Genomic DNA, 54,892 nt, shown 5'->3' on the forward strand with positions numbered 1-54,892 from the left:
CGCCGAGCGCGACGCGCGCCTGGTCGTAAGGCCATGTCTCGCGAAGCCAGGCCAGCGCCTTTGCCATCCGGCCCGTCACCAGCGGCCGCGCCGCCTCGACATTGTCGGTGCGGAATTCATAGGTGGAATCCAAATCCTCGACGCCGCAGGTCAGCTCCTGCATCTTCGAGGCGAACATGCCGCGGAAGAAATGCGCGACCTTGCCGGCCTTGCGCGCCGCGACCAGCGTTCCCGGGAACGGTTCGATGGTCTCGAAGGCGACAATCACGCCCTTGAAGGCAACGGTCTCGCTTTTACCGGTTCCTTGCGATAACCGCGCCTCGTAGAGCTCGAACGGGAAATCCTCGTAGCGTCCCGAAATGACGTCGTCGAAGCTCTGCCGGTTGAAGGGCCCGACCGTTTCGCGCGGCAACCTGTCGAAGGAGTTCGGCCGCGCGCCATGCTGGTAGCGCACGTCGCGCACGAAGCCGAAGATCATCGGCAAAAGCGTGTCGCGAAAGGATTGCTGCAGCCGCGTCGCCGGCTTCATCGCCTGGAAATAGAGCACCGACGCGGCAACCATCCCGCCAAGGTAGAGAAACACATGCGGCGTCGAAAGCCACTGCTCGTGCGGATCGGCGGCGGCGTTGAACAGCCAGGCAACCAGCGCGACGAAGACGATGACCAGGCCGACAAAGACGGGCACCCGCCAGCGCACCTGCCTCTGTGCCGACGCCCGCTTTGCTTCATAGGCTTCGATGTCGCGCCTGATGCCGGCGATGACAGCCTCGCTCGGCATGAAATCCGCTGCTTCCATGGCCAACCCCCGGCCGCGCTGAGATGGCAGCGATCATAACGGCATTTGAGTGAAAGTCGCCAGCGGCTACGAAGATCGACGGTCAGAGCTGCAAGCTTGGAAAAATCGCCCGCAGGCGAGCTGAAACCCTCGCCGGCCGATTGAGCGCGTCTACGGGCACCAGCCGCTCATGACCGCCTGCCTGCTGCCGCATGAAGAAATGCAGCTTGTAGGCGGCGACTTTGCCACGGGTCGCGGGATCGGCGCTGACATCGGCGACAAGGATCGAGCCGATGCGTGCCGGCCAAGGTTGCCAGGCAAGCGACGTGCCGAGGAAATCGCCAAGGCCGTAGGCGACGACCGTCTTGCCGATCCGTTCCGCCGGCTGCACGACATGGGCATGATGTCCTGCGATCAAGCCGACGCCATGGCCGGCCATCAGCCTTGCCAGCATGCGTGTCGCCGGCCGAGGGAAATGCCGGAACTCCCAGTCCCAGTGCGGGACGGCGCAGGTGAGGTCGGCGGCCGCGGCCTCAGCCATCGGCCATGCCGACGAATCCATGGAAACGCGCCCTTCGAACGCCGCCGCCTCGGCATTGCGCCACCGCGTGAAGGCCGCAAAGCCGATCGTCAGCGGTCCGGCCGCATGGTGCTGGACAGGTCCGCCGGCCACCGTGCCGATGGTTCGAATGCCGAGCCGCTCGAGCGCCGCGACCGTCTCGTCGAAACCGGCCACGCCCTGGTCGAGCACATGATTGTTGGCCAGGGACAGCACCAGCCTGCCGCGCTCGATCCCGGTAGCCGCAAGCGCATCGGCCAGAAAGCGCTCGCTCATGGCATGATGCGTACCGAACCGCGTGCCGAAAGCGTTGCGCGCACGCTCGACGATCGGGCTTTCGCAATTGCCGACCACCAAGTCGGCGGATGCAAGCAGCGCCGCTATCGCCGGATCGCATTCCGGCGCGTCGCGGTTGGCCACGGCGGAAAGGTCGCCGATGAAAGCGAGCCGCACCGTCCGCGCCGGCGGCTGCTCGATCAGCGTCGCCTCAGGCGCCGTGAACCCGCCGCGATCGCCGCCGAGTGACGGTTTCAGCAAGCGCGGCAGCCAGGACAGCTTGTAGGAAAGCGGATAATTCGACACCGAGCGAGCCTGTCAGCACAAGCGACCACGGTGGACAATCCACCTGACCCGCGAAGCGCTGGCCGCACCATGCGAAAATCAGAAAATCGCGCCCTGGTAAAGCACCGCTTCCGTCTCTTGCGGCGCGAAGCGGCGCGCCAGCGTGCGCAACGCGCTGTGGACGCCGTCGCGGTCGAGATTGCAGCTTCTGAGATGGCGGACAGCCAGCGTCGGGTCGAAGGCGGTGCGGCCATGCAGGACGCGCTGGTTGTCGAAGACCAGCACCTCGCCCGGCTGCAGCTGGTGCTGGAACTGGTTGGCCGGATCGCATATCAGCCGCGTCAGCTCGGCCAGCGCCTCGATCAGCCCGTCGATCTCCTCGACCGCACCGGCCTGCGGCGCCAAGCAGCGGTCGTTGTAGCGAATGCCGGTTATGGCGCCGCTGGCGTCGAGGCTGACGACATGCGCCTCGGCGCTGAAGAAGACCTCGCCGGCATGTTCGCGGTGGAAGGTAACGCCGTGGCGGGTCAGCAGATCGAACAGTTCGGGGTTCTTCCTGCGCATCTGTTCGGCGACCTGGAAACCGTCGACCATCAGCGAGGTGCCGCCACTGCCCGCTCCGGTGCGGATGGCATGGAAGAAGATGAAGCCGGGCGGCGAGTAGCGGAACGGCTCGTCGGTATGTGGAATCTGTGCCCGCGCCGTCTCGCCGGCCACCCTGGCATCGGGGCGTGAAATCAGGTCGAACACCTTGCCGTAGCTCGTCTCGCGCACCGGACCGTAGCGGCCGGCAACGCGCAATGTCGCCTCCGGCTCGGCCGGAACGCAGGTCAGCATGGCGATACCGTGGTCGCGCAACGCGCGCAGCGAATGGAATAGCGCCTCGTCGTCCTCGACCACCGCGTCGAAGGGGAAGCGGCCGAGACGGCCGGCCAGATCGCTGCTCCATAGCTGCGGCTGAAAGCGGCGCGCGCCGGCTTCGCTTGCCGATCCAATATGAGCGGCAAGCAGCCCAGGCGCGAAGTGCGAGACATGGCCGTCCTGCCAGGTCACGCTCATCTCGCCCGCCAAGGAAATCTCGACCGACGCCGCGCGAATATCGGCCGGCACGTCCGCCGGCGTCAGCCACCGCTTTCCCGAAGCGGTATCGCCGCAGGTGTCGCACTCGCAAGCAAGCCGCAGCCAGCGCATCGACAGTCGGCCGGCGGTGCCATCGTCGAATTCGACGGCGATGCGCGCGCCTTCGTTGCGCATGGAGCGTATCGGGCGTGCGCTTGCCGGTTCATTTTCAATGACGGTCGGGTGCTTCGGCGTATCGAGCATGGAAGTGATGCCTTCGTGTTGAATTGACCTCAACAAGGCTAGGATCGATTGGGACTATTCTCAAACGAGTTCCCTTCGACAAGTTTTGAGTTATTCTCAATCCATGATGCTTCGTGACCTTCCCTTATCCGCTTTGCGGGCGCTGGCCGCGGCAGCGCGCACCGGCAGCCTGACGCGCGCCGCCGAGCAACTCGGCGTCACGCCGGGCGCTGTCGGCCATCAGTTGCGGCAACTGGAGGAGCGGCTTGGCGTCAAGCTGGTCCGGCGCGACGGCAATGGCATCGTGCTCACCCGCGCCGCCGAAACGGCACTGCCCGACATCGATCGCGGCTTCGACGCACTGTCCTCCGGCTTGCGGCGGCTGCGCTTCGAGCGCCGCGCCGAGAGCTTCACCATCTGCGCCGACCCCTCTTTCGCCTCGCTCTGGCTGGCGCCGCGCCTCGACCGCGTGCGCGCCGCGCTTGGCCGACTCGATGTGCGCATCGTCGCCTCGGTCGCGCTGGATTCCATGCTGGAAGAAGGCGTCGACCTCGCCATCAGCTATCGCAACAGTTCGGCAAAAGATCTCGCCTCGCTCGATCTCTTCACCGAGCGCGTCATCCCCGCTTGCGCGCCGTCGCTGATCCGGAACCGCCCTTGGTCGGATGGCGCCGAAACGCTGGACAGATTGCCTTTGCTGCATATCGATCCGACCATGGGCGACGACGTCTACCCGACATGGCGCGACTGGTTCACGGCGGCGGGCCGGCAACGTCGAGATCTCGACCAGGGGCCGCGATTCGCGCTGACTATCGTGGTGGCGCAGGCGGCGATCGCCGGTCTGGGCGCGCTGCTCGCCAGCGAGCTGGTGTTGCGCCGGCATCTGGAGCCGGGCCAGTTGATCGAGATCGCCCGCGACGTGCCGGCCTTGACCATCAAGCGCCGCCTCGTCTGGCCGCTGCATGGCCCCAAGGCCCGCCGCGCCGCCGCCATCGCCGCCCTGCTGGCACAGGCGACCGGCTCGGAAATCGAAGGCGCTCTGCCCTCGTAAGGCAGGTGTTTTGTCACGTCTCCTGACAGCCTTCTGTCAGCAGCCTCGGCTGGCGCAACCGCCCCTTTCACTCCGCTCTTTCCATTTCGGCCGAGTCCTCCCATATTCGGGGCATGGCCAAACGCACCGACACGAAAACGCCTTCGCCGGCGCAAGAGGGCGCGCCGAAGCGGCGCAGCCCGTTGACCGAATTCCTCGACGCCGCCGAGCCGCTGAACCCCGGTGGTTTCGCCGAAGCGCCGCAGGCCGATTTCACCGGCGCGCCGCTGACCGGCTCGATCGCCGACTGGGCCGGCCAGATCGAGCGCGAGGCGGAAAAGCAGCCCAAGGCGAAGGCGCCGAAGAAGATCCCAGAGCGCTCGTCGGCACCAGGGCGCACTGCGCGCGGCACCTCGATGGGCGGCGCCGCGTCGGCCAAGGAGCGCGCCGCCGCCGGCCTCAACCCGGTGGCCGGCCTCGACATCAGCCTGGAGGACGCCGAGACGGTGTCGTCGAGCGGTGTCACCGCGACGGTGGCGGCGCTGTCGGCGCTGATCGAATCCGGCAACCCGCTGCACAAGGACGGCCAGCTCTGGACGCCGCACCGGCCGGCTAGGCCGGAAAAGTCGGAAGGCGGCATCGCTATCAAGATGGTGTCGGATTTCGAGCCGGCCGGCGACCAGCCGACCGCCATCAAGGACCTCGTCGAAGGCGTCGACCAGAACGATCGCACGCAGGTGCTGCTCGGCGTCACCGGCTCCGGCAAGACCTTCACCATGGCCAAGGTGATCGAGGAGACGCAGCGCCCGGCCTTGATCCTGGCGCCGAACAAGACGCTGGCCGCGCAGCTCTATGCAGAGTTCAAGAAATTCTTCCCGGAGAACGCGGTCGAGTATTTCGTCTCCTACTACGACTATTACCAGCCCGAAGCCTACGTCCCGCGCACCGACACCTATATCGAGAAGGAATCCTCGATCAACGAGCAGATCGACCGCATGCGCCACTCGGCGACGCGTTCGCTGCTCGAGCGCGACGACGTCATCATCGTCGCTTCGGTGTCCTGCATCTACGGTATCGGCTCGGTCGAGACCTATACGGCGATGACCTTCCAGATGCAGGTCGGTGACCGGCTCGACCAGCGCGCCTTGCTCGCCGACCTCGTCGCCCAGCAATACAAGCGCCAGGACATCAACTTCGTGCGCGGCTCGTTTCGCGTGCGCGGCGATACGATCGAGATCTTCCCGGCCCACCTCGAAGACCGCGCCTGGCGCATCTCGATGTTCGGCGACGAGATCGAATCCATCACCGAGTTCGATCCGCTGACCGGCCAGAAGACCGGCGAGCTGAAAAGCGTCAAGATCTACGCCAACTCGCACTATGTGACGCCGCGCCCGACCTTGAATCAGGCCATCAAGTCGATCAAGGAAGAGCTCAAGCTTCGCCTGCAAGAGCTTGAAAAGGCTGGCCGCCTGCTGGAAGCGCAGCGGCTGGAGCAGCGCACCCGTTTCGACCTGGAGATGCTGGAGGCGACCGGCTCCTGCGCCGGTATCGAGAATTATTCGCGCTATCTGACCGGACGCCAGCCGGGCGATCCGCCGCCGACCTTGTTCGAATATGTGCCCGACAATGCGCTGATCTTCATCGACGAAAGCCATGTTACCGTGCCGCAGATCGGCGGCATGTATCGCGGCGACTTCCGCCGCAAGGCCACGCTTGCCGAATACGGTTTCCGCCTGCCTTCCTGCATGGACAACCGGCCGCTGCGCTTCGAGGAATGGGACGCCATGCGCCCGCTCTCGGTCGCGGTTTCGGCGACGCCCGGCGGCTGGGAGCTGGAGCAGTCCGGCGGCGTCTTCGCCGAGCAGGTCATCCGCCCGACGGGGCTGATCGACCCGCCGGTCGAGGTACGTCCGGCCAAGAGCCAGGTCGACGATGTCGTCGGCGAGATCCGCGACACGACCCGGGCCGGCTATCGCACGCTCGTCACCGTGCTGACCAAGCGAATGGCCGAGGACCTGACCGAATATCTGCATGAGAACGGCATCCGCGTCCGCTACATGCATTCCGACATCGACACGCTGGAGCGCATCGAGATCCTGCGCGACCTGCGCCTCGGCGCCTTCGACGTACTGGTCGGCATCAACCTTCTGCGCGAGGGCCTCGACATTCCGGAGTGCGGCTTCGTCGCCATCCTCGACGCCGACAAGGAAGGGTTCCTGCGTTCCGAAACCTCGCTGATCCAGACCATCGGCCGCGCCGCCCGCAATGTCGACGGCAAGGTCATCCTCTACGCCGACCAGATCACCGGCTCGATGGAACGCGCCATGGCGGAGACCAACCGCCGCCGCGAGAAGCAGATGGAGTGGAACGCCGCCAACGGCATCACGCCGGAATCGGTGAAGTCGCGCATCGCCGACATCCTCGACTCCGTCTACGAGAAGGATCATGTCCGCGCCGACATCTCGCAGTTCACCGACGATGCGGGCGCGATGATCGGCAACAATCTGAAAACCCATCTCGAGGCGCTGGACAAGCAGATGCGCGATGCCGCCGCCAATCTCGACTTCGAGAAGGCCGCCCGCGTTCGTGACGAGATCAAGCGGCTACGCGAGATGGAGCTTGCCATCTCCGACGACCCGCTGGCGCGCGAGGTGGAAGGCCAAAGCCCGGCCTCGGGCCGCGAGAAGGGCAAGCACAATAAGGGCGTGGCCAAGCACCGCACGGCCGAGGAGCAGGAGCGCTTCCGCAAGCTCGACGAAGCGCGCGCCGCCGAGGAAGCGGCCAAGGCCGCCCGGCCCAACATGTTCCGCAAGCCCTCGATCGACGACATGGGTCCCGGCACCGATATGCCGACGCCAGCCGGCGCCGTCTCGCGCTCGCTGTTCAAGAAGCAGTCGGCGCAGGAAGCGCATGGCTCCGACTTCGGCATTCCGGGCGAGGCCACCAAGCCGCTTTTCAAGAAGAACTCGCTCGACGAGATGACGGTGCGCCGTACCGAAAAGCCGGTCGAAGGAAAGAAGCCGACCAAGCCACAGCCGATCTCCCCCCTCGTGGGGGAGATGCCCGGCAGGGCAGAGGGGGGCGCGACGGAACGCGACGGTTCCGACAAACCGATTGTCCGCCAGCGCTCAGGTATCGGCTCTTATGAAGATCCATCCGACGAGCGCCGCCAGAAGCGCCGGCCAGGCAAGACGGGGCGGCCGGGGAGCTAGCCTCAAATTTGTTCGTATTCTCGAACGAATGGCTCGCCGTTGAATGTGTGCGTGCAACAGGAACAACCCGGCTTCATGTCTTCCAGCCTGAGTTCCGGGTCGACGAGCGCCAAACGATTGTCCCCGTCGACACATAGCCCGCTGTAATATGAATTTTCTCCAACGCGAACGAACGGTTTCCTTTCGGCCTCGTTGAGGGCGACCATCCAGAAGATCGGGGCTTGCCGGTCCAGTCGTGCAACGGCCTGGCTGTGGACTTCCGCCCAGTCTTGGCCAATTTTGGACAGCAGGAATTTGAACAGCGGCGTGTAGTCGAGACCCTGTCGTTTCTCGCCGTGCATCGAGCCACGGCTTGTCCTGTCTTGAGTCTTTGTATGCCGGGAAAACTTGTAGTCGCTGCCTCCATGGCGAACGCCATGGGTTCGAGTGTTCACCCGGCGATAGAGCGGTTCTTTGCCATGCATTCAGAGAAACTCGTTTGGCGGTATCCAGTATTCGCTAAGGCGAATTCTGATGGATATGGCCGGCGGGCGCAAGATAACTTGCCGACACCCTCTGGTCATCGTCAGCCGAAGCCGATTGAGGTCTTGCCATCCGCCCCTCCCCCGGTGTACCCAACCCCAACTGAAACGTCTTGAAAGGAGGGCTGCGTGTTTACGTTCTATCGTCACCATCGCCAGCGTGGCCCGATTTCCGCCCTGCGAGCTTGCTTGCAGGGCTGACCGGACGGTCCGGGTTTTCCCGTTTCGATTTTTGGTCTGCCCTTCGTGGTGCCGCTAGCCTGAGCATGAAGCCGGCATGCGCACCGTCAAAGTGCAAAGCCGGACTTTCCGGCAAGACCAGAGAAATCCAAATGGCCCTGATCAGCCTCAAATCCCTCGGTGTCACCATGAGTGCGCCGCTCTTTTCCAATCTCGACCTCACCATCGGCGCCGGCGACCGGCTCGGCCTCGTCGCCGCCAATGGCCGTGGCAAATCCACGCTTCTCAAATGCCTGGCGGGCGAGTTCGAACCCACCATCGGTGACATCACACGGTCGCGCGGCCTGCGCGTCGGCCATGTCGAGCAATCCGTGCCCGACGCGCTGCTCGACCGGAGCTTCTACGACGTCGTCGCCGACGCCTTGCCGGCCGAGCAACGCGACAGCGAGCTGTGGCGCGTCGATGTCGTGCTGGATTCGCTCGATGTCCCTGAAGAGATGCGCGGCCGCACAATGCGCGCCTTGAGCGGCGGCTGGCAGCGGCTGGCGCTGATCGCGCGCGTCTGGGTCACCGATCCGGACGTGCTGCTGCTCGACGAGCCGACCAATCATCTCGACCTCGCCAAGATCGGCCAGTTGGAGACCTGGCTGAACGCGCTGCCGCGCGAGGTGCCGGTGATCATCGCCAGCCACGACCGCGCCTTCCTCGACGCCACCACCAACCGCACTTTGTTCCTGCGCCCGGAAGACTCGCCGGTCTTCGCCCTGCCCTACTCGCGCGCAAGGCAGGCTCTCGATGAACTCGACGCCGCGACGGCGCGCAAGTTCGAGCGCGACATGAAGGTCGCGCAACAACTGCGCAAGCAGGCCGCCAAGTTGAACAACATCGGCATCAACTCCGGCAGCGACCTTTTGACGGTCAAGACCAAGCAGCTCAAGGAACGGGCGGAGAAGCTCGAGGACGCGGCGGTGGCGGCGCATCGCGAACGGTCCGCCGGCGCGATCCGACTGGCCAACCGCGGCACCCACGCCAAGGTGCTGATCACGCTGGAGGACGCGGCGGTCGAAACGCCCGACGGCACGCTGCTGTTCAGGACCGGCAAGCGCCATATCTGCCAGGACGACCGCATCGTGCTGCTCGGCCGCAATGGCGTCGGCAAGTCGCGCTTCATCGCCATGATCCACAACGCCATCGCCGAGCCCGGCTCGGTGCCGAACGTCAAGGTGACGCCGTCGACCGTGCTCGGCTACAGCGACCAGGCGCTGTCGGGCATCGGCGGCGACGACACGCCGCTGGCCATGGTCTCGCGACGCTTCGAGGTGGGTGAGCAGCGGGCGCGATCGCTGCTCGCCGGCGCTGGCGTCGCCATCGAAATGCAGGAGAAGAAGATCGGCGCGCTGTCCGGCGGGCAGAAGTCGCGGCTGATGATGCTGGTGCTGAGGCTCATCCATCCCAACTTCTATCTGCTCGACGAGCCGACCAACCATCTCGACATCGACGGCCAGGAAGCGCTGGAGGAAGAATTGCTGAAGCACCAGGCGAGCTGCCTGCTCGCCTCCCACGACCGCTCCTTCATCCGCGCGGTCGGCAACCGCTTCTGGCTGATCGAGAAGCGGCGGCTGACCGAAGTCGACAGTCCGGAAGAGTTCTTCCAAGCCGTCGCCGGGACAGACGATTGAGTGGCGAATACACAGATCTGGCCGGCATCAGAAATACTGCCGGCCAGGCAAAAGTATTGGCGTTAGAACGATACTTTCCCATCGGCTGGAAAAGGCGCATCCTGATGGTCCCGCTAACCGAGGGAGGAAACGGTCATGCGCGGAGTGGACGTCGTCAAAAGCCTTTATGACACTTACGCAAGACGTGACATCGGGGGCACGCTCGCCCACTGTTCCGACGATGTCGTTTTCCGCTGGATCGCCGAACCGCATGCTCCTTACATCGGAACAGGCAGCGGCAAGCAGGCATTCCTTGCCCGCCTGATGACGCTGGACGCCGAGTTCGAATACCGCAGCTTCGTCCCGATGGACATCGTCGACGGCGGCGACAAGGTCGCGGCGCAGGTGGAAATCCATCTGACTCACAAAGCCTCCGGCCGCGAGATTGTCATGCACACCGCTGACTTCTGGACGATACGCGATGGCAAGGTCATCCAGATGGTGGAGTATTACGACACGGCACTCGCAGCGTCGCTGATCTGAACAACAAATCTTTCGGCGGTCTGTCGGATCGCCGACCGCCGCCGCGTCCTTGGGATGCCGACACGATGATGCCGGCATCAACCAGGGAGAAGTGTCATGTCGGTACTGTCATCCATCGGCCGCCTTGCCAGTCGCTATACCGCGGCACGCACCCGTCACCGCGGCGAGCGCATCCTGCTTTCGCTGCCGGCCGAGCTGCGCAAGGACATCGGCTTTCCGGAGATTTTCGAAACGCGGGAAACCCGCCGCGCCGCAACTTTCTCGCCGAAGATCATATAAAGTGGCGTTTTCGATGCGATACTCTCGCAGCGGCTCTGGCCGCCCGGGCCGTCGAGCCCGGCCCTTTAAAAAATCTTCGAGAGGCATGTAGGATCGCCGCCGCCTCATCCGTCCTTGGGTCGTAAACCAGATCAACCCGTGAAGAGGAACACGAGAATGAACGATCAGACCCCGCCCCGCGCCAAGGTTCTTGGCGGTTTGACGCCCTATTTGCAGGTCGACGGCGCCACCAAGGCGGCCGAATTCTACAAGAAGGCCTTCGGCGCCGAGGAAGTGTTCGCCTATCCGCCGGACGAGCAGGGCCGCACCATGCACATCCATCTCTACGTCAACGGCTCGACCTTGATGCTGTGCGACGCCTATCCCGAGCATGGCCATCCGCATAAGCCCGCGCAGGGCTACACGCTGCAGCTCCATCTCGGCAGCGAAGACATCGACGCCTGGTGGCAGCGCGCCGTCGACGCCGGCTGCGAGATCGTCACCCCGCTGCAGGTGATGTTCTGGGGCGATCGCTGGGGCCAGGTGAGGGACCCCTTCGGCGTCGACTGGGCGATGAACGCGCCGGTAAATTGAATTTTCGCCTTTTGTTTTCTCGCAATTCCGGACGGAAAACCGTTTCACACTTTTCCTGGAATTGCTCTAGCGAGCGGCGTCGCCCGCCTTCAGCGTGGCTGACGCGTTCACCCGCGCCGGGTCGTATCCCCGCCGACCCGGCGCTCGTTTTTCAGCAAAGGAGTTTCATCATGTCCTATGTCGACGGTTTCGTGATTGCCGTGCCGAAGGCCAACCTCGATGACTACAAGAAGCTGGCCAATCTCGCGGGCCCGATCTGGATGGAGCACGGTGCGCTCTCCTATGTCGAATGCATCGGCGACGACGTGCCTTATGGCGAGCTGACCTCGTTCCCGCGCGCCGTCCAGGCCAAGGACGACGAGATCGTCGTCTTCGCCTGGGTCGTCTACGACTCCAGACAGACCCGTGATGCGGTCATGGCGAAGGTGATGGCCGATGAGCGTCTTAAGATGGACTGGTCTGCCATGCCCTTCGACGGCAAGCGCATGATCTTCGGCGGCTTCCAGCCGTTCGTGGAACTCTAGGCGCATACCGACACCAGCGGCGAGACGCGAAACACGTCTTCATTTCTCAAGACAGGACCGATTTATGCGCAAGCTGATCGTATTCAACAGCATATCGCTCGACGGCTATTTTACCGACGGGCACGGCGGCATGGACTGGGCGCACAGCCAGGATCCGGAATGGAACGCTTTCGTGGCCGACAATGCCAAGGGCGGAGGCATGCTGGTGCTCGGCCGCGTTACCTACGACATGATGATCCAGTTCTGGCCGACGCCCCTGGCCGCGCAGATCGCACCCATCGTGGCAGAACGCATGAACGCCATGCCCAAAATCGTGTTTTCCCGCACGCTCGACACGGCGAGTTGGAACAACACCGAGGTGGTCAAAAGCGGGGTGGTGGCGAAGCTTCGACACCTGAAGCAGCAGCCGGGCAATCACATGACGATCCTGGGGAGCGGCAATCTCGTCGCTCAATTGGCCGAGGAGAACCTGATCGACGAATACCAGTTCGTCATCGTTCCGGTCATGCTCGGCGCCGGCAGGACGATGTTCGAAGGCATCGGCAACCGGCTCAATGTGAAGCTGGCCCGGTCACAGGCCTTCGGCAACGGCAACGTCTTCCTGCGCTACGAGCAGAAGGCGCGAGCCGCCTGACACGTCCAGAGGATCAGGACGACGTTTCGACCGCCGCCACCCTGATCCGGCACGCAACATCGGTCTGGCGGTTCAGCCCAGCTTGTCGAGCAGCGGCTTCAGCCGATCCCCATACCGCTTCCACAGATCGACCGAGCCCTGATACATCGGCTGCCGCACCTGCGCGGCCGATGCCGTGCGCACCGGTCGGTCGGTCTCGTGGAAGGACAGCACCTTGTCGTCCCAAGGCAGGCCGAGATAGGCCATCAGCGCCCTTGTCTGGCCTTCCTGATCGGCGACGAAATCCTCGTAGCGCACGTCATGCACCACGCCGGGCAGCACCTTGTGCCAATGCGCCATGATGTCGGTGTAGAGGTTGTGGAAGTCCGCAAGCTCGCCGAGGTCGTAGCCGTAGCGATGGCTGTCGCCGCGGAAATGCACCTTGAAGATCGACAGGCACGTCGCAGCCGCGTCGCGCGCGCAATGGATGATCTTGGCCTTGGGCAGCATCATGTGCAGGAAGCCGACCAGCAGGAAGTTGCCCGGCATCTTGTCGGTGACATGGCGCAAGCCCGGGTATCGGCTGTGCAGCATGTCGAGATAGGCCTGGCCGGCTTCGGCGAAGGCTTCATCCGGCATGTCGGCGACTCCCCATGGGAAACCGCCGGGCATATTCATCGGAAACTGCTTGCCGACCGCCGTCTTCAGGATATTCAACTCGCCGGCGCCGAACACCTGCGGGTGGCTGGCGATGATCTGCTCGACCAGCGTCGTGCCCGAGCGCGGCATGCCGACGACGAAGATCGGCGTGTCGTCGGAAATGCCGCTTGGCCTGTGCTTCTCGAAGAAGGCCCCGTCGAAGACCGTCTTCATCGCCTCGAACTCGTCGCGCGTCCTCACCGGGTCGTAATTGATGGCCTGGCGGCGGATGGCGTTGCCCTCGGCGAAATAGTCGAAGGCGCGGCCATAGTCCTTGAGATCGTCATTGGCCTTGCCGAGGCCGAAGGAGAGCTGCATGCGCGCCAGGCTGCCCTGCGGCGCCTTGGCATGCTCGGCCTCCATGCCCGAAAGCTCCTTGTCGCGCTCGCCCTGGCGCTTGACCTGGGTCAGCAACAGCCAGGCCTTGGCCATGGCCGGCGCGACCGCCACCGCCTGGCGGGCGAGGTCGGCGGCTTCGTCGAGCTTGCCCTTTTCCATCATGGCGACGCCCTGGCCGTAGAGCAGCTCGGCATCCTTCGGCCGGATCGACAAGGATTCGCGGAACAAGGCGATCGCCTCGTCGAGGCGTCCGGCCTCCTGCAGCGTTTCGGCAAGGCCGATGCGCGCGCGGACGTGGAACGGATTGCGGCCGAGCGTACCGCGATAAATGTCCTCGGCGGCATCGAACTGGCCGAGCTGCTTGAGCGAGGAACCGAGATTGTCGCGCGCTGCCAGTTGGTCCGGCTTGAGATCCACCGCGCCGCGGAAGAAATCGACGGCGGCCGCCACGCGGCCGAGATCGCGCATGACCGTGCCCATATTGTTGAGGAAGTCGGCATTCCGCGGCTGCAGCGTCACCGACTGTTCGATTAGCTCGAGCCCTTCCTCGCTGCGGCCGGTCTGATGCAGCAGCAGCCCCAGGAAATGCAGCGCCGCCGCATGGTTCGCCTGCTGGCCCAGCACTTGCCGGTAAAGCGCCTCGGCCTCCTGGCGGCGTCCGGCCTGGTGCAACTGCAGCGCGCGCTGCACATGGGGATCGAGCGGGCTCGCCGTTCCCGGCTTGCCACCCGCGTTCGCCGCCCGTCTTTGATCTCTGTTAATGGGAAACCTGCCGCGTTTGTTGGTCCGCCGGACCTAAGCCATACGGGCGGCAGATTCAAGGCTAACCGTCACAAGCTGGCGCGTTGCGACGTCCATAACCCCCGCTACAAGAACCCGTTCCTTGCCCGGCAAGCCGACCGTTCCTGCTCAGCAAGGCCCGTCGCCGACGATGCGATAGTCCGCGGCGCGGGCCTCGCAGGCGTTCGGGAATGTCCGCACGTCGCCGTGCCGCCGGGCGCAGACCGGCGCGTATTCGCGGGTGCAGAAGATTTGCTCGCCACCTCCACCGCCGCCGCCGTCACGGCACGGGCCGTCGCGCACAATCCGGTACCCTGCCCTGTCGGCCAGGCAGGCATTGGCGAAGGTCTGGCGGTCGCCGCCGCGGCGGGCGCAGACAGGCTCGTATTCCCTGGTGCAGAATTGCGGCTCCGGCCTTGGCGGACGCGGCCGCGGACCATCGTCGACCACGACGGTGCAGGCCGCCATCAGGACGGAAAGGAGGAGCATGACAAAGCCCTGCCGCGAGATGGCGAGAAATCGCATATGTCCCTCCTCCGTGCCGCCATATGATTTCGGCTCGCGACATCCTCGCATCCCCTGCCGCAAACGCAACCACCGTTTGCACGGCTGGAAAAGGTGTATTCGGCAGTATCGGCATGGCCCATGCCTGATCCATGTCTGGCCGATGCCCCGCCGGGACGGATCTATCGAGGCGCCGCGTTGGGCGCGCCATGGGCCGCCCGCGGCTGTCGTCTTGCAACCATCACGTTTCCGTGTAATAAATTTCCCGTTCGGGCATTTGCGACCCGGAGAGCGGAACGTTTTGGACGACCTTTCCCCGATAAGTGTGAATCTCTGACAGCCCCGTTTTTCGGCGGGGGGTTTGACCATGCGTGAATGCATGACCGCCGAAGCAACTACCGGGAATTGCCCGCGCGCGAGGCAGCGGGCAACCCATCATGACTGACGGGTGAAGGAGTTTCCCCAATGGCCCAGACCGGCACCGTAAAGTTCTTCAACGCCACCAAAGGCTTCGGCTTCATCACGCCCGATGGCGGCGCCAAGGACGTGTTCGTCCACATTTCCGCGATCGAGGCTTCCGGCCTGCGCACGCTGGTCGACGGCCAGAAGGTCACCTTCGATGTCGAGCCCGACCGCATGGGTAAGGGTCCGAAGGCGGTCAACCTGCGCGCCGGCTGAGCGTCGGCGCCTCCTGTCCTTGCGCATGCAATGATGCGGCAGGACAGTGAACCGGCTTCGTGACAGGTCCGAAAATTCAAAGGCGCGACGGTCTCGTCGCGCCTTTTTCGTCCCGGCAATGGCGCGATCGGCAGGCAAAAACTTTTTCTTGCCGATAGCGCTAAAATAAAGGACAAATTTCCTCTCGGGCATTTTGCCGGCCCGAGACTGACTTGATGGGATCAAAGGAGCTTCCCATGCCGCAGACCGGCACCGTCAAATTCTTCAACCATGCCAAGGGGTTCGGCTTCATCACGCCGGATGATGGCGCGAAGGATGTCTTCGTCCACATTTCGGCCGTGCAGGCGTCGGGCCTTCCCGGTCTTGAGGATGGGCAGAAAGTGACATTCGACACCGAGCCGGACAAGCGCGGCAAGGGTCCGAAGGCCGTCAATCTGTCGATCGGCTAAGCCGGCTTACGACGGATCCGACGGAAAGTGCATCAGGCGGGACCGCTCCCGCCCAGCATATGCCTGTGCCTAAGCCGAGAAAAAATCGTTTACGCTGAATCCGTTCAGCCTCCGTTCAGCCACGGTCTTCTATTAACCTTTGCTAAAGCCGGTCCGTATCCCCTGAGACAGACATGCGCGGGCCGGCGCGAAGGAGACCGAAAATGAACCGAATTCTCAAGACCGCCATCCTGACTGTCGGCATCGCCGCGACCACTTTGGCCACCTTCTCGGCAGCCAACGCCGACGACTGGGGCTGGCACCATCGCCATCGCGGCGACGCCCTCGCCGCCGGCGTTGTCGGCCTCGCGGCCGGCGCCCTGATCGGCAGCGCGCTGAGCAATCCCGGCCCGCGCTATTACGATCCGGCCTATGACGACGGCTATTATTATGACCGTCCGGTGCGCCGCTACTACGTGCAGCAGCCGCGCGTCGTCTATGCCGACCGCTATGCCGAGCCGTGGACCAGGGCCTGGTACGAGTATTGCTCGGACCGCTACCGCACCTTCAACTCGCGGACCGGCACCTTCACCGGCAATGACGGCGGCCAGCATTTCTGCGTCGCCAATTAAGCAGACCTTCCGGGTTCCCTGCCCAGAGCAAAGCGCCGCCTCGGAGCGGCGCTTTTCTTTTGCGGATTGCGAAGATCAGATCAAAAACGGGTTGGTCCGCCGCTCATCGCCGAAACGGCTGCCCGGACCATGGCCGCAGACGAAGCCGATGTCGTCGCCGAGCGGCAGAAGCTTTTGCTTGATCGAGGCGATCAGCGTCGCGTGGTCGCCGCCCGGCAGGTCGGTGCGGCCGATCGAGCCGCGAAACAGCACATCGCCGACATGCGCGAATTTCGCAGCGCGGTTGTAGTAGACGACATGTCCCGGCGCATGTCCCGGACAGTGCAGCACTTCGAACTGATGATCGCCGAACGACAAGATTTCGCCTTCGGTCAGAAAGCGGTCCGGCACGCAATTGCGCACCGGATCGGTGAGGCCGAAGCGTTTGGCCTGGTTCTCGAGATTGGCGAGCAGCGGTTTGTCGGCCTCGTGCGGGCCGATGATGTCGATGCCCAGCGCCTCCTTGAGCTCCATCGCCCCGCCGGCATGATCGATATGGCCATGCGTGATCCAGATCGCGCCGGCGGTGATCGCATTGTCCTGCAGCGCCTTGAGCACCTGGTCGATATCGCCACCGGGATCGACGACGACGCCGGCCTTGTCGTCCATGTCGAACAGGATGGTGCAGTTCTGCTGGAACGGCGTGACCGGCACGATGCCGGCATTGAGCTGACCCATGATCGTCCTTTCTCGAGCAATTCAGAAAAAGTGTAACGCGGTTTTCCGTTCGGAATTGCGTCAAGCTGAGTTTCGCCTTGATGTAGACAGGTCGGCGACCGCCGTCCACCTCGGCAGGAGCTCAAAAAGAAATGGGCGGCCAAGGCCGCCCATGACGAAGCCCGAGAATACAGGAGTTATTTCTTCATCGCGTTCATGACCGCGCCGATGATGCCGGTCAGGATAGCGCCGCCGCCGGCGCCGCCGAGAAGGTTCTTCAAGTCAAGCGCGCTGCCGATGCCGCCGGCCGCTGCCGCCGCATCGACTCCACCGCCGCCAAGCAGGCTGCCCAGGATTGCCGCGCCGCCGATACCGCCGACCGCGCCGCCGAGGATTTTGGTGAGCTGACCCATCGCCGCCTGCTTCAGCGCCGCGCCGATCGCCTGGCCGCCGATTACACCCGCAATTACCTGTACAACGATCTGGATAATCGTGTTGCTGTCCATGTAACTAGTCCCTCCATACCGGCCAGCCTCGTGCGGCCGACGTCATCATGAGACGCCGAATTACGTGAAAGTCAAATGCACGGATGCTGAAACAAAAAGGGCGGTTAGAAAACCGCCCTTACTGCATGAAAAAGCTATGACTTTCGCTATTCCGCTGCGATCGCCTGTTTTGGTTGCACTGCAGCAGAATAGTCGTTCATCAAAGTCTTGGCGATTTCTCCGACCTCGAATCGGTAGGGCCCGATCTCTGAGACGGGCGTGACTTCCGCGGCCGTGCCGGTCAGGAAACACTGTTCGAAACCTTCAAGCTCTTCAGGCATGATCGCGCGCTCGATCACTTCGAGGCCGCGGTCCTTGGCAAGGCCGATGACCGTGCGGCGGGTGATGCCGTCGAGGAAGCAGTCGGGCTTCGGCGTATGGATCTTGCCGTCCGTGACGAAGAAGATGTTGGCGCCGGTGGCTTCCGCGACCTGGCCGCGCCAGTCGAGCATCATGGCATCCGCATAGCCCTTGGCTTCGGCAGCGTGCTTGGACAGCGTGCAGATCATGTAGAGGCCGGCAGCCTTGGACTTGGACGGCGCGGTGCGCGGGTCCGGACGACGCCATTCGGCGACGTCTAGGCGGATGCCCTTCAGCTTTTGCGCCGGATCGAAATAGCTCGGCCATTGCCAGATGGCGATGGCGCAATTGATGCGGTTGTTCTGTGCCGCAACGCCCATCTGCTCGCTCCCGCGCCAGGCGATGGGGCGCACATAGGCGTCCTGGAAACCCTGCATCTTCAGCAGCGTGCGGCAGGCCTCGTCGAGCTCGGCGACAGAATAGGAAATCTTGAAGCCGAGCAGGCGCGCCGATTCATGCAGGCGCTCATTGTGCTCGGTCAGCTTGAAGATCTGGCCGCCATAGGCGCGCTCGCCTTCGAAGACGGCGCTGGCATAGTGCAGGCCGTGGGTCAGCACATGGATCTTGGCCTCGGTCCATTTGACGAACTCGCCGTTCATCCAGATGAAGCCGTCCAACTGATCGAAGGGAACGGATGCCATGGAAACCTCCCGCGGGCGAAGACCCGCATGTTTTTGTTTGATCCAGTTTTCGCGTCACACCAGGGCCCGAAACGGTGCCCCCAAGCGTAGGCGTATATTCAAGCCGTGGCAAACTCAGGAAGTTCCGGAAAAACGGCTCCCGCTTGCCTTTTCGTTCGCAATGCGCCCAAAAGCTTGTCAAAAATTATCATTGCACGGAAATTACGTCAATAGTACTGACATAATTCCGTGTCGTGTGGAGAAAAGATGATCGACAAAAGCCAGTCAGCCGGGAAACCGATCAAAACGGCGATCTCCGACGAGGACGGCATCGACTTTGCCATCATCGAGTTGTTTTTCTTCGCTTATCGCGATTTCACCTCGGACCCCGACCAGATCCTGGCCGATTACGGCTTCGGCCGCGCCCATCACCGGGTGCTGCATTTCGTCAACCGCCGGCCGGGCCTGACCGTTGCGGAGCTGCTCGATGTCCTCAAAATCACCAAGCAGAGCCTGGCCAGGGTGCTGAAGCAGTTGATCGACACCGACCATATCGTGCAGGTGCAAGGCCCGCGTGACCGCCGCCAGCGCGAACTCTACCCCACCGCCAAGGGACGTGCCCTGGCACTCGCACTGGCGCGGCCACAGTCGCGCCGCATCCGTGCTGCATTGGAGGATTCCGGAACCACTGAACGCGTTACGATCGAGCGCTTCCTGGAAGCTATGGTCAATCCGGAACTAAGAGCGCAGATTGACATTGTGCCTGCGCAAACATCGGGGAAGAACCATGGAGACCATTGAGAAGGTTGATCATCCGGCCGCGCCCGACGATGACGCGCCGCATCTTTTGGTGGTCGACGACGACACCCGCATCCGCAACCTTTTGAAGCAATATCTGTCCGAGAACGGCTTTCGCGTTACTGTCGCCGGCAATTCGAGCGAGGCCCGCCGCAAGCTCGCCGGCCTCGACTTCGACCTCCTGGTGCTCGACGTGATGATGCCTGGCGAGACCGGCGTCGACCTCACAAAGGCGCTGCGCGCCGAGAAGAACGTGCCGATCCTGATGCTGACGGCGCTGTCGGAGACCGACAGCCGTATCACCGGCCTGGAGGCCGGCGCCGACGACTACCTGCCAAAGCCCTTCGATCCGCGCGAGCTGATCTTGCGCATCAACAACATCCTACGCCGCGGCGGTCCGGCGGCGACGCCGAAGGTCGAGCAACTGGTGTTTGGCCCCTACACATTCCAGATCGCCAAGCGCGAATTGAAGCGCGGCGGCGAGGCGCTGAAGCTGACCGACCGCGAGCAGGAAATCCTGGCGATCTTCGCCGCGCGGGCCGGCGAGACGATCCCGCGCCACGAACTTGTCGGCGATGAATCGGATGTCGGCGAGCGCACCATCGACGTGCAGATCAACCGGCTGCGCCGCAAGATCGAACGCGATCCGTCCAACCCCGTCTGGCTGCAGACGGTGCGTGGTATTGGGTATCGGCTCAGCGTGGAATAAAATGCTTCCGAGGGCCTGCAGCTAACGGCCTTCGACAAGCGGAAGGGCGAATGGCGACCACGCAACTGGAACAGCCCGAAGGAGGCGGCCTCGGCGATCTCGCGATGCGAACGCTGAGGGCGATGCCGCGCGCCTGGAACCGGTTCTGGCGCCTGGTCGCGCTCTACATGCCGAAGCGGCTCTACGCCCGCTCGCTGATCATCGTGATCGCGCCGATGATCCTTTTGCAGTCAGTCGTCGCCTTCGTCTTCATGGAGCGCCACTGGCAGACGGTGACCCAGCGCCTGTCGCAGGCGACCATCGCCGACATCGCCGCCGTCATCGACATGATGGAGACCTATCCGCACGACGCCGATTACGCCAACATCATCCGTATCGCCCAGGACCGCATGCAGTTGAAGGTGGATCTCCTGCCGCCCGATCCGCTGCCGCCGCCCGGCCCGAAACCCTTCTTCTCGATCCTCGACGAAGCCCTGTCGTCGGAGATCACCAAGCAGATCAACCGTCCGTTCTGGATCGACACGGTCGGCAATTCCAACGTCGTCGAGGTTCGCGTCCAGCTCGAGGGCAAGGTGCTGCGCGTGTTCGTGCGCCGCAGCCAGGCCTATGCCTCCAACACCCACATCTTCCTGATCTGGATGGTCGGCACCTCGCTGGTGCTTTTGATGATCGCCATCCCCTTCCTGCGCAACCAGATCAGGCCGATCCTGACGCTGGCCGAGGCCGCCGAGAGCTTTGGCAAGGGCCGGCCGATGCCGCGCGATTTCCGTCCGCGCGGCGCCGAAGAAGTGCGCCGCGCCGGCTTCGCCTTCATCCAGATGCGCGAGCGCATCGAGCGCCAGATCGAGCAGCGCACCGCGATGCTGACCGGCGTCAGCCACGACCTCAGGACCATCCTCACCCGTTTCAAGCTGCAGCTGGCGCTGGCCGGCGGCAAGGCGGAGACGAAGGCGGCGCTGAACCAGGACATCGACGACATGCAGTCGATGCTGGAAGGCTACCTCTCCTTCGCCCGCGGCGAGGCTGCGGAGGACCCCGGCCGCTTCGATCTCGGAACCTATTTCCAGAAGCTTGCAGAGGAGGCGCAGCTTCGCGGTTGCAAGCTGACGACGACGCTGACCGGCGATCCGGCCGTGCATGTGCGGCCGAACGCTTTCGCCCGGCTATTGTCCAACGTCATCGGCAACGCTTTCCGCTACGCCAAGACGGTCGAAGTCCACGCCAATCACAATCGCGGCTCGCTCACCGTCACCATCGACGATAACGGCCCAGGCATCGCGCCCGACAAGCGCGAGGAAGTGTTCAAGCCGTTCCTCCGACTCGACGAGGCGCGCAACCTCGATGCCAGCGGCACCGGGCTCGGCCTGTCGATCGCCCGCGACATCGCCCGCAGCCATGGCGGTGACATCAGCCTGGAAGCCAGCCCGCTTGGCGGCTTGCGAGCGGTGATCAAGGTTCCGGCGTAAGCGGGCCGTAAAAGCAAGCTTCATCCGCCCGTCATGAAATCATGGTCAAGAGCGCGCATGAAGCGCGCGACCTTTATTGATTCGGACCTGCCGCCTTGCTTCGATCCCGCGCCTGCCCGGGTGCGCTGGAGCGAAGCGAGGGTCGCCGTCTGGTCGCCGTTCCGCCATCGTAACGGGGCGGGCAGGAACCTCCGCGCCAAAGGATCGCCATGCGCATCCTGATGGTCACCGATGCCTGGCGGCCGCAGGTCAACGGCGTTGTGCACACGCTGGAACGGCTGACCGAAGCGCTGAAGCCTTTCGACGTCGAGCTCGACTTTCTGACGCCCAACCTCTTTCGCACCTTGCCGATGCCGACCTATCCCGACATCCGGCTGGCGCTGACGACGCCCGGTCGCGTCGCGCGGCTTATCGGAGCGCGCAAGGCCGACCATATCCATATCGTCACCGAAGGCCCGCTCGGCATCATGGCGCGCCGGTATTGCCGCAAGGTGGGCCGGCCCTTCACCACCAGCTACCATACGCGCTTTCCCGAATATCTCAGCGCACGCCTGCCGGTGCCGGAAAGCTGGGCCTATCGCTGGCTGCGCGACTTCCACAATTCCGGCCAGGGCACGCTGGTCGCCACGCAATCGCTGGCCGACGATCTCAAGGCGCGTGGCTTCGACAAGCTGCGCCCCTGGACCCGCGGCGTCGACACCGAGCACTTCCGTCCGGACAAGCGCAAGGAAACGAGCTTTCCGCACCCGGTGTTTCTCAGCGTCGGCCGTGTCGCGGTCGAAAAGAACCTCACCGCTTTTCTCGACCTCGATCTGCCCGGCAGCAAGGTGGTCGTCGGCGAAGGCCCGGAACTGGCCAGGCTCAAGACGCGCTACCCGAACGTCCATTTCCTCGGCCACCGCCCGAACGACGAGCTGGCGGAAATCTACGCATCGGCCGATGTCTTCGTCTTCCCGAGCCGCACCGACACGTTCGGCAATGTCATCACCGAGGCCTTGGCCAGCGGCACGCCGGTCGCCGCCTATCCGGTGACCGGGCCGATCGACATTGTCGGCAACGGCGTCGGCGGCGCGGTGTCTAACGATCTGCGCGAGGCGGCGCTCAAGGCACTTGAGGTCGACCGCGCCGAGGCGCGCCAGCGCGCCATGCGCTACAGCTGGAAAGCCTGCGCCGAAATGTTCCTCGACGCGGTGGAGGAAGCGCTGGGCCGGACGCAAAATGAGGGCCGAGCGCCGACCTTCGTCATCCACGGGCGGAGCGGCGGCGAAGCCGGCGCGCAGACCCGAGGATCCATGCCGTGACCTATGTGTGTCCGCTGCGGCGGAGAATCTGCACAATTGAGGTAGCGGCGAAAAGACCATGCCCAGTGGAGCAGGCGAGTAGATAAGCGTCGCGTTCTGAGCCGTCAGCAATCTTCGATCAGCATAACGGCATGGATCCTCGGGTCTGCGCGTCCGCTTCGCTACCGCTCCGCCCGTGGATGACGAAAGTCAGAACAATCGGCCGCCGTCTGGGACCTTGCGCTCGATGGCGCCCAGCACCACGGCGCCCTCTTCGTCGGGAAAGCCGAGCGTCAGCACTTCCGACATGAACGGGCCGATCTGGCGCGGCGGGAAATTCACCACCGCGAAGACCTGCCGGCCGATAAGCGTCTCCGGCGTATAATATTTGGTGATCTGCGCCGAAGACTTCTTGACCCCGATGGCCGGGCCGAAATCGATCTTGAGCTTGAACGCTGGCTTTCGTGCCTCAGGGAACGGCTCGGCCTCGACGATCGTGCCGGCACGGATGTCGACACGATCGAAATCGGCAAAGCTGATCTCGGGCTTACGCGCGCTGCTTGAACTCATCGCTAACTTTGCTCAGGCGTTTCCGTGCGTCTCGAAGAGCACGCTGGACAGCGCGTCCTTCGCAGAGGTGCCCGACCAGACGACGAACTGGAAGGCCTGGAAATAGCATTCGCAGGCTTCGAGCGCCGACGACAGGAGCACCTCGACCTGCTGACTCGACGGCTCGACCCCGCCGGCGAGCAGCAGCGACTGGCGGAACATGATCGCGCCCTCCTGCTCCCAAAGGTCGAAATGGCCGAACAGCATCTGCTCGTTGATCAGCGACAACAGCCGCATCACTTCCAGCGCGCGCGTTTCCGGCACCTTGATGTCGAAGGCGCAGGCCAGATGCAGCGCCTCGAAATCCTCCATCCAGGAGAAAGACACATGGTAGTCGGTCCAGCTGCCGGCCACCGAAATCGAAATCTCGTCGTCGCCGGCACGCTCGAACGACCAGTCGTTGTTGTGGGCCACCTGCTCGATGACGTCCACCGGGTGGATTTCGCGGGAGAATTCGAGTTCGAGAAGTTCCATGAATGCTTCCTGTGTTCAGGGGAGCGCCACACGCTCCGCGGGGCACACACGACGAACAATTCTGTCTAGAACTCGGACGGCCAGGAACTTCTCAAACGCAAAGACCCCAGACCGGACCCCACCGCCCGGCGCATGACCCTGCTCCGAATCATGCAACAAATTCAGTCTATTGATCGGGAGTCGCGTGAACAGCCCAATTTTTCGCACTGCGGCATCCGCATGTGGAAAGGTGGCTGTCACAAAGATTCATGCAATGCCGGTAAGCGATTCACGGCAAAGCGATTTTTCGGATCGCGCTATGTGGAAAAGTTTAACGATTATTTTTTTGCGCGGGGCTTCGCCGCACCCGCCGGTGCGGCCTGCCCGGTCAATTCGGCGAGCTTTGCTTCCAGCGCTTCCACACGCGCAGCCAGCTGGATGTTGTCTTCGCGCGCCTTGACCGCCATCTCGCGCGCGGCCTCGAACTCCTCGCGCTGCACCACATCCATGGAGTTGAGCACCCGCTCGGCCTGGGCCCGCACCGCCGTCTCCACCTCGCGCCGAACGCCTTGCGCGGCGCCGGCGGCATCGGTCATAAGCTTGGCGAATTCGTCGAGAATGCGATTCGGTCCGGTCGACATGGCTGATCCTCGGCTTTGTTCGTTTTGACGTAGTGGCGAGCGATGCGGAATGCAAGAACGTTCAGGGTTGATACGTGCTGTGCGTTGCTATGGCACATGGCGGCGCCAGGCTTTCAAATCGCGCCAAGCTGTACTTGAGGACGCCAGATCGCCTATTGTGTTGCGTATCGCTTCAGCACTCGTCAGGGTCAACCTATGGCAACGCCCCCGCGCCGACCGACAAATCCGATGGCCGCCGCAGAAGCCGCCTTCAAGCCGGTCAAAAAACCAGCCGCCCCAATTCGCGAGCCCGCTGGCGCACCGAACGTTAGAGAACTTGTTTCGATCAGGATCGATCGAACTGTGCTGGACCACTTTCAAGAAGATGGTCCCGGCTGGCAGGACAGGATCAACGACGCTTTAAGGCAAATTGTCGCCGGCAAACCGCAGGGCTGAGACCGCAACCTGTCGTCGTTAAGGTAACCGCCGGGTTGCCTTGACCCCGCCAAAACCCTGCCGCATGGTCCGCGCCCAATCGTGACCGCTACCGGGAGACCCCAGTTTGAGCGAGTATTTCCTTTTGCCGCTGGCCTCCCTGCCCTTCCCCAACATCGACCCGGTCATCGTCAACATCGGACCGCTGGCGGTACATTGGTACGGTGTCGGCTATATCGTCGGCATCCTGTTCGCCTGGTGGTACGCCAAGCGCCTCGTCACCAATCCAAAGCTCTGGCCGAACGGCAACCTGCCGATGAAGCCTGAGGACCTCGACGATTTCATCGTCTGGGCGGCGATCGGCGTGGTGCTTGGCGGACGCACCGGCTATGTGCTGTTCTACGACCTGCCGCGCTATATCGCGCATCCGCTCGACATCTTTGCCGTCTGGCAGGGCGGCATGTCGTTCCATGGTGGCCTGCTCGGCGTCATCCTCGCCATGACGCTGTTTTCGCTCAAGCGCCGCATCCATACCTGGACCTTGTTCGATGTGGTGTCGGCCGGCGTGCCGGTGGGCCTTGGCCTTGTGCGCGTCGCCAACTTCATCAATTCCGAGCTTTGGGGCCGGCCCTCCAACGTGCCTTGGGCGATCGAATTCCCCAATGGCGGGCCCTTCACCCGCCATCCCAGCCAGCTCTACGAGGCATTGCTCGAAGGCCTCGTATTGTTCCTGGTCCTGCGCTTCCTCACCCATTCGCGCCTCAAGCTGAAGACGCCGCGCTTCGTCGGCGGCGCCTTCATCTGCGGCTACGGCCTGTCGCGCATCTTCGTCGAATTCTTCCGCGAGCCGGACCAGCAGCTCGGCTACCTGCTCGGCACCAACTGGCTGACCATGGGTATGATCCTGTCGACGCCGATGGTGCTGGCCGGCGTCTGGGCGATGGTCACCGCGAAGCCGATGGCGCAGCCGCAGCCGGCATGACCCGGCTGAAGGAGCGCATCGTCGAGCTGATCGAAGCCGTCGGGCCGATGCCGGTCGACGAATATATGGCGCTCTGCCTGTTCGATCCGCAGAACGGCTACTACACGACGCGCGAGCCTTTCGGCGCCGCCGGCGATTTCGTCACCGCGCCCGAGATCAGCCAGATGTTCGGCGAGCTCGTCGCCGTCTCGCTCTACCAGGCCTGGCAGAGCGCCGGCCGCCCGCTGCCCGCGACCTTCGCCGAGATCGGCCCCGGCCGCGGCACGCTGATGAAGGACATGCTGCGGACGTGGTCGCGGATCGACCCGGCGCTCGTGGGCAAGGCCTCGTTTGCCCTTGTCGAAACCAGCCCACGCCTTGTCGAAATCCAGAGACAGACGCTCGCCGGCCAGAGCGCCGAACTGGCCTGGCACCAGACCATCGACACGCTGCCGCGACAGCCGCTCTTCATCGTCGGCAACGAACTGTTCGACGCCGTGCCGATCCGGCAGTTCGTGCGTGCCGGCGAAAGCTGGCGCGAGCGCATGGTCGGCCTCGACGACAATGACGCGCTGCGCTTCTTCGCCGGCGCGGCCTCGCTCGACCCCTCGCTGCTGCCTAGCGATGCCGCTGATGCGCCCGAAGGCGCCATCGCTGAGCTCGCCCCTGCCCGCGCGGCATTGATGGCGGCGATCGCCGAGCGTATCGCCGCCCAAGGCGGCACCGGCCTCTTCATCGACTATGGCCATCTGCGGCCGGGCATCGGCGACACCCTGCAGGCCTTGCGCCGGCACCGGCATGAAGACGTGCTCGCCAATCCCGGCGAGGCCGATCTGACGTCGCATGTAGATTTCGCCGCATTAGCCGCTGCGGTGCGCCCGCATGGGCTCGATGTCGAGACGACGACGCAGGGGCAATTCCTGCTCGGCATGGGCCTGCTCGAGCGCGCCGGCGCGCTCGGCGCCAATGCCGACGACCAGGCGCGGCAGACCATCTCCGACGCCGTCGAACGCCTTGCCGGCCCCGACGCCATGGGCGAGCTGTTCAAGGTGCTGAAGATCGGACCGGCTGCGAAACCGACCTGAGGGCTACCGGACTGGCCCGGTCGCTCGCCAGAACTTCGCCTTGACGAACCCGCCTTGCGCGGACGACAAACCCAACCATGCTGAATCAGACCAGACCCGATCCGGTGCGCTCGACCCTTCTGGACAGGATCAAGGGCGTCCGCCATGGCTACTTCACCCGCGTCGGCGGCGTCTCAGGCGGTATCTATCACGGCCTCAACATCGGCACCGGCTCGAGCGACGACCAGGCGCTGGTGGCCGAAAACCGGCGCCGCGTCGCCGACTGGATGGGCGTCGCAGCCGATCATCTCCTGACCGCGCACCAGATCCATTCGCCCGACGTCGTCATCGCCAGGGAACCCTTCGCGGGTCCTCGCCCCAAGGCCGATGCGGTCGTCACCGACCGCCCAGGCATCGCCGTCGGCGCCTCGACCGCCGATTGCGGCCCGGTCCTATTCGCCGATGCCGAAGCGCGCGTCATCGGCGCGGCGCATGCCGGCTGGAAAGGCGCCTTCACCGGCGTGCTGGAAAACACCGTCGCCGCGATGGAAGGCCTCGGCGCCCGCCGCGAGCGCATCGTCGCCGTGCTCGGCCCGTCGATCGGTCCGGCCAATTACGAGGTCGGGCCGGAATTCGTCGCCCGCTTCGCCGAGGCGGACGCCGGCAACGAACGCTATTTCAAGCCGTCGCCTAATCCCGGACACTCGATGTTCGATCTCAACCAATATACGGTCGACCGGCTGCTGAAGGCCGGCGTGACCGCCGAAGGCCTTGGCCGCTGCACCTATGCGGAAGAAGAGCTTTTCTATTCCTACCGCCGCACCACCCACCGCAAGGAAGCGGATTACGGGCGCCAGGTTTCGGCAATCGCATTGGAGAAAGAATAATGGCGCTGCATTTCGAACGCTCGGAATTCGACGCGCGGCGCGACAGGCTGCTGATCGAGATGGCCGACAAGAAGCTCGATGCCGTGCTCTTGTTTGCCCAGGAAAGCATGTACTGGCTGACCGGCTACGACACTTTCGGCTTCTGCTTCTTCCAATGCCTGGTGGTGAAGGCCGACGGCTCGATGGTGCTGCTCACCCGCTCGGCCGATCTCAGACAAGCGCGTCACACCTCGACGCTGGACAACATCGTCTTGTGGACCGACCGCCAGGGCGCCAACCCGGCGATCGACCTGCGCAACCTGCTCAACGACCTCGACCTGCTCGGCGCCCGCATCGGCGTCGAATACGACACCCATGGTCTGACCGCCTATAACGGCCGCCGGCTGGACGAGCAGTTGCAGACCTTCGGCCAGATCGCCGATGCCTCCGGCATCGTCGGCCGGCTGCGTCTGTTCAAGAGCCCGGCCGAGATCGCCAAGGCGGAAAAGGCCGCCAATCTTTCCGATGACGCGTTGGACGCTGCCTTGCCGCTGATCAAGCAGGGTGGCGACGAAGGGCTGATCCTTGCAGCCATGCAGGGCGCGGTCTTTGCCGGCGGCGGCGACTATCCCGCCAACGAATACATCATCGGGTCCGGCGCCGATGCCTTGCTCTGCCGCTACAAGGCCGGCCGCCGCAAGCTCAACAAGAACGACCAGCTGACGCTGGAATGGGCCGGCGTCTTCCATCACTACCACGCGCCGATGATGCGCACGGTGCTGACCGGCAAGGCGTCGAAACGCCATCAGGAATTATTCGATGCCGCCAAAGCCGCCCTGCTTGCGGTCGAAAAGGCGATGACGCCCGGCAACACGTTCGGCGATGTTTTCGACGCCCATGCCCGCACGCTCGAAGCGCATAATCTGACCAAGCATCGGCTCAATGCCTGCGGCTATTCGGTTGGCGCCCGTTTCACGCCGTCCTGGATGGACATGCCGATGTTCTACCAGGGTAATCCAGAGCCGATCGCGCCCAACATGACGCTGTTTGCGCACATGATCATCATGGACTCCGAGACCGAGACGGCCATGACGCTCGGCCGCACCTACCTCACCACCGAATCGGCGCCCAGGCCGCTCTCACGCCATGATCTCGACTTGATCGTGCAGTGAATCCATAATGGTTGGTTCACGCGGGGGCGTTCGCCAATAGGGAGTTTTCGGGCAATGAGACGATCGCAGGTGACGACCGTGTCATTGCTTGCGGCGCTGGCGCTCGCCGCCTGCACCAACGCCAAGGACGTGCTGGAGCCTTCGGCGATCACGCCGCCCGCCAGTTCCACCGCCCAGACCGTGCCGGCCACGCAAGGCACGGCATCGGCCACGACATCACCCACCGTGACCGCTCCCGCGCCGGCCACGCCAGGTGCCTCGACTGCCACCACGCCGGCCCAGACCGCCGCGCTCGCCAAAACGCGGCTGCAGGTGGCGCCGATCGTCGGCGCGCCGGTCGAAGCCGCGGGACCCTTGACGGCCGAGTTGCAGACGCGCGCCAAACAGCGCGGCCTGACGCTCGTCGGCAGCACCGATCAGACAGCAACGCATGTGCTGAAGGGCTATTTCTCGACCATGTCGGAGGGCAAGGACACTACCGTGATCTACGTCTGGGACGTCTACGACCCTTCGGGCAACCGCCTGCACCGCATCAACGGCCAGCAGAAGGCGGCCTCCGTCGGCAGCGGCGAGGGCTGGACGACGGTGGCGCCGGCGACCATGCAGGCCATCGCCGACCAGACGATCGACCAGTTCGCCGCCTGGCTCGGCACCGGCGGCGCCGGCTGACTAGGCAGTTGCCGGCCGAACTGTTGCCGGCTTGCGATGTTTTCAAACCTTTGTTACGGCCGTCGGAAGGATTCCCCACAACGAGGCTTGCAATACCGGCGCGGACCGCTAAAAGCCCCGCATAAAAGGCTCATGAGAGTCTCTCCGCCTCTCCATCCTTCACCAGGAACGGTGCATGAAGCTTTTCGCGGGCAATTCCAACCGGGTGCTGGCCGAGGCGGTCGCTCGCTATCTCAACATACCGCTGGGCAAGGCCAGCGTCAGGCGCTTCGCCGATCAGGAAATCTTCGTCGAGATCCAGGAGAACGTCCGCGGCGAGGACGTCTTCATCCTGCAGTCGACCTCTTATCCGACCAACGACCATCTGATGGAACTGCTCATCATGATGGATGCCTTCATGCGCTCCTCGGCGCGGCGCATCACGGCCGTCATCCCCTATTTCGGCTATGCCAGGCAGGACCGCCGCGCCTCGGGCCGCACGCCGATCTCGGCCAAGCTGGTCGCCAACATGATCACCCGCGCCGGCGCCGACCGCGTGCTGACGCTCGATCTCCATGCCGGCCAGATCCAGGGCTTCTTCGACATTCCGACCGACAATCTGTTCTCGGTGCCGGTGATGGCCCGCGACGTGAAGGCCAAGTACAAGCAACTCGGCAACGTCGTCGTGGTGTCGCCCGACATCGGCGGCGTGGTCCGCGCCCGTGCGCTGGCCAAGCGCTTCGATGCTCAGCTGGCAATCGTCGACAAGCGCCGCGAGCGGCCCGGCGAATCCGAGGTCATGAACATCATCGGCGCCGTCGCCGGCAAGGATTGCCTGCTGATCGACGACATCGTCGATTCCGGCGGCACGCTGTGCAATGCCGCCGATGCGCTGCTCGCCAACGGTGCGACCAGCGTCACCGCCTACATCACCCATGGCGTGCTGTCGGGCGGCGCGGTGACGCGCATCGCCGGCTCGAAGCTGCAGGAACTCGTGATCACCGATTCCATCCAGCCGACGCAAGGCGTGCTCGACGCCCCCAACATCCGCGTCATCTCGATCGCCGACCTGATGGGCGAAGCGATCTCACGCACCGCGACCGAAGAATCAGTGTCGAGCCTGTTCGACTAAACCGCGGCGATTTCCGTCCGCGCCGGTCCGCTCAGCCGCCTTGGCCCCTCACCTGCCTCACGCGCGCCGCGCATGTAGCCGCGCGGCGAAGAGCCGAGCATGCGCTTGAACATGGTGATGAAGGCCGGCACGCTGTCATAGCCGAGATCGAGCGCCACGCGCGTGATCGGTTCGCCGTCGGCGAGCCTCGGCAGTGCCGCGAACAGGCAGGCCTGCTGGCGCCATGTCGACAGCGACAGCCCGGTCTGGCGGTGGAAGGCGCGGGTGAAGGTGCGGCGGCTCATGCCCGCCGCATCCGCCCATTCGTCGATCGTGGCATGCGGTGAAGGTGCCGCCACGAAGCGCCGGCAGAGCGCGGCGAGCTTCGGATCGGACGGGAAAGGCAGGCCGAGCGGCCGTTCCGGCAGGTTCGGGATCTCGTGCAGCATAAGCCCCATGATCAGGCCGCCGCGCCCTTCCAGCTCGCCGCCCTGCGGCAGCTTCTCCGATTCCACGATCAGGCTGTGCATCAATTCGGTAATGCCGACGACGCGCAGGCCTTCCGGCAGCCCGGCAATGGCATCCGGCATGACATAGACCGAGCGCATCGAGACGTCGCCCAGCATCTCGACCGAATGCTCGGTGCCGGCCGGTATCCACATCGCGTGGTCCGGCGGCACCATCCAGCGCCCGTGCTTCGTCGTCACCAAGACGACGCCGACCAGCGCGTGCAGCAACTGGCTGCGGCTGTGGCGGTGCAGCGGCACGTGATAACCATCGGGATATTCCGTCGGCAGCGCCACCGCCGGCCCCACGGCCTCTTCCAGCCATTGCCAGCGGCTTTGATGCAGCCGGCCGAGCTCGGCGGCATCGCCTTTGAAGATATCCCGCCCATGCGGCATTGGATGTGGCCCACTTGCGAAACTATTGGACCAAACCACGAAAGAAGTCGCTTGGCAACAGGCCTATAAGGCCGGCTGCGGTTCGCCGCCATAAGAGCATGATCCCGAAAAGTGGGAACCGGTTTTCGGAAAAGATCATGCTCCGACAAGACCACGGAGCATAGCCTTGACTGATACGACCGCCACATCCGTTGCCGCGCCGGCGACGGCAAGCAGCACCTCGGCGCAAGCGACGGTGTTTGCCGTCATCCTTTCGGTGAGCTTCTGCCATGGCATCAACGACATCATGCAGTCGCTGCTGCCGGCGATCTATCCGCTCCTCAAAGAGAATTACGGTCTCGACTTCTGGCAGATCGGCCTTCTGACCTTCACCTTCCAGGTCACGGCCTCGCTGCTGCAGCCGGTGATCGGCATGGTCACCGACAAGCGGCCGATGCCCTATTCCTTGCCCTGGGGCATGGCTTCGTCGCTGGTCGGCCTGATCGTGCTGGCCTATGCCGGCCACTATGTGCTGCTTCTGGTCGGTGCCTCGCTGATAGGCATCGGCTCGGCGATCTTCCATCCGGAATCCTCGCGCATCGCCCGCTTCGCCTCTGGCGGCCGGTTCGGCCTCGCGCAATCGCTGTTCCAGGTCGGCGGCAATTTCGGCCAGTCGATGGGACCGCTGCTCGCCGCCTTCATCGTCGTGCCCTTCGGCCAGACCAGCATTTCCTGGTTCGCTATCGGCTCGCTGATCGGCATCTTCGTGCTTTGGCAGGTCGGCGGCTGGTACAGCCGCAAGCGCGCTTCGCTGGCCGCCCGCAAGCAGGTTGCCCACGTGTCGCCCTTCCCGCGCAGGAAGGTGATGGGCGCGCTCGCTGTGCTCACGCTGCTGGTGTTGACCAAGAACGCCTATATCGCCTCGCTCTCCAGCTATTACACCTTCTATTCCATCCATAAGTTCGGCGTCTCGGTGCAGACGAGCCAGGTCATGCTGTTCCTGTTCCTCGGTGCCTCGGCGCTGGGCATACTCCTCGGCGGCCCGTTCGGCGACCGTTACGGACAGAAGGCGATGATCTGGTTCTCGATCGTCGGCGTGTTGCCGTTCACGCTGGCGCTGCCCTACGCCAATCTGGAATGGACGATGGTGCTTACCGTGCTGATCGGCCTGATCCTGTCCTCGGCCTTCTCCAACATCGTGGTCTTCGCGCAGGAACTGGTGCCCGGCCGTGTCGGCACGATCGCCGGCATCTTCTTCGGCTTCGCCTTCGGTATGGGCGGCATCGCCGCTGCCGTACTCGGCGTCATCGCCGACATGAAGGGCATCGACTTCGTCTTCCACGTCTGCTCGTATCTGCCCTTCCTCGGCTTGCTGACGGTGTTTTTGCCGAACATGAAGGAAGCCAGGAAGGCCTGAGCGACTGGGCCGGAGAGGATAGGAGAGCGCGAAGCGAATGCCCGTGTCATAAGGCGGGTGCTTCCGTCGCGGGCCTAGAGCAATTCCAGGAAAAGTGTGAGCGGTTTTCCGTCGGGAATTGCGTAAAAACAAAGGGATAGAGTGTTTCGCCGTTTCCGTGAAACGGTGAAACGCTCTAGGTTAGCCCTTTGTCCGCAGACCCAGGCGCTGTGAAATCGCGCTGAGGAAGCCTGCAAATACATCGGCCGATCTCAGCATTGGCAAATTGGCCGACGCATCGCGCCCCCGCCTCGGCAAGGCCGCGAACAGCTGCGAAAGGTCTTGAAGCGTTGCCGTCCAAAGCAGCCCTTTCAACTGCGCGGCATCCGCCGATAGTGGATCGCGACGTTCGCTCCGCAACACCTGCACAAGCAATTGCTGGAAATCCACCGGGTTGTCGGCAAGTCTGACGCTCCGCCAATGCTTGAAATGTTCGTAACCGCGAAACGCGAAGGGCGTCGCCACGATCTGCTTGCGATTGTACAGCGCTTCGGCAGTCTTGATGTTGGTGCCGCCGCCTTCGAGGATCGGAAGGATCACGACATCGGCAAGCTCGATAAGGGCGCTGAGCGTTCCCGCCTCCTGCACGCCGAGCAAATCGATCCGGGCATTGTTGACGTCGGCGTTGCGCAGAAATCTTGGATCGCCCTCAATCTGGCCGGCAACGCCGCCGACCACCACGATACGCTCGGCAGGCGAGAGGAAGCCGAGATCCGGCGCAATCATCTCAAGAAATCCGTTGGCATTGGGAGGGTGACCCGACGCTACAAACAGGGCCGTGCGCAGGCCGGCAAGCCGCGATGCCCAATGCTCGAGGCCGACGGGTGTCGCTCGAGGCCAGATGCCGTTGGCGGCGACCACCACGCTTGGATTGAGTTTGCGAAAATAGGCGGCATCCTGCTCGCTGACGGCGACCACGAGATCCGCCTTTGCCGCCAGATCCGACTCGATCTCCGCGGCGCGCCGGGCGTTCCAGGGGTCAGCCTCCGCGCCCGGCATCCTGGCTTCCTGCGCCAGCAATTCCTGTTCCACATTGTTCGAACAATAGACGACTGAAAAGCGCGCCTCGGGAGCGCATATCGCCCTATATTCGCGCACTGCGGGCCACAGCCAGCATTGTTCCAGGGCGATGACGTCGGGCCTGAAGTCGTCGAGAAATTTTGCGATTTCGCGGCGATGGAATCTGCTTGCCGCGACGAATTCGGCAGTGGCGACGTCGGAACGCCATTTGCGCCGGGTCATCTTCTTGCGGAACCTGCGCGGCATCTCGACGAAGAGGTCGCCGGGCTCGACATCCTTGCTGGCGCCGCGATTGGGGCTGACGACGATATGGCGGGTCTCCCAACCTCGCTCGCGCAGCACCCGGTGAATGGCGTTGGCCCTGAGTTGGCCGCCATGGACTGGATTCGCGATCCCAAAGGTTCCAAGCGACACGTACTTCATGGCTGGCGGCGGACCGTTGCTGGCATCAGAGGTGTGCAAGAGCGTCACGCAAAGCGGCAATATCCACGGTGCTGTTGAGCGTCGGTGGTCTCGTCCCAGAGTTTGTGCGGAATCTGTCGCCATTCATATGCGAAGGGCTTAGAACCAACGAATAGTCGTGGCCGCATGCGCCGGTCAGATTGAACAACCAGCGCTCCGCCCTGCCATCATCGTCCCAATAGCCGATCCAATCTTCGGGCATCAGGTCGATGATTTGCGCACCAGGCGCCGCAAAGATCATATTGGCGAAGGCTGAGCCGTGGCTTCCCGCGATGGCCTGGGCCGAGGCGAACAGCTCGATCTGATCGCGAAAACTCAAGCGCCCGGGATCGACGCTTTCAAAGCCGGCTTGCGCGAAAAGACGGCGCACCTCGGCTTCGTTTTCGACAAAGCGTGGCGATGACCCGCTGTCGCGCATCAGATAGAGGCGACGTGTCGGCGTCGGTTCGGGCGCGTCCACGAATCGCCTGAGCTTGGCCAGTGACTCCGGGTTCGGATGGAAGCAATGTTCGCAGTTCAGCGTCGTCGCCAGCGTAAGACCATTGAAGCCCACGAAGCCGCCAACTCGCATCGCGTGGCGCCGGCCGAAACCCAGTTGCGAGAGATAGCGTGGGACCCATTTCGGAAAGACTGCCGGTAGCCACAGTTTGAGGCGGTGCTCCGAGATGTAATCGTCGAGTTCCGCAAGGCCGCACAACCCGTCGAGAAGAAAAGTGCCGTAGGCGCCGCTCGATCGCGGGAAGACATGGATCAGTTCACCCTTCATCTTCGCCGAGACTGATGCGCGGATACGTTCGGCAAGGCCCTCGCGGGTCGTATCGACATGATAGGAGGCGACGGGCCGGGTCAGATCGTCAAATGCCCCGTCCTGCCGCACGATCAAGCCGCTTTCGGCATCAGCAACGCAATTCGTCAGGCGCTGAAGCGAAAGTGCCGGCGCGACATAAGAGATGCGTTCGAAAAGCTGCCGCAAAATCCTTTCGCGTGGCGAGCGAATGTTGGTGTGGATGTTAGCCCTTCGCGTAGGCTTGACCTGACGGCTTGGCACAACAAGCGCCTCACCCGGCGGCGCGACAGTGTTTCGCCACAATCGCATACGCAAGCTATCAAGCATGGTGCACGCGATCGCCCCTATAGTGCGTGTTTGGTGAACAACTTAAGAGACATCTCGAACCATTGAGCTGTCCATAGTATTCCGGATGCTGCCCATTTGATCGGAACCTATCTACGCTACGGGCAATATAAAACAACCCGGGAGCTTCCATGGACGGCAACTTCGCCCGAGCATTCGCCGATCGACGGGCGCCGATAACTGCCAGCGGCTTGGCGGCTGAAGGCACCCGCCTCGTGGCGGGTGCTCTGTTCGTGTGACAAGGCGTTAAGCCTTGAAGAACGCCAGCAGGTCGGCGTTGATCACCTCCGCGTGGGTCGTCGCCATACCGTGCGGGAAGCCCTTGTAGACCTTGAGCTCGCCCTTCTTGAGCAGCTTGATCGACAAGAGCGCCGAGTCGGCGATCGGCACGATCTGGTCGTCGTCGCCATGCATGACCAGCACCGGCACGTCGATGGCCTTGAGGTCCTCGGTGAAGTCGGTTTCCGAGAACGCCTTGATGCAGTCGTAATGCGCCTTGGTGCCGCCCATCATGCCCTGGCGCCACCAATTGTCGACAACACCTTGCGAGACCACCGCGCCCGGGCGGTTGAAGCCGTAGAAGGGCCCGGCCGGGACGTCGCGGAAGAACTGGGCGCGGTTGGCGGCCTGGGCCGCGCGAAAGCCGTCGAACACCTCGAGCGGCAGACCGCCCGGATTGGCCGCCGTCTTCAGCATGATCGGCGGCACCGCGCCGATCAGCACGGCCTTGGCGACGCGGCCGCCCGAGCCGTATCTGGCGACATAGCGCGCCACCTCGCCGCCGCCGGTCGAATGGCCGACATGGATGGCGTTCTTGAGGTCGAGATGTTGCGCAAGCGCGGCGACATCCGCGGCATAGGTGTCCATCTCATTGCCGATGTCGGTCTGGGTCGAACGGCCGTGGCCGCGGCGGTCATGCGCGATGACGCGGTAGCCTTCTTCCAGGAAGAACAGCATCTGGGCGTCCCAGTCGTCGCTGCTCAAGGGCCAACCGTGGTGGAAGACGATCGGCTGCCCCGTGCCCCAATCCTTGTAGAAGATCTGCGTGCCGTCCTTGGTGGTGATCGTGCCGCTGCCCGAGCCTGATTTGGTCTGCGAAGTCATCCTAAACTCCTCCAGGTTGATTTCGCGATAAACAATATCGCGATAACTATATCGCTAGCGCAATCTCAAACCCTTGTCCACAATAATATGTATCGCGATATCTTTTTTCGTGGTATGCAGCCGGTACTCAGTCGGCAAAGGAATGCGACGTGCCTCTTCCGTTGGACAGTCAGCTCTGCTTCACGCTCTATGCCACCTCGATGGCGATCAATCGCACCTACAAGCCGATGCTGGACGAGATGGGCATCACCTATCCGCAATATCTCGTCCTCAACGCCCTGGGCGAGGCGGACGGCATGTCGGTCGGCAGCATCGCGCATCGGCTTGCGCTGGAATCCAGCACGATCACGCCGCTGGTGAAGCGCATAGAACAGGCCGGACTGGTGACCCGCCAGCGCAGCCAGACCGACGAGCGGCAGGTACAGGTCGACCTCACCGCCGCCGGACGGGCGCTGCTTACCCAGTGTAATTGCCTCAACGAGACGCTGGTCGAGCGCTCAGGCATGACGCTGGCCGAGCTAGATGTCCTGAACCGGCAAATCCAGAAATTGCGGGACGCGCTGAACAACAGCCAGACGGCCGGCGCTGCATAAAGAGCATTCAACGCCGGACAGGGTCAGGAAACGCAAGATTTGCTTGGTTCAGCGCGTGCGGCTCAGGCCGTGATCTTGACCGGCGGCAGCGGCGGCGCCTCGAGCCCCTGGAACGGGTCGCGCCAGGCATCGATCGCCTCCAGTCGCCCGTACCAGCGCCGGATCGACGGGTAGTCGTCGAGCGGCAATCCGGCGGCATCGTTGAAGGGCAGGAACGTCGCCATGCGGAAATCGGCATAGGAGATGGAATTGCCGACCAGCCAATCACGCGAGGAAAGCTCGGCTTCGAGGATCCCGGCGGCTCTGTGGAATTGCCTGAAACCCTCCTCGACCAGCGCCTGGTCGATCGGGCCGATACCATAGCGCTGCTTGGTTCCACGCTCGAAATGCACCATGTCGCAAGCGAAGGCGAAGCGCTCCTTGCCCCAGCTGATCCAGCGGATCATGTCCGGCTGGTCGTCCCCGCCGCGCCAGAAATCCGAACCCATCTCGCGGGAAAGCCGGCAGGCGATGGCGTCGGCCTCCCAAAGGCTCCAGCCCGGTCCGACCAGGATCGGCACGGTGAGATTGGGATTGAGCGGCCGGTATCGATCGGCTTGTCCGGGCGCCATCGGCGCCGCGAACTCGAACGTCACATCCGCCTTGAGATGGCGCGCCGTCGCGACGGCCAGGCGAGGATTGGGATTACGGCTGAACAGGAGTTTCATGGTGGTCCCCTTGGGATGGTTGGCATGCCGCAGGACGACCGAAATCCGCCCGATCCTACATTTGTCACGGACGGCATTTTCGGTTTATGCCTTCGGCACCCGAAATCGCACCGCAAAGCCTTTCGGCCCAACCGCTTGCGCCTCCCGCCGCCTTCCGCTATAGAGCCGCCACCCGCGTAGACACCCTTGGAGGCAACGCGGAGGAAGGCCGGCCAGGCCTTACATGATCCCCAGACGCATTTGGATCGCCAAACGCATCGGACAGATCGTGCAGGGCCGCGACGGCTTTCGACGTTTACGGATGGGCTTGCCCGCCCGTGAGCGCTCCATAACACGCGAAAGGAAAAGCCATGAGCCACGATACTTACGAGCTCAAGGCCGAAGCGCGCGAACAGGTCGGTAAGGGGTCCGCCCGTGCAGTTCGCCGCGACGGTAAAGTGCCTGCAGTGATTTACGGCGACAAGCAGCCTCCCCTGGCGATTGCGCTGAACTACAAGGACCTGTTCTACAAGATCCATGGCGGCGGGTTCCTGACCACGATCGCCACGATCGATGTCGACGGCAAGAAGATCCAGGTCCTGCCGAAGGATTTCCAGCTCGACCCGGTCAAGGATTTTCCTGTCCATGTCGACTTCCTGCGCATCGGCAAGGACACAGAAGTCAATGTCGACGTGCCTGTCCACTTCATCAATGAGGACAAGTCGCCCGGCATCAAGCGCGGCGGCGTGCTCAACATCGTTCGCCACGAAGTCGAGTTCCACTGCCCGGCCAACGCGATCCCGGAATTCATCACCGTCGATCTCGCCGGCACCGACATCGGCGATTCGATCCACATCTCGGCGGTCCAACTGCCGGCCGGCGTCAAGCCGGTCATCTCCGATCGCGACTTCACCATCGCGACCATTGCCGGCTCGTCGGCGATGAAGCCGGAGACGGAAGCCACCACCGAAGCGGCCGCGGCCGACACGGCGGCCCCGGCGGCCGAAGAGAAGTAATTTGTTCTAGCGTCCGGAGACGACGATGCTTGTCTTTGCAGGCCTCGGCAATCCGGGCGCGAAATACGAGAACAACCGGCACAATGTCGGCTTCATGGCGGCGGACGCGATTGCCCGCCGCCATTCCTTTTCGCCCTGGTCGCGCAAATTCCAGGGCCTGATTTCGGAAGGCACGCTCGGCGGCGAGAAGGTCCTTCTGATCAAGCCGCAGACCTTCATGAACCTGTCCGGACAATCGGTCGGCGAAGCGCTGCGCTTCTACAAGCTCGAGCCGGCCGCGCTGACTGTCTTCTATGACGAGATCGACCTTGCCGCCGGCAAGCTCCGGGTCAAGGTCGGCGGCGGCTCCGGCGGCCATAACGGCATCCGCTCGCTCGACCAGCATGTCGGCAACGCCTATCGCCGGGTGCGCATCGGCGTCGGCCATCCCGGCGTCAAGGAGATGGTGCACGGCCATGTTCTGGGCGATTTCGCCAAGGCCGACCGCGAATGGCTGGATGTGTTGCTGGACGCAATCGCCGATGACGCCGCACTGCTCGCCAAGGGCGACGACAGCTCCTTCATGAACCGCGTCACGCTGACCTTGCGCGACAAGCTGGTGCCGACCGGCGAAGACGACCGCCCGCCGCCCAAGGAGAAGAAGGCGCAAAGCCACATCCGCCAGGCGCGCCCGCAGCAGGCGCCGGCCAAGCTGCCGGAAAGCGGCCCGATGGCCGCAATGCTGAAGAAGCTCTTCGGCAAGGACTGAAGCGGAACGGATCGCGGCCCGCAGGGCTTGACGTTCATCGCCCCTTTCGCCCATAGCCCTCACCAAAATCGAATTCCCGATAGGACTGGACGAACATGGGTTTCAAATGTGGCATCGTTGGCTTGCCCAACGTCGGCAAGTCGACGCTGTTTAACGCCTTGACCAGGACGGCCGCCGCGCAGGCCGCCAACTATCCTTTCTGCACCATCGAGCCGAACACCGGCGAAGTGGCTGTGCCGGACGTGCGCCTGCAGAAGATCGCCGAGATCGCCAAGTCGAAGGAGATCATCCCGACCCGCATCTCCTTCGTCGACATTGCCGGCCTGGTGCGCGGCGCCTCCAAGGGCGAAGGCCTGGGCAACCAGTTCCTCGCCAACATCCGCGAGGTCGACGCCATCGTGCACGTGCTGCGATGCTTCGAGGATGACGACATCACCCATGTCGAGGGCCGCATCGATCCGGTCGCCGACGCCGAGACGGTCGAGACCGAGCTGATGCTCGCCGACCTCGAAAGCCTCGAGCGCCGCATCGTGCAGATCCGCAAGCGCGCCGGCTCGAAGGACAAGGAAGCCACCACAGTGCTGCCGATGATGGAGGCGGCACTCGAGCTGCTGCAGGCCGGCAAGCCGACCCGCATCCTGCTCAAGGGCATTTCGGCGGAAGACCTGCGCATCCTGCAGGGGCTGAACCTTCTGACATCGCACCCCGTTCTCTACGTCTGCAATGTCGCGGAGGCCGATGCTGCGACCGGCAACGAGCACAGCAAGGCGGTGGAAAAGATGGCCGCCGCGCAGGGCGCCGGCACTGTCGTCATCTCGGCCGCGATCGAGGCCGAAGTAGCCCAGCTCTCCGACGAGGAAGAAATGGAGTTCCTGGCCTCGCTCGGGCTCGATGAGCCCGGCCTCAACAAGGTCATCCGCGCCGGCTACGATCTGCTGCACCTCATCACATATTTCACCGCCGGGCCGAAGGAGACGCGCGCCTGGACCATTCACAAAGGTGATAAGGCCCCGCAGGCCGCCGGCGTCATCCACACCGATTTCGAGCGCGGCTTCATCCGCGCCCAGACCATCGCCTACAATGATTACGTCACACTGGGCGGCGAAGTGGCGGCTAAGGAAGCCGGCAAGGCGCGCGACGAAGGCAAGGAGTATGTCGTCCAGGACGGCGACATCATGCTGTTCAAGTTCAACACCTGACAGAGCCTCGGCCGGTCGCGACCCGGCATTCTGTCAATAGGACAGCGCCATGCCGTCGGCTTGACTGCGATGTAAGAAAGCGGGCACGCCCCGTTTCCAGGCTTCGATCGAGGCCCGGCCGGCACCTATGAAAACGGCCTCCGGCGCGAAACGCTGCCAGGCATAGTGGTGCTTCGGCGCGACCGACGTCAGCACGGGCTTGCCAAGCGCGATCGCAGTCTCGAACGCTTCGAACAGGCCGCTGCCCACCGCCTCGAGCTTGCCGAATTTGCTCAACACCACGAGATCGCTCGCCGCCACCCGGTCAACGACGCTTGCGCAAGCGTCAACCACGCCGAGCTCGTCGAGATGGCATGATGTATGGACCGGCGGTTCGTCCAGATACATGGCGAATTCGGCGCCAGTCTCGAGATTCCGCAAAAAGCCCGAGCAGGACCGGCCTGCCGCTTCTTCCACGACGCCGCACACTGTCAGCCCTGCTCGCCGCCAATCCGAAACCGCCTCGACCAGGAGCTTCTGGATTAGCGTGCTTTCCGCACCGACAATCGCCGCGATCAGCTTTCCAGCCATTTGATTTGCCTGCCGTTCAATGCCTGCAAAACAGCATCACGCATTATCTCGCCGATTTTGCGCAACCACTTAAATTCTTGAAACTGTTTAAACCGAGGTGCTCAAGCGCGGCAAGCCGTCGGCGCCGAGCGGGTTGACTTGACCTTGTCACATGCGGGGTCTAATCGGCGCTGCTTGCGGCGGCGCGGTCGACACGTCGCCCTGGCATCCGAAATAGCGTGTTCCTGCCCGCAACGCACCCAGCAATGGAGACCCGGCGATGATCAAAGCCTTCGTCGTGGACAATGATCGGCTGCGCCTCACCGACGATCTCGCGGCCGACGGCGACCGGATCGTCTGGGCCGATCTCTTCAACCCGACCAAGGAAGAAGAAGCCCGCATCGAGAGTTGGCTGGGCATCGCCATCCCGACCCGCGAGGAGATGGAGGAGATCGAGATTTCGAGCCGCCTCTACATCGAGGATGGCGGCTACTTCATGACCGCCGTGCTTCCGGCGCAGACCGAGGCCGACGATCCGCTGATGTCGCCGGTGACCTTTGCGCTTGCCGGCAACAAGCTGATCACCATCCGCTACCACGAGCCCAAGGCCTTCAAGACCTTCCCGCTGCGCGCCGAAAAGGTGGCCACCGGCTGCACCAGCGGCGACACCATCCTGATCGGACTCTTGGAAGCGATCGTCGACCGGCTGGCCGACATTCTCGAACGCGCCGGCCGCGACGTCGAGGTGATTTCGCGCGACATTTTCGAGGCGCGTTCGACGAAAGCCTCGAAGCGCAATCGCGATTTCCAGGAGCTGCTGAAAGCCATCGGCCGCAAGGAGGATATCGCCTCCTCGGTCCGCGACAGCCTGATCTCGCTGCAGCGCCTGGCCGGCTTTCTCGCCCATGTCGCGACCCAGACCAAGATGAGCAAGGATGTGCGCGCCCGCATCAAGACCCTGTCGCGCGACGTGCTCTCGCTCGCCGACCACGCCACCTTCCTGTCGCAGAAGATCTCCTTCCTGCTCGACGCCACGCTCGGCATGATCTCGATCGAGCAGAACGCCATCATCAAGATTTTTTCGGTCGCCGCCGTCATCTTCCTGCCGCCGACGCTGGTCGCCTCGATCTACGGCATGAATTTCGACATCATCCCCGAGCTCAAATGGCAGCTCGGCTATCCCTTCGCCATCGGCCTGATGGTGATCTCGGCGATCCTGCCCTTCTGGTACTTCCGCCGCCGCGGCTGGCTCTAAAAGCAGTTCCAGGAAAAGTGCGCAGCGGTTTTCCGTCCCGAATTGCGCGAAACAAAGGACGGTGCAGTCTGCGATGCTGCCGAATTGGGGAACCAGCTGGCTTACCAGAAATCGCTTGACCAAATCGCTGTTGGCCTGCATCCGGGTTGCCCGACCTAAGAGATCAAACATTCGTCAACCGGATTGCCGACATGACCGGAAAGACCTGGGCCTATGAGGACTTCGTCGAGGGTGCCTCGCTCGACCTCGGCAGCAAGGACGTAAGTGCCGCCGAAATCATCGAATTCGCCTCGGAGTTCGATCCGCAGCCGATGCATCTTGACGAGGAGGCTGGCAAGGAAAGCATCCTCGGCGGGCTTTCGGCTTCCGGCTGGCACACCTGCGCGATGTTCATGCGCATGCTGTGCGACGCCTTCCTGCTCGATTCGACCTCCCAAGGCTCGCCCGGCATCGAGCATGTGAAGTGGAAGAAGCCGGTGCTGGCCGGCGATACCCTGCGCGGCACGGCCACGATCCTCGCCAAGCGCCAGTCCAAATCGCGGCCGCAGCTCGGCCTGGTTAGCATGCGCAGCGAACTGGTCAACCAGCGCGGCGAGAGCGTCTTCGAGCTCGAGAACACCGGCATGTTCCTTGCGCGTGACGCCGCAAAGGACCTGTCATGACTTTGGACGAATATCTTCTCATCGGCGAAACCGTGACACTCGGCTCGCACACATTCGAGCCGGAAGAGATCAAGGCGTTTGCCAGGAAATACGACCCGCAGATCTTCCATATCGATGAAGAGGCCGCGAAGAAGAGCGTGCTCGGCGGGCTCTGCGCCTCGGGCTGGCACACCGCCGCCACCTGGATGAAATACAATCTGGAAAAGCGCATGGAGACCGAAGGTGTGCGCTGGACCGGTCCCGGTCCGCAGCCCGAATTCGGCCCCTCGCCCGGCTTCCGCAATCTCAAATGGCTGAAGCCGGTCTATGCCGGCGAAACGGTGACCTTCACCCGCACCGCCCAGGCGCACCGCCCGCTCGCCGGCCGTCCCGGCTGGAACCTGCTCACGCTGCGCTGCGAAGGCATCGATTCGACCGGCGCCAAGGTCATCGAATTCGATAGCGCCGTGCTGGTGAAGGTGGGGTAGTTTCCTTCTCCCCGTTCCACGGGGAGAAGGTGCCCGAAGGGCGGATGAGGGGCGGCGCCAGCGTTGGTGTCTCAAGCTCGAGAGGCCGTACTTACCCCTCACCCTGCTGCGCTCGCGTTGCTCGCTTCGCTGTCCCTCTCCCCGTAAACGGGGCGAGGGACGAAGCTCAATGCCCCTCGAACCCGATCAGCGTCCTGACCGGCACGCCGAGCGCTTCCAGCTTCTTGCGGCCGCCAAGGTCCGGCAGGTCGATGACGAAGCAGGCCGCGACGATGTCGGCACCGATCTGCCTGAGCAGCTTCACCGCCGCTTCCGCGGTGCCGCCGGTCGCGATCAGGTCGTCGACCAGGATCACCTTCTCGCCGGGCGAAACACCGTCCTTGTGCATCTCCATCTCGTCCAGCCCGTATTCCAGGCTGTAGGCGACGCGCACGGTCTCGTAGGGCAGCTTGCCCTTCTTGCGGATCGGCACGAAGCCGGCCGACAGCTGGTGCGCCACGGCGCCGCCCAGGATGAAACCGCGCGCCTCTATGCCGGCGATCTTGTCGATCTTCAGCCCGGCATAGGGATGCACCAGCTCGTCGATGGCGCGGCGGAAGGCGCGTGCGTCGCCGAGCAGCGTGGTGATGTCGCGAAACAGGATGCCGGGCTTGGGATAGTCCGGAATGGTGCGGATCGCCGCAAGCAGCGTGTCTTCGAGCGAGGATTTCATGAGACGGAGGGCTCCGCGATTTTTCGGCTGTGAATTGCGACGCGCATCCGGCGCCACGCAACCACAACGGCTACCGCGATGTGTCGCCCGAGACAAGCGCATCCGGCAAAGGATCGGTGTCGCTCATGCCCGCGCAAAAGGATTGAAGCGCGGAAGTATCCCCGAACAAAAAGGGCGCCTCGCGGCGCCCTTCGAATGCTTGCTGCCGGTCGCGCTCAGTGCGCGACATCGGCCCAAACCCTGCGCTTGGTGAGATAGACCAGAATGCCAAATGCCAGCAGGAAGAAAAGCACGCGGAAGCCGGTCTTCTTGCGCTCTTCCATATGCGGCTCGGCCGCCCAGGCCAGGAAAGTCGCCACGTCGCGCGAATACTGGTCGACCGTCTGCGGCGCGCCGTCGTCATAGGTCACCTGGCCGTCCGAGAGCGGCTTCGGCATCTTCAGCGACACGCCGGACATGAAGTACGGGTTGTAGTGCGTGCCTTCCGGGATGACCATACCAGCCGGCGGCGTCTGGTCGTAGCCGGTCAGCAGCGAGTGGATGTAGTCGGGGCCGCCCGCGTCATACTGGGTAAAGATGTCGAAGACGAACTGCGGGAAGCCGCGCTCGACGCCGCGCGCCTTGGCGAGCAGCGACATGTCGGGCGGAGCAGCGCCGCCATTGGCCGAAGCCGCCGCCTGTTCGTTCGCGAACGGCGCCGGGAAATAGTCGGACGGCTTGCCGGGACGGTCGAACATGTCGCCGGCGTCGTTGGGGCCGTCATGGATCGTATAGCTCGCGGCCAGCGACTTGATCTGCGCCTCGGAATAGCCAAGTCCGGTCGGCCCCTGCAGCGTGCGGAACGCCACCAGATTCATCGAATGGCAGGCCGAGCAGACTTCCTTGTAGACCTTGAAACCGCGCTGCAGCTGGCCCTTGTCATAGGTGCCGAACGGCCCCGAGAAGCTCCAGCTCATTTCCTTGGGTTCGTTGATCGGGAAATGCGTCGGCGCCGCCGCATTGTGCTCCTCTTCGGCGGCGATGGCCGCGGTGCCCGCGACGACAAGGCCGAGCAACGCCAACGAGGTGAGAATCTTCTTCATGCCAAATCCCCTTAGATTCTCTACCGCTCAGCCCTTGGTCTGTGGTGCGGCCGTGGCGCCCGCCGGATGTCCGCTGCCGCCCTTGTTCTTCTCCAGTACCGCCTCGGTGATCGAGTTCGGCAGCCTGCGCGGCGTCTCGATGAGGCCGAGCACCGGCATGACGATCAGGAAGAAGGCGAAGTAGAACAAAGTCGCCATCTGCGCCATGAACACATAGGCGCCTTCCGCCGGCTGCGAGCCCAGCCATCCGAGCAGGATGGCGTCGGCCACGAACAGCCAGAAGAACAGCTTGTACCAGGGGCGATAGACCGCCGAGCGCACCTTGGAGGTGTCGAGCCACGGCACCAGGAACAGCATGGCGATGGCGCCGAACATGCACAGCACGCCGCCGAGCTTGGAGTTGATCGGCCCGATGTTGAAGGTGATGGCGCGCAGGATCGCGTAGAACGGCAGGAAGTACCATTCCGGAACGATATGAGCCGGGGTCTTCAGCGGGTTGGCAACGATGTAGTTGTCGGCATGGCCGAGATAGTTCGGCAGGTAGAAGACGAAATAGGCGAAGACGAACAGGAACACGATCATGCCGAACGCGTCCTTGATGGTCGCATAGGGCGTAAAGGCGACGGTGTCGGTCTTCGACTTGACCTCGATGCCGGTCGGGTTCGACTGGCCGACGACATGCAGCGCCCAAATATGCAGGATAACGACACCGGCGATCATGAACGGCAGCAGGTAATGCAGCGCGAAGAAGCGGTTCAGCGTCGGATCGTCGACAGCGAAGCCGCCGAGCAGGAGCTGCTGGATCCAGTTGCCGACCAGCGGGATGGCGCTGAAGAAGCCGGTGATGACGGTGGCGCCCCAGAAGCTCATCTGTCCCCAGGGCAGCACGTAGCCCATGAAGCCGGTCGCCATCATCAACAGGTAGATGATGCAGCCGAGGATCCAGAGCAGCTCGCGCGGCGCCTTGTAGGAGCCGTAGAACAGGCCGCGAAAGATGTGCAGGTAGACGGCGATGAAGAAGAACGAGGCGCCGTTGGCATGCATGTAGCGCAAGAGCCAGCCGGAGTTCACGTCGCGCATGATCTTCTCGACCGAATCGAAGGCGAGATTGGTGTCGGACGTGTAGTGCATGGCCAGCACGATGCCGGTCAGGATCTGCGAGGCGAGCATGATCGACAGGATGCCGCCGAACGTCCACATATAGTTGAGGTTGCGCGGCACCGGATAGGAGACGAAGCTGTCATAGATCAGCCTCGGCAGCGGCATGCGCGCGTCGAACCAGCGCTCGATACCGGTCTTGGGCGTATAGGTCGAGTGTCCCTCGCTCATCGAAATATCCCCTGCCTCAACCGATAAGGATTTTGGTATCGGAAATGAACTTGAATACCGGGATCGCCATGTTCTCCGGCGCCGGGCCTTTGCGGATGCGACCGGCGGTGTCGTATTGCGAGCCGTGGCACGGGCAGAACCAGCCGCCGAAATCGCCTTCCTGGCCGAGCGGGATGCAGCCCAGATGCGTGCAGACCTGCACCATGACCATCCACGCTTCCTTGCCGGGCGTCGTGCGGTTGGCGTCGGTCGCCGGCGCGTCGGACGGCAGGTTGGCGTTGCGCGCGATCGGGTCCTTGAGGTCGGCGAGATTGACGGCTTCGCCGTCCTTCATTTCCTTCTCGGTGCGGTTGCGCACCACGACCGGCTTGCCGCGCCACTTGACGATCAGCGAACTGCCGGGCTGCAGCGAGGCCACGTCGACCTCGACCGAGGCAAGCGCCAGCGTCGAGGCGTCGGGGCGCATCTGGTCGATGAACGGCCATGCGACGGCTCCGGCGCCGACGACGGCGGCCATGCCGGTGGCTACATAAAGAAAATCGCGACGGTTGGGATCGTGGATGTCGGTTGCGCTCACGGGTGCCTGATCCTTTCGCCTCTTCCTAACCGGAGGCCGAGCCTTGTCCCCGCTCAATCGCACCTGCCCGACAGCGCATGGCGAACAGGCTAGCGAATTCCTCCGGCATTTGGATTTTCGGTTTATGCGTGCGGCCCGTTTTTGTCCAGCGGGGTGAGGCCACAAGGGCAGATTGTCGCGGGGCTTTCGGGCGGTCGCTGCCGGCATATCCCCAACAGGTCGCCCGAGAACGCCAAACAACTGAAAATCCGCCGCGAAATCGGACCGGGGTTTGCCTCGACAGCCGCCGCTGGCCCGGTCTATTCTGCCGTCATGGCGCATGTCATCGATCGCGACAGCTGGGCTCAGCCTCCCGACCAGTGGAAAGGCGAGCTGCAATGCGGCCAGTTCGGCGCCAATTCCTGCCTGATCTTCAACTATCAGCCGGAGATCGGCGCCGGCCCGCGCCTGCACAAGCACCCCTATGCGGAGATTTTCGTCATCCGTTCCGGCACCGGCCTGTTTACGGTCGGCGACCGGGAGATCAAGGCCACCGCCGGCCAGATCCTGATCGTGCCGCCGCATACGCCGCATAAGTTCGTCAATCTCGGCCCCGGTCCGCTCGAAAGCACCGACATCCACGAGAACGGCCACTTCATCACCGAGTGGCTGGAATAGGTTTTTGGCCTCTTAGCTTGCACCCAGCCTGACCAAGACCGCCCGCGGGATATCGTACTCGCGGATGACGGCGTCATGTTTTCGCAAGCCACAAAGCTCGCGCTGAATAAAGTAGGCGTGCACGGCCGCGGCCGCTTCCTTCAGCAGCCGGGGCCGGTGTTCGCCCTCGCCCTCCTCGCGCAGTTTGCCCAGCGTCTGTTCGACGCGCTGCCCGGCGCGGCCAAGCGCCGCCGCCTTCTCGGCCAGGATTTCGTGGCCGAGCAGGTCGAGCGCGCTATCCTGCGCGCCTGACCGACCGAAATTCGTAGGCATGCGTACCGACATGGCTTGGTTCTACTCCGCTGGCCGCGTCTCTTCCAGCGCGCTCTCCTCGTTGAACAGGAAACCGCCGGATTGCCGTTTCCACAGCCGCGCATAGAGCCCGTCAAGCGCCACCAGCTCGTCATGCGTGCCTTGTTCGACGATGCGCCCGCCATCGAGCACCACCAGCCGGTCGAGCGCGGCGATGGTCGACAGCCGGTGCGCGATGGCGATCACCGTCTTGTTCTCCATCAGCCGCTCCAGATTCTCCTGGATCGCCGCCTCGATGTCGGAATCGAGCGCCGAGGTTGCCTCGTCCAGGATCAGGATCGGCGCGTCCTTGAGGAAGACGCGGGCGATCGCCACACGTTGCCGCTGGCCGCCGGAGAGTTTCACGCCACGCTCGCCGACATAGGCGTCGTAGCCGGCGCGCTCGCGATTGTCGCGCAGGCCAAGAATGAAATCATGCGCCTCGGCCCTCTTCGCCGCGGCAATCACCTGCGCATCCGTCGCATCCGGCATGCCGAGCTTGATGTTGTCGCGCAACGAGCGGTGGAAGAGCGCGGTATCCTGGCTGACCACGCCGATATTGCCGCGCAAGGAGTTCTGCGTGACATGCGCGATGTCCTGGCCATCGATCAGGATCTTGCCGCCTTCGAGATCGTAGAGCCGCAGGATCAGATTGGCCAAGGTCGTCTTGCCGGCGCCGGACGGGCCGACCAGCCCGACCTTCTCGCCCGGACGCACGACGAGATCGATGCCGTCAAGCACCCCTACCCCCTTGCCGTAGTGGAAGGTGACATCCCTGACGTCGATGCGGCCGCCGGCGACCATCAGCTCCTTTGCGTTCGGCGCATCGGTCAGCCCGAGCGGCTGCGAAATCAGCGCCTTGGAGTTTTCCAGCACGCCGAGGTTCCTCAGGATACCGTTGAGCTGCATCATCAACCGCCCGAGCAGCATGTTGAGCCTGAGCACCAGCGACAGCGTGAAGGCGACGGCGCCGACCGTGATCGAACCTTCGACCCACAGATAGATGGCGAAGGCGGCGATCGCCGTGATCATGATGCCGGACAGTGTCGTCAGCGCCATGCGCACGCCCGTCAGCCGCCGCGTGAACGGCCGCAGCGCATCGAGATAGATGTCGAAACCGTTGCGGATGTAACGGTCGTCGCCATCGACGGCGAAGAGCTTCAGCGTTTGCACGTTGGAATAGGAATCGACAATGCGCCCGGTGATCATCGAGCCGGCTTCCGCCGTCGCCTCGGCGTGCTTGCGGATCGCCGGCAGGTAGAGTTTTGCCAGCCAGCCGAAGGCGGCGATCCAAATCACCACCAGCACCGCCAGCCTGAGGTCGAGCCCGGCGACCAGCGCCAGCGTCGTCACCGTATAGACGACCATGAACCAGACGACCTCGATGAAGCTTTCCATCAGATCGCCCGTCGCCTGGCCCGCCTGCCAGACCTTCGTCGCGATGCGGCCGGCGAAATCGTTCTGGAAGAAGGCGTAGGACTGACGCGAGACATGCCGGTGGCCCTGCCAGCGCACCAGATTGTAGAAGCCGGGCGTGATCGTCTGCTCGTCGACCAGCGCGGCCAGTCCGACGACAGCCGTGCGGATGATGAGCACGACCGCGCCCATGAACAGCAGTTCCGGACCGGCCGCGGTCCATAATGCGTGCCAGCTGCGTTCGGCGGGCAACTGGTCGAGTATATCGACCAGCCGCCCGACGAAATAGAACAGCCCGGCCTCGACCAGAGGCGCAATGCCGCCGATGATCAGCATGGCGAAGAAAGCGAGCTTCGCCTGCCCGACATAGTGCCACAGGAATCCGCCGACGCTCGACGGTGGCCGAAGATTCGCCGGCTCACGGAACGGGTAGACCCAATGCTCGAACCAGCGATAGACGGCCTGCATCATTCCGCGGCTTCACCCTTGGCCATTGCATCATTGGCGGCTTCGGCCGGCGCATCGTCGAGCAGGAACCCGCCAGATTGGCGCTGCCAGAGCTGCGCATAGAGCCCGCCGCGAGCGACGAGCTCGTCATGCGACCCTTCCTCGATGACACGGCCCTGATCCATCACCACAAGCCTGTCCATGGCCGCGATGGTCGACAGCCGGTGAGCGATTGCGATGACGGTCTTGCCCTGCATCAGCCTGTAGAGGTTCTCCTGGATCGCGGCTTCGGCCTCCGAATCCAGCGCCGAGGTCGCTTCGTCAAGGATAAGGATCGGCGCGTCCTTCAACATAACGCGAGCAATGGCGATGCGTTGCCGCTGGCCGCCGGACAGTTTGACGCCGCGGTCGCCGACATGGGCGTCCAGCCCCTTGCGTCCCTTGTGGTCGGAAAGCCCACCGATGAAGTCCAGCGCCTCGGCCCGCCGCGCCGCTTCGAGCAACATCTCTTCGGTGGCGTCGGGGCGGCCGTAAAGGATGTTGTCGCGCACTGAACGATGCAGCAGCGAGGTGTCTTGCGTCACCATGCCGATCTGCGCGCGCAGCGAATCCTGTTTCACCGAAGCGATCTCCTGGCCGTCGATCAGGATCCGGCCGGCTTCGAGGTCGTAGAAGCGCAGGAGCAGATTGACCAGCGTCGATTTGCCGGCGCCGGAGCGGCCAACTATGCCGACCTTCTCGCCCGGCTTGACCGTCAGCGACAGCTTCTCGATGACACCCCTCTGCTTGCCGTAATGGAAGCCGATATCCTCAAAGCGGATATCGCCTCTGGAAACGGCGATTTCCTGAGCGTCCGGCCTATCCTCGACCAGGCGCGGCAGCGAGATCGATTGAATGCCGTCCTGCACCGTGCCGATGTTCTCGAACAGGCCCGACATCTCCCACATGATCCACTGCGACATGCCCCACATCCTGAGCACCAGGCCGATGACCACAGCAACAGCGCCGATTGTCACGACATCGCCGAGCCACAGCCACAGCGACAGCGCGGTGACCGAGAACAGCAGCAGTGCGTTCAGGATGTAGAGCAGGCCGTAAAGCACCGTCACCAGCCGCATCGACCGGTAGACCGTGTCGAGGAAGCCGGCCATGCCTTCCCTGGCGAAGCCCGCCTCGCGGCGCGCGTGGGAAAACAGCTTCACTGTCTGGATGTTGGAATAACTGTCGACGACACGGCCAGTCATGGTCGAGCGCGCATTGGCCTGCTCCTCGCCGACCTTGCCAAGCCGCGGGATGAAGTAACACAGCAGCGCGATATAGCCGACCAGCCATGCGCCCAGCGGCGCAGCCAGCCGCAAGTCCGCCGAGCCGACGATGAGCAGCATGCCGAGGAAGTAGACGATGACGTAGTTGAGGACGTCTATGACCTTCATGACGCAGTCGCGCACGGCAAGTGCGGTTTGCATCAGCTTGGTGGCGATACGGCCAGCGAACTCGTCCTGGTAGAAAGCCATCGACTGTTTCAGCAGGTAGCGATGCACCTGCCAACGGATCCGCATCGGATAATTGCCCATCGTCGTCTGCTGGTTGACCAGCGAACGCAACCAGACCGTGCCGGGCAGCGCAAACAGCACGATGAAAGCCATGCCGGCCAGTTTCCAGCTCTCCGTCTGCAGGAACGTTTCGCGGTTCTGCGCCGACAGCCAGTCGACGATGCGGCCCATGAAACCGAACATCCACACCTCGGCGACGGCGATCGCCGCCACCAAGACCCCGTCCACAATGATGTAGGGCCAGGCGCCGCGCGTGTAATGCACGCAGAACGCGATCAGCGTCTTCGGCGGCTCGACCGGCTCCTCGGCGGGAAACGGATTGAGCCTTTTTTCAAACCAGCGGAACATTTCCGGGCACTCGAATGTCTGTGCGCTCACGCGGCGCGGGATTGATGGGCAAGGCTTTTCGGCCGCGCATCGGCGCGGGCCGACGACACGGAATCATCCGGACCGTCGGCCCTGCTTCGCGCAATATAGGGGTTCGCGGGCTTTTCGCCGACAGGCTCGTTCGATGACGCCGCGGTGTCGACAACTCGGAACCTCGCGCCCGGCCGTATCATTCGGACGATGCGGCGCAGCAGCGAGGGCCGGCTGGGGTCAGGCACGGCGCGCGAGAAATCGACGTCCGGCAGCATGCCGCGATGCGGCCTGCGGCGCGTCTCGGCATGCACCGCCGACGAGTAGGTCTCGCCGATCAGCAGCGCCCAGGTCGCCGCCTTGCGCTCGTGCAGGTTTCTGGTGCCCGGTATTTTGTAGGGATCGAACATCGGTCCATCCTCCATGTGCAGATGCGATAGAAACGGTGACGCGAAATCGGCCGCCGGCATTCGGCCGGAGGCGCGCATCAAATCGGTCGGGTCATAGCGCCAGGCGTCAGTGCGGACATGACGCGAAGCGTCGGTCCCGGCACGTTCGGCTGGGGCGCTTGGCCCCTTTGGCAGTTTGGAAAACATCGCAAGATTCCTTCGAAGGCCGAAAACTGGGTTCGGCGGGAATCGGTGCGATGAGGACTTAAAGTGTCAGAAGAATCGTCGTACCGAGACCGCCGTCGGGCTTACAAAGCCCCGGGAGAGGTGCTGGATGTGCATGGTCATCATGTGGTCCCCCTCCATCGGTTCGGGTTGACGATGATGGGCATATACTCGACTTCGCAGAAAAGGGCCACCCGCCAGTCCAGAAATCGCCGAAAGCGGGAGACGTCTGTGGCCGATCTGCCACTTATTAGAAGGATGCGGAAATGAACGATCGTCTCCGCATCGCGCTCTACCAACCGGATATCGCCGGCAACACCGGGACAATCCTGCGCTTCGCCGCCTGCCTCGACCTTGCCGTCGACATCGTCGAGCCCGCCGGATTCCCGCTCTCCGACCGGGCGCTGAAACGGGCCGGCATGGACTATCTCGAAATGGCGGCGCTTTCCCGCCACGCCGACTGGCACGCCTTCGAGGAGTGGCGCCAGGCGAACGGGCGCCGCCTGGTGCTGCTCACCACCAAGGCCACCGGCGCCTATACGGACTTCGCCTTCGCCGCCGGCGACATCCTTCTGTTCGGCCGCGAATCCGCCGGCGTGACGCAAGAGGTTCACCAGACGGCGGATGCGCGGCTGACCATTCCGATGCGGCCGGGCGCCCGCAGCATCAATGTCGCGCTCTCCGTCGCCATGGTCGCGGGCGAAGCGCTCCGCCAGCTCGGCTAAGATCCTGCAGGCTTTCTCACTGTCCTCGACAGCCTCTCCTGCCGCCGTTTTTGTCCAGGCACACATCGCCTTCTCCTTGATTTGCCATATCGTCCATCCTTGGCTACAAGCTCAACTTAACTTGAGGTCAAGCGGGAATCTGAAATGGCTCCGGTACGGGAATTGACGGTCGGTCAGGTGGCGGTCCGCAGCGGCGTGGCGGTGTCGGCGCTGCATTTTTACGAAGCACGCGGGCTGATCCGCAGCCACCGCACCTCGGGCAACCAGCGCCGCTACAGCCGCGACGTGCTGCGCCGCGTCGCCATCATCCGCGTCGCCCAGGAGGTGGGCATCTCGCTGGCCGAAATCGCCGCAGCCTTGAAATCCCTACCCGAGGAGCGCACCCCGACGCGCGAGGACTGGAATGTTCTATCGACGACCTGGCGCGACGGGCTCGACCACAAGATCGCCCAGTTGAAGAAACTGCGCGACGGCCTCACCGACTGCATCGGCTGCGGCTGCATGTCGATCGACAAATGCCCGCTGAGGAACAAGGAGGACCGGCTAGCGCAGGAGGGGACAGGCGCAAGGCGGCTGGTGGTGCGCTGACGGCCTGGCGCCAAGGTGCATTGAGATTCAGGTCAGGCCGAGTCGAAAATGGTGGCTTCAGAGAACCGGAGCGGAGCGTACTTAAGTACGTGAGCACCGGAAGCGCAGGAAGCCGCCGTTTGCAGGCCGGCCTCACCTGAATATCAATGCACCTTAGTCAGCCGCCGGCAGGCGCCGCATGGTAAACTCGATCACATCGCCCGGGCGTTCGAACCAGCTTTCGATCTCGGTCCAATAGGCCTGTTTCGGGAAGCGCTCGAACCATTCCTTCGCCTTGAGGCGCGCCGCTGGTCGCGGCAGCACGAAGGTCTCGCGCAAAAAACCGTCGCGCGGATTTGTCTCGCGCTCGGCCCGCGAGCGCTCCAGCCTCTTCCTCAAGCCATCCAGCGGCGGTCTTGCCGGGGTGCGCACGAAGGAACTCCTTTGCACCTGGATCAGACGGGACTTGACCCTTGCCCTCAAGAGATTAGGG

The 54,892-nt window shown here is 63.5% G+C and carries 60 protein-coding genes (1 of these 60 running past the window's edge); 33 read left to right on the forward strand and 27 right to left on the reverse strand.

Going from position 1 to position 54,892, the window contains the following annotated elements; genetic code table 11:
- The 3 genes from FJ988_RS26330 to FJ988_RS26340 form a co-directional block, all read right to left on the reverse strand.
- Positions 1-796, reverse strand: partial view of a DUF3137 domain-containing protein gene (locus FJ988_RS26330; protein WP_140821485.1) — the 5' portion only. 179 nt of this gene lie to the left of the window's left edge; 796 of the gene's 975 nt are visible here — the first part of the coding sequence; it begins with the start codon at positions 794-796; its stop codon lies beyond the left edge, outside the window.
- A gap of 82 nt (positions 797-878) precedes the next feature.
- Positions 879-1,916 (reverse strand): CapA family protein, encoded by a 1,038-nt coding sequence (locus tag FJ988_RS26335; protein ID WP_140821487.1) that lies wholly within the window; start codon positions 1,914-1,916, stop codon positions 879-881.
- A gap of 78 nt (positions 1,917-1,994) precedes the next feature.
- Complete coding sequence (locus FJ988_RS26340) at positions 1,995-3,149, reverse strand: TauD/TfdA family dioxygenase (RefSeq protein WP_181183674.1); 1,155 nt, start codon at positions 3,147-3,149, stop codon at positions 1,995-1,997.
- Between the two features lie 172 nt (positions 3,150-3,321).
- Between FJ988_RS26340 and FJ988_RS26345 the strand changes: the two genes are divergently transcribed.
- Both FJ988_RS26345 and uvrB read left to right on the forward strand, forming a co-directional pair.
- The gene (locus FJ988_RS26345; RefSeq protein WP_140821491.1) at positions 3,322-4,248 is read left to right on the forward strand and encodes a LysR substrate-binding domain-containing protein; all 927 of its coding nucleotides are present in this window, start codon (positions 3,322-3,324) and stop codon (positions 4,246-4,248) included.
- A gap of 113 nt (positions 4,249-4,361) precedes the next feature.
- Positions 4,362-7,439: an excinuclease ABC subunit UvrB gene (gene uvrB, locus FJ988_RS26350; protein ID WP_140821493.1), complete on the forward strand. Its 3,078-nt coding sequence runs from the start codon at positions 4,362-4,364 to the stop codon at positions 7,437-7,439.
- Positions 7,440-7,441: 2 nt separating this feature from the next.
- On the opposite strand, the gene FJ988_RS26355 is transcribed toward uvrB, so the two are convergent.
- Positions 7,442-7,903 carry a hypothetical protein gene (locus FJ988_RS26355; protein WP_140821495.1) on the reverse strand — a complete coding sequence of 154 codons (462 nt, stop codon included), beginning with the start codon at positions 7,901-7,903 and terminating at the stop codon, positions 7,442-7,444.
- A gap of 389 nt (positions 7,904-8,292) precedes the next feature.
- Between FJ988_RS26355 and FJ988_RS26360 the strand changes: the two genes are divergently transcribed.
- The 6 genes from FJ988_RS26360 to FJ988_RS26385 all read left to right on the forward strand — a co-directional run bounded on the left by FJ988_RS26360 (position 8,293) and on the right by FJ988_RS26385 (position 12,351).
- Positions 8,293-9,819: an ABC-F family ATP-binding cassette domain-containing protein gene (locus FJ988_RS26360; RefSeq protein WP_140821497.1), complete on the forward strand. Its 1,527-nt coding sequence runs from the start codon at positions 8,293-8,295 to the stop codon at positions 9,817-9,819.
- Positions 9,820-9,954: 135 nt separating this feature from the next.
- A complete protein-coding gene (locus FJ988_RS26365) occupies positions 9,955-10,341 on the forward strand; it encodes a nuclear transport factor 2 family protein (RefSeq protein WP_140821499.1) in 387 nt (128 codons plus the stop codon).
- 96 nt (positions 10,342-10,437) lie between these two features.
- Positions 10,438-10,620, forward strand: a complete 183-nt coding sequence (locus tag FJ988_RS26370) for a hypothetical protein (protein ID WP_140821501.1) — start codon at positions 10,438-10,440, stop codon at positions 10,618-10,620.
- A gap of 156 nt (positions 10,621-10,776) precedes the next feature.
- Positions 10,777-11,193: a glyoxalase/bleomycin resistance/extradiol dioxygenase family protein gene (locus FJ988_RS26375; protein ID WP_140821503.1), complete on the forward strand. Its 417-nt coding sequence runs from the start codon at positions 10,777-10,779 to the stop codon at positions 11,191-11,193.
- A 170-nt stretch (positions 11,194-11,363) separates the two neighbouring features.
- The gene (locus FJ988_RS26380; protein ID WP_140821505.1) at positions 11,364-11,717 is read left to right on the forward strand and encodes a DUF1428 domain-containing protein; all 354 of its coding nucleotides are present in this window, start codon (positions 11,364-11,366) and stop codon (positions 11,715-11,717) included.
- A 64-nt stretch (positions 11,718-11,781) separates the two neighbouring features.
- Entirely contained in the window at positions 11,782-12,351 is a 570-nt protein-coding gene (locus FJ988_RS26385) for a dihydrofolate reductase family protein (RefSeq protein WP_140821507.1), read from the forward strand.
- A 72-nt stretch (positions 12,352-12,423) separates the two neighbouring features.
- Here the strand turns inward: FJ988_RS26385 and FJ988_RS26390 are convergent, their stop codons facing one another.
- Positions 12,424-14,058 carry a tetratricopeptide repeat-containing sulfotransferase family protein gene (locus tag FJ988_RS26390; protein WP_140821509.1) on the reverse strand — a complete coding sequence of 545 codons (1,635 nt, stop codon included), beginning with the start codon at positions 14,056-14,058 and terminating at the stop codon, positions 12,424-12,426.
- A 219-nt stretch (positions 14,059-14,277) separates the two neighbouring features.
- Positions 14,278-14,673 carry a Kazal-type serine protease inhibitor gene (locus FJ988_RS26395; RefSeq protein WP_140821511.1) on the reverse strand — a complete coding sequence of 132 codons (396 nt, stop codon included), beginning with the start codon at positions 14,671-14,673 and terminating at the stop codon, positions 14,278-14,280.
- Between the two features lie 444 nt (positions 14,674-15,117).
- Here FJ988_RS26395 and FJ988_RS26400 point away from each other — a divergent pair, with 444 nt between their 5' ends.
- The 3 genes from FJ988_RS26400 (at position 15,118) to FJ988_RS26410 (ending at position 16,390) form a co-directional block, all read left to right on the forward strand.
- Positions 15,118-15,330, forward strand: a complete 213-nt coding sequence (locus FJ988_RS26400) for a cold-shock protein (protein WP_140821513.1) — start codon at positions 15,118-15,120, stop codon at positions 15,328-15,330.
- 236 nt (positions 15,331-15,566) lie between these two features.
- Positions 15,567-15,779, forward strand: coding sequence for a cold-shock protein (locus tag FJ988_RS26405; RefSeq protein ID WP_006202521.1), 213 nt, complete (start codon positions 15,567-15,569; stop codon positions 15,777-15,779).
- 203 nt (positions 15,780-15,982) lie between these two features.
- Complete coding sequence (locus FJ988_RS26410) at positions 15,983-16,390, forward strand: BA14K family protein (RefSeq protein WP_140821515.1); 408 nt, start codon at positions 15,983-15,985, stop codon at positions 16,388-16,390.
- Positions 16,391-16,465: 75 nt separating this feature from the next.
- Here the strand turns inward: FJ988_RS26410 and FJ988_RS26415 are convergent, their stop codons facing one another.
- From FJ988_RS26415 to FJ988_RS26425, 3 genes are all read right to left on the reverse strand, one after another.
- The gene (locus FJ988_RS26415; RefSeq protein ID WP_140821517.1) at positions 16,466-17,107 is read right to left on the reverse strand and encodes an MBL fold metallo-hydrolase; all 642 of its coding nucleotides are present in this window, start codon (positions 17,105-17,107) and stop codon (positions 16,466-16,468) included.
- Between the two features lie 176 nt (positions 17,108-17,283).
- Positions 17,284-17,592 carry a hypothetical protein gene (locus FJ988_RS26420; protein ID WP_140821519.1) on the reverse strand — a complete coding sequence of 103 codons (309 nt, stop codon included), beginning with the start codon at positions 17,590-17,592 and terminating at the stop codon, positions 17,284-17,286.
- Between the two features lie 146 nt (positions 17,593-17,738).
- On the reverse strand, positions 17,739-18,632 hold the full coding sequence (locus FJ988_RS26425; protein ID WP_140821521.1) for a branched-chain amino acid aminotransferase: 894 nt from the start codon (positions 18,630-18,632) through the stop codon (positions 17,739-17,741).
- A gap of 246 nt (positions 18,633-18,878) precedes the next feature.
- On the opposite strand from FJ988_RS26425, the gene FJ988_RS26430 reads away from it, so the two are divergent.
- From FJ988_RS26430 to FJ988_RS26445, 4 genes are all read left to right on the forward strand, one after another.
- Positions 18,879-19,412, forward strand: a complete 534-nt coding sequence (locus tag FJ988_RS26430) for a MarR family winged helix-turn-helix transcriptional regulator (protein WP_140821523.1) — start codon at positions 18,879-18,881, stop codon at positions 19,410-19,412.
- Positions 19,399-20,118 (forward strand): response regulator, encoded by a 720-nt coding sequence (locus tag FJ988_RS26435; RefSeq protein ID WP_140821525.1) that lies wholly within the window; start codon positions 19,399-19,401, stop codon positions 20,116-20,118. Before FJ988_RS26430 ends, FJ988_RS26435 begins: the two co-directional genes overlap by 14 nt.
- A 50-nt stretch (positions 20,119-20,168) precedes the next feature.
- Entirely contained in the window at positions 20,169-21,584 is a 1,416-nt protein-coding gene (locus tag FJ988_RS26440; RefSeq protein WP_140821527.1) for an ATP-binding protein, read from the forward strand.
- Between the two features lie 209 nt (positions 21,585-21,793).
- The gene (locus FJ988_RS26445; RefSeq protein WP_140821529.1) at positions 21,794-22,885 is read left to right on the forward strand and encodes a glycosyltransferase family 1 protein; all 1,092 of its coding nucleotides are present in this window, start codon (positions 21,794-21,796) and stop codon (positions 22,883-22,885) included.
- 189 nt (positions 22,886-23,074) lie between these two features.
- Here FJ988_RS26445 and FJ988_RS26450 read toward each other — a convergent pair whose 3' ends face one another.
- The 3 genes from FJ988_RS26450 to FJ988_RS26460 all read right to left on the reverse strand — a co-directional run bounded on the left by FJ988_RS26450 (position 23,075) and on the right by FJ988_RS26460 (position 24,567).
- A complete protein-coding gene (locus FJ988_RS26450; RefSeq protein WP_140821532.1) occupies positions 23,075-23,434 on the reverse strand; it encodes a tRNA-binding protein in 360 nt (119 codons plus the stop codon).
- Between the two features lie 12 nt (positions 23,435-23,446).
- A complete protein-coding gene (locus tag FJ988_RS26455) occupies positions 23,447-23,947 on the reverse strand; it encodes a YbjN domain-containing protein (protein ID WP_040989643.1) in 501 nt (166 codons plus the stop codon).
- 317 nt (positions 23,948-24,264) lie between these two features.
- Complete coding sequence (locus tag FJ988_RS26460) at positions 24,265-24,567, reverse strand: accessory factor UbiK family protein (RefSeq protein ID WP_140821534.1); 303 nt, start codon at positions 24,565-24,567, stop codon at positions 24,265-24,267.
- A gap of 195 nt (positions 24,568-24,762) precedes the next feature.
- On the opposite strand from FJ988_RS26460, the gene FJ988_RS26465 reads away from it, so the two are divergent.
- From FJ988_RS26465 to FJ988_RS26495, 7 genes are all read left to right on the forward strand, one after another.
- Positions 24,763-25,002, forward strand: a complete 240-nt coding sequence (locus tag FJ988_RS26465; RefSeq protein ID WP_140821536.1) for a BrnA antitoxin family protein — start codon at positions 24,763-24,765, stop codon at positions 25,000-25,002.
- Positions 25,003-25,108: 106 nt separating this feature from the next.
- The gene (gene lgt / locus FJ988_RS26470; RefSeq protein WP_140821538.1) at positions 25,109-25,963 is read left to right on the forward strand and encodes a prolipoprotein diacylglyceryl transferase; all 855 of its coding nucleotides are present in this window, start codon (positions 25,109-25,111) and stop codon (positions 25,961-25,963) included.
- A complete protein-coding gene (locus FJ988_RS26475) occupies positions 25,960-27,027 on the forward strand; it encodes a class I SAM-dependent methyltransferase (RefSeq protein ID WP_140821541.1) in 1,068 nt (355 codons plus the stop codon). Before lgt ends, FJ988_RS26475 begins: the two co-directional genes overlap by 4 nt.
- Positions 27,028-27,104: 77 nt before the next feature.
- On the forward strand, positions 27,105-27,893 hold the full coding sequence (gene pgeF / locus FJ988_RS26480; RefSeq protein WP_140821543.1) for a peptidoglycan editing factor PgeF: 789 nt from the start codon (positions 27,105-27,107) through the stop codon (positions 27,891-27,893).
- Positions 27,893-29,044, forward strand: a complete 1,152-nt coding sequence (locus tag FJ988_RS26485) for a Xaa-Pro peptidase family protein (protein WP_140821545.1) — start codon at positions 27,893-27,895, stop codon at positions 29,042-29,044. Before pgeF ends, FJ988_RS26485 begins: the two co-directional genes overlap by 1 nt.
- A 54-nt stretch (positions 29,045-29,098) precedes the next feature.
- On the forward strand, positions 29,099-29,713 hold the full coding sequence (locus FJ988_RS26490; protein WP_140821547.1) for a hypothetical protein: 615 nt from the start codon (positions 29,099-29,101) through the stop codon (positions 29,711-29,713).
- A gap of 175 nt (positions 29,714-29,888) precedes the next feature.
- Positions 29,889-30,824, forward strand: coding sequence for a ribose-phosphate pyrophosphokinase (locus tag FJ988_RS26495; RefSeq protein WP_140821549.1), 936 nt, complete (start codon positions 29,889-29,891; stop codon positions 30,822-30,824).
- Here FJ988_RS26495 and FJ988_RS26500 read toward each other — a convergent pair.
- Positions 30,821-31,705, reverse strand: a complete 885-nt coding sequence (locus FJ988_RS26500; protein WP_140821551.1) for a helix-turn-helix domain-containing protein — start codon at positions 31,703-31,705, stop codon at positions 30,821-30,823. The genes FJ988_RS26495 and FJ988_RS26500 overlap by 4 nt on opposite strands.
- A gap of 166 nt (positions 31,706-31,871) precedes the next feature.
- Between FJ988_RS26500 and FJ988_RS26505 the strand changes: the two genes are divergently transcribed.
- A complete protein-coding gene (locus tag FJ988_RS26505) occupies positions 31,872-33,101 on the forward strand; it encodes an MFS transporter (RefSeq protein ID WP_181183675.1) in 1,230 nt (409 codons plus the stop codon).
- Between the two features lie 180 nt (positions 33,102-33,281).
- Here the strand turns inward: FJ988_RS26505 and FJ988_RS26510 are convergent, their stop codons facing one another.
- From FJ988_RS26510 to FJ988_RS26520, 3 genes are all read right to left on the reverse strand, one after another.
- Positions 33,282-34,583 carry a glycosyltransferase gene (locus FJ988_RS26510; protein ID WP_181183676.1) on the reverse strand — a complete coding sequence of 434 codons (1,302 nt, stop codon included), beginning with the start codon at positions 34,581-34,583 and terminating at the stop codon, positions 33,282-33,284.
- A 25-nt stretch (positions 34,584-34,608) separates the two neighbouring features.
- Positions 34,609-35,595, reverse strand: coding sequence for a DUF563 domain-containing protein (locus FJ988_RS26515; RefSeq protein WP_181183677.1), 987 nt, complete (start codon positions 35,593-35,595; stop codon positions 34,609-34,611).
- 405 nt (positions 35,596-36,000) lie between these two features.
- The gene (locus tag FJ988_RS26520; RefSeq protein ID WP_140821559.1) at positions 36,001-36,858 is read right to left on the reverse strand and encodes an alpha/beta fold hydrolase; all 858 of its coding nucleotides are present in this window, start codon (positions 36,856-36,858) and stop codon (positions 36,001-36,003) included.
- A gap of 149 nt (positions 36,859-37,007) precedes the next feature.
- Here FJ988_RS26520 and FJ988_RS26525 point away from each other — a divergent pair, with 149 nt between their 5' ends.
- The gene (locus tag FJ988_RS26525; protein ID WP_140821561.1) at positions 37,008-37,451 is read left to right on the forward strand and encodes a MarR family winged helix-turn-helix transcriptional regulator; all 444 of its coding nucleotides are present in this window, start codon (positions 37,008-37,010) and stop codon (positions 37,449-37,451) included.
- 62 nt (positions 37,452-37,513) lie between these two features.
- Here the strand turns inward: FJ988_RS26525 and FJ988_RS26530 are convergent, their stop codons facing one another.
- A complete protein-coding gene (locus tag FJ988_RS26530; RefSeq protein ID WP_140821563.1) occupies positions 37,514-38,158 on the reverse strand; it encodes a glutathione S-transferase family protein in 645 nt (214 codons plus the stop codon).
- A gap of 350 nt (positions 38,159-38,508) precedes the next feature.
- Between FJ988_RS26530 and FJ988_RS26535 the strand changes: the two genes are divergently transcribed.
- The 3 genes from FJ988_RS26535 (at position 38,509) to ychF (ending at position 41,100) form a co-directional block, all read left to right on the forward strand.
- Complete coding sequence (locus FJ988_RS26535) at positions 38,509-39,153, forward strand: 50S ribosomal protein L25/general stress protein Ctc (protein WP_140821565.1); 645 nt, start codon at positions 38,509-38,511, stop codon at positions 39,151-39,153.
- Between the two features lie 25 nt (positions 39,154-39,178).
- Entirely contained in the window at positions 39,179-39,901 is a 723-nt protein-coding gene (gene pth / locus FJ988_RS26540; protein ID WP_140821567.1) for an aminoacyl-tRNA hydrolase, read from the forward strand.
- A 95-nt stretch (positions 39,902-39,996) separates the two neighbouring features.
- Positions 39,997-41,100, forward strand: a complete 1,104-nt coding sequence (gene ychF / locus FJ988_RS26545) for a redox-regulated ATPase YchF (RefSeq protein ID WP_140821569.1) — start codon at positions 39,997-39,999, stop codon at positions 41,098-41,100.
- A 33-nt stretch (positions 41,101-41,133) separates the two neighbouring features.
- Here ychF and FJ988_RS26550 read toward each other — a convergent pair whose 3' ends face one another.
- On the reverse strand, positions 41,134-41,670 hold the full coding sequence (locus FJ988_RS26550; RefSeq protein ID WP_140821571.1) for a DUF2478 domain-containing protein: 537 nt from the start codon (positions 41,668-41,670) through the stop codon (positions 41,134-41,136).
- Positions 41,671-41,929: 259 nt separating this feature from the next.
- Here FJ988_RS26550 and corA point away from each other — a divergent pair, with 259 nt between their 5' ends.
- From corA to FJ988_RS26565, 3 genes are all read left to right on the forward strand, one after another.
- Positions 41,930-42,904 (forward strand): magnesium/cobalt transporter CorA, encoded by a 975-nt coding sequence (gene corA / locus FJ988_RS26555; protein WP_140821573.1) that lies wholly within the window; start codon positions 41,930-41,932, stop codon positions 42,902-42,904.
- Between the two features lie 191 nt (positions 42,905-43,095).
- Positions 43,096-43,566: a MaoC family dehydratase gene (locus FJ988_RS26560; protein WP_140821575.1), complete on the forward strand. Its 471-nt coding sequence runs from the start codon at positions 43,096-43,098 to the stop codon at positions 43,564-43,566.
- The gene (locus FJ988_RS26565; protein WP_140821577.1) at positions 43,563-44,033 is read left to right on the forward strand and encodes a MaoC family dehydratase; all 471 of its coding nucleotides are present in this window, start codon (positions 43,563-43,565) and stop codon (positions 44,031-44,033) included. Before FJ988_RS26560 ends, FJ988_RS26565 begins: the two co-directional genes overlap by 4 nt.
- A 166-nt stretch (positions 44,034-44,199) precedes the next feature.
- On the opposite strand, the gene FJ988_RS26570 is transcribed toward FJ988_RS26565, so the two are convergent.
- From FJ988_RS26570 to petA, 4 genes are all read right to left on the reverse strand, one after another.
- A complete protein-coding gene (locus tag FJ988_RS26570; RefSeq protein ID WP_140821579.1) occupies positions 44,200-44,745 on the reverse strand; it encodes an adenine phosphoribosyltransferase in 546 nt (181 codons plus the stop codon).
- A 215-nt stretch (positions 44,746-44,960) separates the two neighbouring features.
- Positions 44,961-45,827: a cytochrome c1 gene (locus tag FJ988_RS26575; protein ID WP_140821581.1), complete on the reverse strand. Its 867-nt coding sequence runs from the start codon at positions 45,825-45,827 to the stop codon at positions 44,961-44,963.
- 27 nt (positions 45,828-45,854) lie between these two features.
- Positions 45,855-47,156 carry a cytochrome b N-terminal domain-containing protein gene (locus FJ988_RS26580; protein ID WP_140821583.1) on the reverse strand — a complete coding sequence of 434 codons (1,302 nt, stop codon included), beginning with the start codon at positions 47,154-47,156 and terminating at the stop codon, positions 45,855-45,857.
- 16 nt (positions 47,157-47,172) lie between these two features.
- On the reverse strand, positions 47,173-47,733 hold the full coding sequence (gene petA, locus FJ988_RS26585) for a ubiquinol-cytochrome c reductase iron-sulfur subunit (protein WP_112099424.1): 561 nt from the start codon (positions 47,731-47,733) through the stop codon (positions 47,173-47,175).
- Between the two features lie 312 nt (positions 47,734-48,045).
- On the opposite strand from petA, the gene FJ988_RS26590 reads away from it, so the two are divergent.
- Positions 48,046-48,390: a cupin domain-containing protein gene (locus tag FJ988_RS26590; RefSeq protein WP_140821585.1), complete on the forward strand. Its 345-nt coding sequence runs from the start codon at positions 48,046-48,048 to the stop codon at positions 48,388-48,390.
- A 12-nt stretch (positions 48,391-48,402) separates the two neighbouring features.
- On the opposite strand, the gene FJ988_RS26595 is transcribed toward FJ988_RS26590, so the two are convergent.
- From FJ988_RS26595 to FJ988_RS26610, 4 genes are read right to left on the reverse strand one after another with little or no spacing between them, the layout of a single operon-like run.
- The gene (locus FJ988_RS26595) at positions 48,403-48,714 is read right to left on the reverse strand and encodes a DUF6665 family protein (RefSeq protein WP_140821587.1); all 312 of its coding nucleotides are present in this window, start codon (positions 48,712-48,714) and stop codon (positions 48,403-48,405) included.
- A 9-nt stretch (positions 48,715-48,723) separates the two neighbouring features.
- Positions 48,724-50,607 carry an ABC transporter ATP-binding protein gene (locus FJ988_RS26600; protein WP_140821589.1) on the reverse strand — a complete coding sequence of 628 codons (1,884 nt, stop codon included), beginning with the start codon at positions 50,605-50,607 and terminating at the stop codon, positions 48,724-48,726.
- Positions 50,604-52,484, reverse strand: coding sequence for an ABC transporter ATP-binding protein (locus FJ988_RS26605; RefSeq protein WP_140821591.1), 1,881 nt, complete (start codon positions 52,482-52,484; stop codon positions 50,604-50,606). The genes FJ988_RS26600 and FJ988_RS26605 overlap by 4 nt, the downstream gene beginning before the upstream one ends.
- 26 nt (positions 52,485-52,510) lie before the next feature.
- On the reverse strand, positions 52,511-52,903 hold the full coding sequence (locus FJ988_RS26610) for a hypothetical protein (RefSeq protein WP_140821593.1): 393 nt from the start codon (positions 52,901-52,903) through the stop codon (positions 52,511-52,513).
- A gap of 470 nt (positions 52,904-53,373) precedes the next feature.
- On the opposite strand from FJ988_RS26610, the gene FJ988_RS26615 reads away from it, so the two are divergent.
- Both FJ988_RS26615 and soxR read left to right on the forward strand, forming a co-directional pair.
- The gene (locus tag FJ988_RS26615; protein ID WP_140821595.1) at positions 53,374-53,832 is read left to right on the forward strand and encodes a tRNA (cytidine(34)-2'-O)-methyltransferase; all 459 of its coding nucleotides are present in this window, start codon (positions 53,374-53,376) and stop codon (positions 53,830-53,832) included.
- A gap of 144 nt (positions 53,833-53,976) precedes the next feature.
- Positions 53,977-54,420, forward strand: coding sequence for a redox-sensitive transcriptional activator SoxR (soxR, locus tag FJ988_RS26620; RefSeq protein ID WP_140821597.1), 444 nt, complete (start codon positions 53,977-53,979; stop codon positions 54,418-54,420).
- Positions 54,421-54,573: 153 nt separating this feature from the next.
- On the opposite strand, the gene FJ988_RS26625 is transcribed toward soxR, so the two are convergent.
- The gene (locus FJ988_RS26625) at positions 54,574-54,831 is read right to left on the reverse strand and encodes a hypothetical protein (RefSeq protein ID WP_140821599.1); all 258 of its coding nucleotides are present in this window, start codon (positions 54,829-54,831) and stop codon (positions 54,574-54,576) included.
- Positions 54,832-54,892 lie beyond the last annotated feature (61 nt).

The sequence above is a fragment of the Mesorhizobium sp. CU3 genome (assembly GCF_006442965.1).
Taxonomy (GTDB): domain Bacteria; phylum Pseudomonadota; class Alphaproteobacteria; order Rhizobiales; family Rhizobiaceae; genus Mesorhizobium.

Coding starts and splice junctions, on each gene's coding strand:
- corA (WP_140821573.1), top strand. CDS start 41,930: ATGATCAAAGCCTTCGTCGTGGACAATGATCGGCTGCGCCTCACCGAC.
- FJ988_RS26485 (WP_140821545.1), top strand. CDS start 27,893: ATGGCGCTGCATTTCGAACGCTCGGAATTCGACGCGCGGCGCGACAGG.
- FJ988_RS26445 (WP_140821529.1), top strand. CDS start 21,794: ATGCGCATCCTGATGGTCACCGATGCCTGGCGGCCGCAGGTCAACGGC.
- FJ988_RS26415 (WP_140821517.1), bottom strand. CDS start 17,107: ATGGGTCAGCTCAATGCCGGCATCGTGCCGGTCACGCCGTTCCAGCAG.
- FJ988_RS26450 (WP_140821532.1), bottom strand. CDS start 23,434: ATGAGTTCAAGCAGCGCGCGTAAGCCCGAGATCAGCTTTGCCGATTTC.
- FJ988_RS26465 (WP_140821536.1), top strand. CDS start 24,763: ATGGCAACGCCCCCGCGCCGACCGACAAATCCGATGGCCGCCGCAGAA.
- FJ988_RS26590 (WP_140821585.1), top strand. CDS start 48,046: ATGGCGCATGTCATCGATCGCGACAGCTGGGCTCAGCCTCCCGACCAG.
- FJ988_RS26360 (WP_140821497.1), top strand. CDS start 8,293: ATGGCCCTGATCAGCCTCAAATCCCTCGGTGTCACCATGAGTGCGCCG.
- FJ988_RS26460 (WP_140821534.1), bottom strand. CDS start 24,567: ATGTCGACCGGACCGAATCGCATTCTCGACGAATTCGCCAAGCTTATG.
- FJ988_RS26380 (WP_140821505.1), top strand. CDS start 11,364: ATGTCCTATGTCGACGGTTTCGTGATTGCCGTGCCGAAGGCCAACCTC.
- FJ988_RS26490 (WP_140821547.1), top strand. CDS start 29,099: ATGAGACGATCGCAGGTGACGACCGTGTCATTGCTTGCGGCGCTGGCG.
- ychF (WP_140821569.1), top strand. CDS start 39,997: ATGGGTTTCAAATGTGGCATCGTTGGCTTGCCCAACGTCGGCAAGTCG.
- FJ988_RS26520 (WP_140821559.1), bottom strand. CDS start 36,858: ATGACTTCGCAGACCAAATCAGGCTCGGGCAGCGGCACGATCACCACC.
- FJ988_RS26370 (WP_140821501.1), top strand. CDS start 10,438: ATGTCGGTACTGTCATCCATCGGCCGCCTTGCCAGTCGCTATACCGCG.
- FJ988_RS26610 (WP_140821593.1), bottom strand. CDS start 52,903: ATGTTCGATCCCTACAAAATACCGGGCACCAGAAACCTGCACGAGCGC.
- FJ988_RS26400 (WP_140821513.1), top strand. CDS start 15,118: ATGGCCCAGACCGGCACCGTAAAGTTCTTCAACGCCACCAAAGGCTTC.
- FJ988_RS26570 (WP_140821579.1), bottom strand. CDS start 44,745: ATGAAATCCTCGCTCGAAGACACGCTGCTTGCGGCGATCCGCACCATT.
- FJ988_RS26550 (WP_140821571.1), bottom strand. CDS start 41,670: ATGGCTGGAAAGCTGATCGCGGCGATTGTCGGTGCGGAAAGCACGCTA.
- FJ988_RS26560 (WP_140821575.1), top strand. CDS start 43,096: ATGACCGGAAAGACCTGGGCCTATGAGGACTTCGTCGAGGGTGCCTCG.
- pth (WP_140821567.1), top strand. CDS start 39,179: ATGCTTGTCTTTGCAGGCCTCGGCAATCCGGGCGCGAAATACGAGAAC.
- pgeF (WP_140821543.1), top strand. CDS start 27,105: ATGCTGAATCAGACCAGACCCGATCCGGTGCGCTCGACCCTTCTGGAC.
- FJ988_RS26375 (WP_140821503.1), top strand. CDS start 10,777: ATGAACGATCAGACCCCGCCCCGCGCCAAGGTTCTTGGCGGTTTGACG.
- FJ988_RS26575 (WP_140821581.1), bottom strand. CDS start 45,827: ATGAAGAAGATTCTCACCTCGTTGGCGTTGCTCGGCCTTGTCGTCGCG.
- FJ988_RS26385 (WP_140821507.1), top strand. CDS start 11,782: ATGCGCAAGCTGATCGTATTCAACAGCATATCGCTCGACGGCTATTTT.
- uvrB (WP_140821493.1), top strand. CDS start 4,362: ATGGCCAAACGCACCGACACGAAAACGCCTTCGCCGGCGCAAGAGGGC.
- FJ988_RS26365 (WP_140821499.1), top strand. CDS start 9,955: ATGCGCGGAGTGGACGTCGTCAAAAGCCTTTATGACACTTACGCAAGA.
- FJ988_RS26595 (WP_140821587.1), bottom strand. CDS start 48,714: ATGTCGGTACGCATGCCTACGAATTTCGGTCGGTCAGGCGCGCAGGAT.
- FJ988_RS26395 (WP_140821511.1), bottom strand. CDS start 14,673: ATGCGATTTCTCGCCATCTCGCGGCAGGGCTTTGTCATGCTCCTCCTT.
- FJ988_RS26405 (WP_006202521.1), top strand. CDS start 15,567: ATGCCGCAGACCGGCACCGTCAAATTCTTCAACCATGCCAAGGGGTTC.
- FJ988_RS26605 (WP_140821591.1), bottom strand. CDS start 52,484: ATGTTCCGCTGGTTTGAAAAAAGGCTCAATCCGTTTCCCGCCGAGGAG.
- FJ988_RS26565 (WP_140821577.1), top strand. CDS start 43,563: ATGACTTTGGACGAATATCTTCTCATCGGCGAAACCGTGACACTCGGC.
- FJ988_RS26615 (WP_140821595.1), top strand. CDS start 53,374: ATGAACGATCGTCTCCGCATCGCGCTCTACCAACCGGATATCGCCGGC.
- FJ988_RS26435 (WP_140821525.1), top strand. CDS start 19,399: ATGGAGACCATTGAGAAGGTTGATCATCCGGCCGCGCCCGACGATGAC.
- FJ988_RS26340 (WP_181183674.1), bottom strand. CDS start 3,149: ATGCGCAACGAAGGCGCGCGCATCGCCGTCGAATTCGACGATGGCACC.
- FJ988_RS26455 (WP_040989643.1), bottom strand. CDS start 23,947: ATGGAACTTCTCGAACTCGAATTCTCCCGCGAAATCCACCCGGTGGAC.
- FJ988_RS26420 (WP_140821519.1), bottom strand. CDS start 17,592: ATGGACAGCAACACGATTATCCAGATCGTTGTACAGGTAATTGCGGGT.
- FJ988_RS26510 (WP_181183676.1), bottom strand. CDS start 34,583: ATGAAGTACGTGTCGCTTGGAACCTTTGGGATCGCGAATCCAGTCCAT.
- FJ988_RS26580 (WP_140821583.1), bottom strand. CDS start 47,156: ATGAGCGAGGGACACTCGACCTATACGCCCAAGACCGGTATCGAGCGC.
- FJ988_RS26355 (WP_140821495.1), bottom strand. CDS start 7,903: ATGCATGGCAAAGAACCGCTCTATCGCCGGGTGAACACTCGAACCCAT.
- FJ988_RS26425 (WP_140821521.1), bottom strand. CDS start 18,632: ATGGCATCCGTTCCCTTCGATCAGTTGGACGGCTTCATCTGGATGAAC.
- FJ988_RS26600 (WP_140821589.1), bottom strand. CDS start 50,607: ATGATGCAGGCCGTCTATCGCTGGTTCGAGCATTGGGTCTACCCGTTC.
- FJ988_RS26535 (WP_140821565.1), top strand. CDS start 38,509: ATGAGCCACGATACTTACGAGCTCAAGGCCGAAGCGCGCGAACAGGTC.
- FJ988_RS26500 (WP_140821551.1), bottom strand. CDS start 31,705: ATGCCGCATGGGCGGGATATCTTCAAAGGCGATGCCGCCGAGCTCGGC.
- FJ988_RS26345 (WP_140821491.1), top strand. CDS start 3,322: ATGATGCTTCGTGACCTTCCCTTATCCGCTTTGCGGGCGCTGGCCGCG.
- soxR (WP_140821597.1), top strand. CDS start 53,977: ATGGCTCCGGTACGGGAATTGACGGTCGGTCAGGTGGCGGTCCGCAGC.
- FJ988_RS26410 (WP_140821515.1), top strand. CDS start 15,983: ATGAACCGAATTCTCAAGACCGCCATCCTGACTGTCGGCATCGCCGCG.
- FJ988_RS26495 (WP_140821549.1), top strand. CDS start 29,889: ATGAAGCTTTTCGCGGGCAATTCCAACCGGGTGCTGGCCGAGGCGGTC.
- FJ988_RS26475 (WP_140821541.1), top strand. CDS start 25,960: ATGACCCGGCTGAAGGAGCGCATCGTCGAGCTGATCGAAGCCGTCGGG.
- FJ988_RS26440 (WP_140821527.1), top strand. CDS start 20,169: ATGGCGACCACGCAACTGGAACAGCCCGAAGGAGGCGGCCTCGGCGAT.
- FJ988_RS26530 (WP_140821563.1), bottom strand. CDS start 38,158: ATGAAACTCCTGTTCAGCCGTAATCCCAATCCTCGCCTGGCCGTCGCG.
- FJ988_RS26430 (WP_140821523.1), top strand. CDS start 18,879: ATGATCGACAAAAGCCAGTCAGCCGGGAAACCGATCAAAACGGCGATC.